This is a genomic window from Sphingomonas yabuuchiae (assembly GCF_001477495.1).
Taxonomy (GTDB): Bacteria; Pseudomonadota; Alphaproteobacteria; order Sphingomonadales; family Sphingomonadaceae; genus Sphingomonas; species Sphingomonas yabuuchiae_A.
This window is the reverse complement of the sequence record NZ_LDTF01000007.1, coordinates 1-54,770: the sequence shown is the minus strand read 5'-3', so window position 1 is coordinate 54,770 and position 54,770 is coordinate 1. Positions and strand designations below refer to the sequence as shown.

The window sequence follows — 54,770 nt, the reverse complement described above, 5'->3', positions numbered from 1 at the left end:
CGACGCCGCGCAGCACCTCGATCGTCTGGCCGCCTTGCGTGAAGCTGCGCGACAATTCGCGCGTCGCCAGCACCGGCTCGGCGGCGTGGGGCTGGGTGACCGTTCCCATGCGGATGATCGGATCATTCATAGCGCAGCACCTGAACCGGGTCCGTGCTCGCCGCCTTCCAGGCGGGGTAGAGCGTGGCGAGGAAAGAGAAGACGAGCGCCATCGATGCGATCACGACGATCTCGACCGGATCGGTCTTGGACGGCAGCTCGGTGAGGTAGCGGATCGACGGGTCCCAGAGATTCTGCCCCGTCACGAACTGGACGAAGTTCACCACGCCCTGGCGATAGAACAGGAATACCGCGCCCAGCCCCAGCCCGGCGACCGTCCCCAGCGCGCCGATGGTGGTGCCCACCGTCATGAAGATGCGCATCAGGCCACCCCGTGTCGCCCCCATCGTCCGCAGGATGGCGATGTCGCGCGTCTTGGCGCGGACGAGCATGATCAGCGAGGACAGGATGTTGAACACCGCGACCAGGATGATGATCGACAGCACGGTGAACATCGCCACCCGCTCGACCGCCAGCGCCTCGAACAGCTGCGCGTTCATCGTCCGCCAGTCGGCGATGACGGCGCGGCCGCCCAGCTTGTCCGCCAGCGGGGCGAGGATCTGCCCCACCCGATCGGCATCGACCGTCTGCACCTCGACCATGCCGACCGTGTCGCCCATCAGCAGCAGCGTCTGCGCATCCTCGATGGGCATGATGACATAGGCCTTGTCATAGTCGTACACGCCGATCTCGAAGATGGCGCCGACCGTATAGCTGACGATGCGCGGCACGGTGCCGAACGGCGTCGTCTGCCCCTGCGGGCTGATCAGCGAGATTTCCGACCCGACCTGCGCGCCTAGCGCCTCGGCCAGGCGGCTGCCGATCGCGATGCGGCCGCTGCCCGGCGTCACGCTGTTCAGGTTGCCCATGACGATCTTCGAGCGGATGGCCGAGTTGCCGCGAATGTCGGTGACGCGCATGCCGCGCACCAGCACCGCCTCGACCCGGCCATTATAGCTGGACATCAAGGGCTGTTCGATCATCGGCACCGCGCTGGTGACACCGGGCGTGGCGCGCGCATCCCGCACGATGTCACGCCAGTCGGGCAGGCGTCCGCCCACCCCCTGCACCACCGCATGGCCGTTCAACCCGACGATCTTGTCGAACAGCTCGGCGCGAAAGCCATTCATCACGCTCATGACGATGACCAGCGCCGCAACGCCCAGCATGACCGCGACCAGGCTGATCGAGGCGACCAGGAAGATGAAGGCCTCTCCCTTGCCCGGCAGCAGATAGCGCCGGGCGATCATCCGTTCATAGCGTGACAGGATCATTGATGTCCGATCGATCCGTGGAGAAACTGAAAAGCCCAAGGGCTGTACGGGCGGCATCCGGTGCTGGCAATGCCGCGCCCGGTTCGCGCAGCCAAACGGCCAACCCGCCCCATTGTTGCGCGCGCGCCACACAAGCGGCGCAATCGTAGCAAGGATGCCGCAAGAGGGATGACAAGCGGCCCTGCCGTGCCGTACCACAATCTCACTGAGACACAGGCAGCAACGGCCGTGGTTCGGGGATTGCTCCAACGCTCACCCAACGAGGTTGATGCGGGAGCGGGAAAAGGGGGCTGACGAGCGATCGTCACGCAGGCGCCCGGATCGGAAACGGTCCGGGCGTTTGGCATTTTGGTCCTCGTTGCGCCCGGCTCCATCGAAAAGCCGCCGGAACCGGCTGGGAAACGGGGAGCTTCCAGACTCCGTCCCCAGATGCCGGCCCGGCGCCCGTTCACGGGACTGTCGCTATACCAGATCAAGATGAACCGAATGTGGACGAATCCTGTGATCCGCCCGTTCCGATCCTCCCCGTCGCCGATGGGGAGGAATTGCTCAGAACGACTTGGATACGGTGAAGCCGTATGTCCTCGGATCACCCGGCTGGCCGACGATCAACCCCGTCGATCCCGATTGGGTGGCGAGCAGTTCATAATAATCGTGATCGAACAGGTTGCGCACCCAGACAAAGGCATTCCAACTACCCGGCGCCTTGAACCCGGCACGTATGTTGGACAGGCTGTAGCCGTCGATATCGGTATAGGCCGAGCGCGACGGGTTGGACGAGAATTTCGACCGGTAGCTGCCATCATACCCCAGATAGAATTGCCCCTCGGTCCCCGCCACGGTCGCGGGCAGGTCATACTCCGCGCCATAGGAAAAGGCCCAGCGCGAGACGCCTGGCAGCCACTGGCCCGAGATGTCGCAATAGGGCAGCGAATTGCCCGGCGTTCCCGCCGCCGCCGGGGTTCCGACGATCTGGCCGTTGACCACCGGCAGCGCAGTACCGCCCGACAGTTCGGGCGGACATGGCGCATTGGTGAAACGGGTATAGCGCGCATCGGTGAAGGCGGCATTGGCATAGATGTTGAACCGGCTGGTAGGGCGGAAGGCCGAGTCGATTTCTACCCCACGCGTCCGAACGCGGCCCGCATTGGCCAGGTACCCACGCAGGACATTGACCTGAAGATTGTTCACCGTCGCCTGATAATCGCCGATCTCGGTCCAGAAGCCCGCGATGTTGACGGTCGCGCGGCGGTCGGCGAACTGGGTCTTCAGCCCCAGCTCGAAATGATTGACCTTTTCAGGACGTACCGTCTGCGTCGCCAGGATCGGGTTGTTCTGCGCATCGAGCGGCAGGCCCGACAGGTTGATGCCGCCCGACTTATAGCTGCGCGCATAGGTCGCGTAATAATGGACGTTCGGGTTGAACTCATAGGCGACGGTCAGATCGCCCGACAGGTTCCAGTTGGTGAAGGACGGCGTGTAGTTCTGCGGCGCCAGCACCCCGCGCTGGTCGCTGGTCAGGCTGGTCGAACCCGCCCCGTTGGTCACCGCCGAGAGATACGACCCATCCTTGCGATCGTAATTGAGCCGCAGGCCGGGTGACACCGACAGGCGATCGTCGACATGCCAGGTCAGCTTGCCGAACAGCGCCGCCGAGGTGTTCGTAAAGCCGATCGTGTTGCGCGAGGTCAGGCCGTTCAGCGTCGCCGGATTGCGACCGCCAGCGCTTGTCGGGTTGAGCAGGAAGGCGCTCGCCGCCGGTCCCTGGACCTGTAGACCCTGCGTATCGATCGATTGCCAGAAATAAAAGGCGCCCAGCACATAATCGAGCGTCCGCTTCCCGTTGGACGCGATGCGCAGTTCCTGCGTCACCTGACTCTGTTGAGACGGATTGGCCGAAACGGTGGTGATGGGCAGGCCGATGAAATCGCGATCGTTCGACGGGTCCCAATGCCAGAAACGCCAGGCCGACACGCTGGTCAGCGTCGCCTCCCCCACATCCCAGTTCGCGACCAGCGACAAACCGCCCAGTTCCTGCCTGGCGCGCAGATCGGTGTCGACATCGGTCAGCCGGTCAAAGGCATTGGTCGAGGGCACGCTATAGCCCTGCGCCGCCGCCAGCGCTGCATATTGCCGGTTGAGCGGGCGCTGGGTTGCGCCGACACGCGCATAATATTGGACGCAGCAATTGGGGTTCTGCCGCGCATAATCGCCCGACAGGGTCAGGTCGAGCGTCGGTGTCGCATGCCATAGGAACTGGCTGCGCAACGACAGATTATCCTGGCTGTTCTGCCATTCCTGCTGGCGCGTATTGTAGATGGTGCCACGCCGCGTGGTGATCGAGGTCGACAGGCGGACCGCGACCTTGTCGTCTACCAGAGGGCCGGACACCGACGCCTTGCCCTGGAAGAAGTCGTAATTGCCAGCACTCAGTTCGACCCGCGCCTCGGGGGTGAAGCTGGGCGGGCGGGTAATGATGTTGATCGCGCCCGCCGTCGTGTTCTTACCATAGAGCGTACCCTGAGGGCCGCGCAAAACTTCGATCCGCTCGGTATCGGTGAAGTCGAACGTCGCCGAGGCGATGCGGCTGTAATAGACCTGATCGACATAGATACCGACGCCCTGCTCGATCCCGTCATTGGTGAGGCCAAATGGTGCGCCCAGCCCGCGGATATTCGCGGCCGAGTTGCGTGGGTTGGTCGAATAGAATTGCAATGTCGGCTGGATCTGGGTCAGCCGGTTGACATTGTACGTCCCTGTCTCCGCCAGTGCGGTGCCGCCGATCACCGACATGGCGATGGGCACCGACTGGATCGTCTCGGCCCGGCGGCGCGCGGTGACGACGACATCCCCCCCACCCTGCTGCGCCGTGCCCAGCCGCCCGTCGTCACGGCGGGTCTGGGCGGTCTGCTGTTCGGCATTCGGATCGGCCTGCGGATTGGCGGCGGCTGCCGCCTGGGCGGCCAGGATCAGGGCCAGGGTCAAGGACATGGAAGCTCCCCTTTTGGTTTCACTCCCTATTCACACATCGTTTTAGTGGGCATTCAATCCAGCGATGGCTTGGGTTGGACCAAGATTTGCTTTTCGATCCTAAGACACCCTTGAAGCCGGTTCCTAGCGAACCATATGGGTTCGCGTGCGGTGCCGATACCGGGCCGCACGGATAGGTCGAACCGCCCCGCGCCGGGGTGACACGACCGATCCCTTTTCAATTCGCTTCTGATGGAGGTTTTGACATGCGTATCGACCTGACTCCGTACCGCCGCTCGACCATCGGCTTCGACCGGCTGTTCGATCTGCTGGAGACCAATTCGCGGGCTGCTTCAGCGGAAAATTATCCCCCCTTCAATCTCGAGCGTCTGGCCGACGACCGTTACCGCATCACCCTGGCGGTGGCCGGTTTCGCCCGTGACGAGATCGAGATCACCGCGCAGCAGAACATGCTGCTCGTCGCCGGCAAGAAGGATGACAAGGCGGGCTCGCCCAACTTCCTACATGTCGGCATCGCCAATCGCTCGTTCGAGCGGCGCTTCGAACTGGCGGACTTCGTGTTCGTCGAGGATGCGCGCCTGAACGACGGCCTGCTCGTCATCGACCTCGTCCGCGAGGTGCCCGAGGCGATGAAGCCCAAGACGATCGCGATCAAGACGGGCCAGCCGCTCGCCGCGGTGGAACATCACGCCGGTGAGGCCGACGAGGCCAAGGCGGCGTAACCGAGCTCGACGTCTTTCCCTCCCTAAAGACGTCGCGGGGCGTCCGGACCGACGGGTCCGGGCGCCTTTTGCTTTCTGTCCAGATCCGTTCAGGCCGAGCGAAGTCGAAGCCTACGCTCTGCCATCCGCCAAGCAGACAGGCTCTCCCTCAGCCTTCGACTGCGCTCAGGCCGAACGGAAGCCAGCCGCCATTGCGAGCGCAGCGAAGCAATGGCGGAAATACCTAGAAAAACCCCGCCCCCGTCGTTCGGGAGCGGGGTCAGAAATTAAACCAACCGGCTCTGCTTCACCGCCGCTTCGATGAAGCTGGCGAAAAGCGGATGCGGATCGAAGGGCTTGGACTTGAGTTCCGGGTGGAACTGCACGCCGACGAACCAGGGATGGTCGGGCCGCTCGACGATTTCGGGCAGCGTACCGTCAGGCGACATGCCGCTGAACACCAGGCCGCCCTTTTCGAGTGCTTCCTTATAGGTGGTGTTCACCTCGTAGCGGTGACGATGCCGCTCGGAGATGTCTTCACCGCCGTAAATGGACGCGACGACGCTATTGCCCGTCAGCTTGGCATCATAGGCGCCCAGCCGCATCGTGCCGCCCATGTCGCCGCTCGACTCGCGCTTCTCCAGACCGTCGCGACCCATCCATTCGGTGATGAGGCCGACGATCGGCTCGGAGGTCGGGCCGAACTCGGTCGAGGACGCATCGGCGATGCCCGCCAGGTTCCGCGCGCCTTCGACGCAGGCCATCTGCATGCCGAAGCAGATGCCGAAATAGGGCACGCGACGCTCACGGGCGAAGCGCACCGCCTCGATCTTGCCCTGCGCCCCGCGCTCGCCGAACGCGCCGGGCACCAGGATGGCGTGGCAGGGTTCCAGCTGCTGTGCGATCTCGCTCTCGTCGCCCTCGAACAACTCGGCGTCGATCCAGCGGATATGGACCTTCACCTTGTTGGCGATGCCACCATGCACCAGCGCTTCGTTCAGCGACTTATACGCGTCCTGCAGGCCGACATATTTGCCGACCACGCCGATCGTCACTTCGCCTTCCGGGTTGACCAGACGGTCGACGATCTCGGTCCAGCGCGACAGGTCGGGCGCACCCTCGGGCTCGATGCCGAAGGCGCGGAGCACTTCCGAATCGAGACCCTCGGCATGGTACTGCAAGGGCACCGCATAGATGCTCTTGGCGTCCAGCGCCGGGATCACGGCCGAGGGGGGCACGTTGCAGAACAGGCCGATCTTGGCACGGTCCGAGGCAGGCAGCGGATGCTCGCAGCGGCAGACCAGCACGTCGGGAGCGACGCCCAGCGCCGCGATCTCGCGCACCGAATGCTGGGTCGGCTTGGTCTTCAGCTCTCCCGCCGCCGCGATGTACGGCACCAGCGTGACGTGGATGCTGATCGACTTGCCACGGCCCAGCTCGTTCTTGAGCTGGCGGATCGCCTCGATGAAGGGCAGCGATTCGATATCGCCGACCGTCCCGCCGATCTCGCAGAGGATGAAGTCGATTTCCTTGCCGTTCTCGTCGAGCGTGTCGGCCTTGGCGAACGCCTTGATCGCGTCGGTCACGTGCGGGATCACCTGGACGGTCGCGCCCAGATAGTCGCCGCGCCGCTCCCGCTCGATAATGGTCTTGTAGATGCGGCCCGAGGTCACATTGTCCGACTGTCGCGAAGACACGCCGGTGAAACGCTCATAGTGACCGAGGTCGAGATCAGTCTCGGCCCCGTCGTCGGTCACATAGACCTCGCCGTGCTGATACGGGCTCATCGTGCCCGGATCGACGTTGAGATAGGGATCGAACTTGCGGATGCGCACGCTGTAGCCGCGTGCCTGCAAGAGAGCCGCAAGAGAGGCCGCCATGAGGCCCTTGCCGAGCGACGAAACCACGCCGCCGGTGATGAAGATATACCGCGCCATGGGAAGAATCGCCTAGCTTGGATGGGGTGGATACGACAACAGCAAAGATGCGCGCCGCCGGAAATTATCGGCGGCGCGTTGGCCTAGGCTGCGATGGAAACGAGGTTTAGCGGGCGAGCGGGACCGCCGAATTGTCCGCAGGCGCCGTTGCAGGAGCGGCACCGGTCGGGACCGGAGCGGGCGCAGGCTGGGTGATCGGCGCCTGAGTCGCGGGCGTGCGAGCCAGCGAGGTATCGATGGCGGGCGCACCGCGCGTCGCGGCCAGAACGGCGAGCAAGATCGAGAAGCCGACGAACGCGGTCGCCAGCACCGCCGTCGCCCGGCTGAGAAAGTCCGCCGCGCCGCGCGCCGACATCAGGCCCGACGGGCTGCCCCCCATGCCCAGACCGCCGCCTTCCGACCGCTGCATGAGGATCACCGTGACCAGGGTCGCGGCGATGATGGCGTGGATGACGAGCAGAAATGCGAACATGAGGCGCGTGTGATCCCGAACAAGGGGTGTGCGAAAGCGCGCACATAGGCGACGGACGTGGCGGGATCAACCATGCGGCTGGCCGGCATCCCCTTCCCCGCCATCGGATGCCCTGAAAAGGTTCCGGAAAATCCCGGCATCAACTTGTTCATCTCATCGGAACAGGAGTGAAACCACCGCGGATAAAGGGCGTTATGACAACGAAACAACGCCCGGCAGAGCCCGGCACAGCCATTGGAACCGCCACCCGTGTCCAATCCACACGACCCGCAGTCGCTGTTCGCCTGGATGAGCGCCCTTGTCGATTATGTCCGTTCGGGCGAACCCGATCTGACCAATCGGCAAATGGCCTTGCTGCTCGTCGTCTACCTGCGCCCAGGTCCCCATACGGTACGCGGTCTGGCGCGCGCCTTGAACGTCTCGAAACCTGTCGTTACCCGCGCCTTGAATAGACTGGGAACGCTGGGCTATCTGCGCCGCCAACGCGATGATAGCGACAAGCGTAACATCTTTGTCGCCAGGACACCTGAAGGGGCGGACTTTCTTGAAGAATTCGGACATTTCATCGGCGCTGGCGACGCCCCAGCCCTCCAGCGGGCCAACGCGTAAGAGCTTCGCCCTGCAGGGGCGCACCGTCGGGCTCGACCCGCGGACCCATGCGGTTCGTCCCGATCTGGCCGATGTCCGGCTCGCTGAATACGTATTCGCGCCCCATTATGCCGCCCCCCTGCCCTATAGAACCAACGCGCCGGTGACACTGCGCGAGGGGCGTGCCACGAATAGCGCGGTCCTGGCCGAGTTGCGGTCCGGCGAGACGTTCGAGGTGCTGGAACTGGCGGGCGGCCATGCCTGGGGCATCGCGCCGCATCTCGGGCTGGTCGGCTATTGCGATGCGGGACTGTTGGAGCGGGTGCAGTGACGAAAACGGTATTCATCGACGGCGGCGCAGGCACGACCGGGCTGGAGATCGCCGACCGGATGGCGGGGCGTCCCGACCTGTCGATCCTGACCCTGCCCGATGACCGCCGCAAGGATGCCGCGGCGCGCCGCGAAGCGATCAACGATGCCGATTTCGTCATCCTCTGCCTGCCCGATGATGCTGCGCGCGAAGCCGTCTCGCTGATCGCCAATGATCGTACCCGTGTGGTCGACGCCTCGACCGCGCACCGGACCGCCGCAGGTTGGGTCTATGGCTTCGCCGAGCTGGAGCCCGAGCAATCGGACAGGATCGCTTCGGCGCGGTTCGTCTCCAATCCCGGCTGCTATCCGACCGGCTTCCTCGCGCTCGTCCGCCCGCTGGTTCGCGCCGGTATCATCCCGGCGGACTTCCCCGTGACGGTCAATGCCGCGTCCGGCTATTCGGGCGGCGGCAAGGCGATGATCGCCGAATATGAAACCGCCACCGAACGCGCCTTCCGCCCCTATGGTCTCAGCCTCGCGCATAAGCATGCGCCGGAGATGCAGCGTCATTCGGGCCTGACCCATGCGCCGATCTTCGCGCCCGCCGTGGTCGACACCTATCGCGGCATGGTCGTCGAGGTGCCCCTGCCCCTCTACGCCCTGCCCGGCGCGCCCTCGCTCGACCGCGTGACGCAGGTGTTGGCCGAGGCCTATGCCGACAGCCGCATCGTCCGTTTTTCGGCGGATGCCGTAGCGGCGGTGAATATCGAGGAAAATGCCGGAACCGACCGGATGACCTTGCGTGTCTGCGGCAATGCGGCCACGGGACAGGCGCGACTGATCGCCACGCTCGACAATCTGGGCAAGGGTGCCGGGGGTGCGGCGGTCCAGAACCTGAATATCATGGCCGGGCTCGATCCGACCGCCGGCCTCGTGCTCTAAGGAGACGTCATGACGCGCAATCCCGTTGGCAAGCTGCTGCTGTTCGGCGCGACCGGCGACCTGTCGCAGCGGATGCTGCTGCCCTCGCTGTTCAACCTGCATTCGGACGGGCTGCTGCCCGAGGGGCTGACGATCACCGGCACCGCCCGGTCGGATCATGACGACGCCAGCTTCCGCGAATTCGCGGCCAAGGCGCTGGACACCTTCCTGCCGGACGACCGCAAGGATGCCGACAAGATCGCCAGCTTCCTGGAGCGGGTGCAGTATCAGTCGCTCGACGCCTCCTCGACGGACGGTTTCCCGGCGCTGGCGGAGAAGGTCGGCGACGTGTCGAACGGCCTGGCCATCTACCTGTCGACCGCGCCCAGCCTGTTCGAGTCCACCATCAAGGGCCTCGAATCGGTCGGCCTGGCGGGCGAGACGGTGCGGATCGGCCTGGAAAAGCCGCTCGGCTACGACCTCGCCTCGTCCAAGGAAATCAACGACGCGGTGGCCTTCGGCTTCCCCGAGGAGCGGACCTTCCGCATCGACCATTATCTGGGCAAGGAAACCGTCCAGAACATCCTGGCGCTGCGCTTCGGCAATTTCTTCTTCGAGCCGATCTGGAACGCGCACGGCATCGACAATGTGCAGATCACCATCGCCGAAACGGTCGGGCTGGAGGATCGCGCGGGCTATTACGAGGGCGCAGGGGCGCTGCGCGATATGGTGCAGAACCATATCCTCCAGCTGCTCGCCCTCATCGCGATGGAGCCGCCCGCGCGCTATGACGGCACCGCGATCCGCGACGAAAAGGCCAAGGTCTTCCGCTCGCTGCGGCTGATGACGCCGGAGGAAGTGCCCAACAACACCGTCACCGGCCAATATGCCGATGGCGCGGTCGGCGGCAAGATCGTCGGCTCCTATGCCGACGAGCTGGGCAAGCCGTCCAAGACCGAGACCTTCGTCGCGATCAAGGCGCATGTCGACAATTGGCGCTGGCAGGGCGTGCCCTTCTACCTGCGCACCGGCAAGCGCATGGCTGCACGCCGCTCGGAAATCGCGATCCAGTTCAAGCCGGTGCCGCACTCGATGTTCGCCGGGCGCGGCGGCCTGCTCCAGCCCAACACGCTGGTCATCCGCCTGCAGCCGGAGGAATATATCCAGCTGCTGGTGATGGCGAAGGAGCCGGGTCTGGACCGCGAGGGCATCCGGCTTCGCGAGGTGCCGCTGAACCTGTCGCTTGATGCCGAGTTCGCAGGCACCCGCCGCCGCATCGCCTATGAGCGGTTGCTGCTCGACCTGATCGAGGGCGATCAGACGCTGTTTGTCCGCCGCGACGAGGTGGAGGCGCAATGGACCTGGATCGACGCGATCCGCGCCGGTTGGGACGCAAACGACGTCAAGCCCAAGACCTATCCGAGCGGCAGCTGGGGCCCCTCCTCCGCCATCGCGCTGACCGAGCGCGACGGGGTGCACTGGCAGGACGATTGATCCCCCGCCCCTCAGGCGGAGGCGAACGACATCGACGCGGAACGCGGCACGGCCCGGCGGCTGGCCTGCTTCGCGCAAAGACTATCTAGGACGTAAGTGACATGACCGACGAAATCGAATGGTGGGATTACGAAGACACCACCGAGATGGCGAACGCGCTGGCGGGCGACATCCAGTTCATCATCGAAAGCGCGATCGAGGCGCGCGGCGCGGCGGTGATCGCGCTGTCGGGTGGCAAGACGCCGATCCCGGTCTATGAAAAGCTGGCCCAGGCCAAGCTCGATTGGAAGCGGGTGACCATCGTCCCCGCCGACGAGCGTATCGTCCCGCTGGGCGATCCGCTGTCCAACGTGACGATGATCGGCAAGATTTTCCTGCCCAAGGGCGCGCGCGTCATGCCGATCGTGCCGCAGGCCACGTCGGACTATAAGGCCGCAGGGCGCTCTGCCGATGCGCTGATGCAGGAACTACACTGGCCGCTCGACCTCGTGCTGCTGGGCATGGGCGCGGACGGGCACACCGCCTCGATCTTCCCCGGCCCCGATTATGACGAAGCGCTCAACGGCCCCAAGGAGCGCCGCGCGCTGGGCCTGATGCCCGATCCGCTGCCGCCGGAGGCACCGGTCGCGCGCGTGACGCTCAGCCGCGCGGGCATCGTCTCGGCCCGTTCGATCATGTTCGCCATCTCGGGCCCCGCCAAGAAGAAGGTGCTGGAAGACGCGATCAAGGAAGGCGCATCGTCGCCCTATCCGGTCGGCCGCGTCCTGGCCGAGGTCGAACTGCCGATCGACATCCACTGGAGCGAGCAATGAGCCTGAACGCCGCCGTCTCTGCCGTCACCGACCGGGTCATCGAACGATCCCGACCGGGCCGCCAGGCCTATCTCGACCTGATCGCGCACGAGGCCGAGACGGCGGTGCGCCGCCCCAATCTGGGCTGCGCCAACCTCGCCCATGCCTATGCCGGGACCGAGGAAGACCGCGACGCCATGAAGGCGGATCGCGGCATGAATATCGGCATCGTGTCGGCCTATAACGACATGCTGTCGGCGCATGCCGTCTATTATCGCTACCCCGAACTGATGAAGGTCTGGGCGCGCGAAGTTGGCGCGACCGCGCAGGTGGCGGGCGGCGTGCCCGCCATGTGCGACGGCGTGACGCAAGGGTACGCGGGCATGGAGCTGTCGCTGTTCAGCCGCGACACCATCGCGCTGTCGACGGCGGTGGCGCTGTCCCACGGTACCTTCGAGGGCGCGGCGCTGCTCGGCATCTGCGACAAGATCGTGCCTGGCCTGCTGATGGGCGCGCTGCGCTTCGGCCATCTGCCGATGATCCTGGTGCCCGGCGGTCCGATGCCTACGGGGTTGCCCAACAAGCAGAAGGCCGCCGTCCGCGAAGCCTTTGCCGAGGGCAAGGCGGGCCGCGACGAACTGCTCGACGCCGAGATCGCGGCCTATCATTCGAAGGGCACCTGCACCTTCTACGGCACCGCCAACACCAACCAGATGATGATGGAGGTGATGGGCCTGCACATGCCGGGCGCCGCCTTCGTCAATCCGGGCACCAAGCTGCGCCAGGAACTCAGTCGCGCCGCCGTCCATCGCCTCGCCGCGATCGGCCAGCGTGGCGACGATTATCGCCCGCTGGGGGCTTGCGTCGATGAGAAGGCGATCGTCAACGCGGCGGTCGGCCTGCTGGCGACCGGCGGCTCGACCAATCACCTGATCCACCTGCCCGCCATTGCGCGTGCGGCGGGGATCATCATCGACTGGGAGGATATGGACCGCCTCTCGGCCGCCGTGCCGCTGATCGCGCGCGTCTATCCCAATGGCTCGGCCGATGTGAACGGGTTCGAGGCGGCGGGCGGCATGCCCTATGTCATCCGCGAACTCCTGTCCGCCGGGCTACTGCACCGCGACATCATGACCGTCGCGGGCAAGGACCTGTCCGATTACGGCCAGACGGCGGTGATCGCCGAGGACAAGCTGAGCTGGACCCCGGTCGGCGATAGCGGCGACGAGACGATCCTGCGCCCGGCCGCCGCGCCCTTCTCGCCCGATGGTGGCATGCGCATCCTGTCGGGCAATCTGGGCCGGGCGTGTATCAAGGTGTCGGCGGTGGAACGCGAACGCTGGATCATCGAGGCGCCTGCGCGCGTCTTTTCGGATCAATCCGAAGTGCAGGCCGCGTTCAAGGCTGGCGAACTGGAGCGCGACGTGGTCGTCGTCGTCCGCTTCCAGGGCCCGAAGGCCAATGGCATGCCCGAACTGCACAAGCTGACCCCGCCGCTCGGCGTGCTGCAGAATCGCGGCTTCAAGGTCGCGCTGGTCACCGATGGCCGCATGTCGGGCGCGAGCGGCAAGGTTCCTTGCGCCATCCACCTCAGCCCAGAGGCGATCGGCGGCGGCGCGATCGGCCTGATCCGCGACGGCGACATCGTCCGGCTCGACGCGGTCGAGGGAACGCTCAACGCGCTGGTCGATCCGGCCGAATGGGCCGCGCGCGAGCAGGCGGCGACGCCCGCCCCCGCACAAGGCATGGGCCGCGAGCTGTTCGCGCTGTTCCGCCAGGCCGCCGACGAAGCCGAGAAGGGTGCATCACCCATTCTCGCGGGCGCCGGCCTGTAAAACGATAAGGGGGAGGACATCATGGAAATCGTAGCCGTCGATATCGGAGGCACGCATGCGCGCTTCGCGATCGCCGAGGTCGAGAATGGCCGGGTCGTGAAGCTGGGCGAGCCGTGCACGCAGAAGACGGCGGAGCACGCCTCGCTCCAGACCGCGTGGCAGGCGTTCGAGGCGCATCTGGGCCGTCCGCTGCCCAAGGCCGCCTCGCTCGCCATCGCTTCGCCGATCACCGGCGACGTGATCCGCATGACCAACAACCCCTGGGTCATCCGCCCCTCGCTGATCCCCGAGCGGCTGGGCGCGGACATCTATACGGTCATCAATGACTTCGGCGCGGTCGGCCATGCCGTCGCACAGGTGCCGGAGGAAGACTTCCTCCATATCTGCGGCCCCGAAGAGCCGATGCCCGCCAACGGCGTCGTCACCGTCTGCGGCCCGGGCACGGGCCTTGGCGTCGCGCAGGTGCTGCTGACGCCGGAGCGTTATCACGTCATCGAGACCGAGGGCGGGCATATGGACTATGCCCCGCTCGACGGTATCGAGGACGCGATCCTGAAGCGCCTGCGCCGTACTTATACCCGCGTGTCGTGCGAGCGGATCTGCTCGGGCCCCGGCATCGTCGCCATCTATGAGACGCTCGCCACGCTGGAGGGCCGAGCGGTCCCCAGCCGCGACGACCGCGAAATCTGGACCGAGGCGCTGGAGGGCACCGATTCGATCGCGCTGGCCGCGCTCGACCGGTTCTGCCTCGCGCTCGGCGCGGTCGCGGGCGACTTCGCGCTGGCGCAAGGGGCCAAGACCGTCGTGATCGCGGGCGGCCTGGGCTATCGGATCAAGGACAAGCTGTTGCGCTCGGGCTTCGACCAGCGCTTCGTCGCCAAGGGCCGGTTCCAGTCGCTGATGGCGCGCATCCCCGTCAAGCTCATCACCCATCCCCAGCCCGGCCTGTTCGGTGCGGCCGCGGCCTTTGCCCAGGAGCATACATGACCGACATCGCCACCATCATGCGCACCAGCGCGGTCATCCCCGTGCTGGTCATCGACGACGCCGCCACCGCCAAGCCGCTGGCCGAGGCGCTGGTCGCGGGCGGGCTGAAGGTGCTGGAGGTGACGCTGCGCACCCCCGCCGCTCTCGAAGCCATGGCCGAGATGAAGAAGGTCCCCGGCGCGATCGTCGGTGCGGGCACCGTCGTCAACGAGCAGCAGCTGCGCGACGTGGCCGATGCGGGCGCGGAATTCATCGTCTCGCCCGGCCTGACCGACCGGCTGGGCGCGGCGGTGATCGACAGCGGCATCCCCTATCTGCCCGGTATCGCCAATGCGGGCGACATCATGCGCGGGCTGGACCTGGGACTGACCCATTTCAAGTTCTTCCCCGCCGAGACCAGCGGCGGGCTCAAGGCACTGAAGGCGCTGGCCGCGCCCTTCTATCAGGCGCGTTTCTGCCCGACCGGCGGGATCACCGAGGCGAGCGCCCCCGACTGGCTGGCCTTCGACCGCGTGCTGTGCGTCGGCGGCAGCTGGGTGACGGGTGGCTCGATGGCTGACGTGGAGGCCAAGGCCCGCGCGGCGGCGGCACTGCGGGGCTGATCCGAAATCCTCCCCGGCACGGGGAGGGGGACCACCGCAAAGCGGTGGTGGAGGGGGAGTGCCGCATCGGACGTCCTTTGTGGCACTCCCCCTCCGTCAGGCCTGCGGCCTGCCACCTCCCCGTCCCGGGGAGAATCATTTTTGCACCGCCTCCATCAACCACTGGCGAAAGGCCTTCATCGCCAGTCCTTCCTTGCGCGACAATAACCGCGTCAGCCAATAACGCCCGGCATCGATCTCGACGGCAAAGGGCTGGACCAGCCGTTCGGTCGTGAGTTCATGCCCGAACATCGCCTTGGGCGCGAGCGCGACACCCAGCCCCGCCATCGCCGCGCCGACCATCAATGCCGAGCTGTCGAACATCGGCCCCCGCAGGTTCGGCGGCTGGACGCCCACCTTGGCGAACCAGCTCTCCCATTCGCTGACCCGGTAGGATCGCAGCAGCCGCTCCCGCGCCAGATCGCCCGGTCCGTTCAAGCGCGCAGCGACCAGCGGTGCGCAAAGCGGTGTCAGCGGCGCAGCCATCAGCGGTTCGGCATGCGTTCCGTGCCACGCCCCGTCACCGAAGCGGATCGCATAATCCAGTCCCTCGCCCGCCAAGTCGACCCGGTTGTTGTTGATCGACACCCGCAAGTCGATGTGCGGATGGGTCGCCGCGAAATCGTCCAGCCGCGCCAGCAGCCAGCCGGTGGCAAAGGTCCCCACCACGCCGATGTTGACGACATGCTGGAAACGCCCATCGGCAAACCGGTCCAGCGTCGCCCCGATCCGGTCGAAGGTTTCGGCCAGCACCGGCACGAGCGCCTGCCCGTCATCGGTCAGCGCCAGCCCGCGTGGCAAGCGATGGAACAGCCGCGCGCCGAGCCTCTTCTCCAGGCTGGCGACCTGATGGCTGACCGCGCCCTGGCTGACGCACAGCTCGATCGCGGCGCGAGTGAAGTTCAGATGCCGCGCCGCCGCCTCGAAGGCGCGTAGCGCATTAAGAGGGAGTTGGGCGCGGTCCATGCCCCATCATGAAATCCGCTCATGGCTCTGTCGAGGGAAGATGCTTTGTGATGCGGGACAAAGCCGTCCATTTCTCCGGCCGAGGAGACACGCCATGCTCGCCAGACCGACACTGCTCTCGCTGATCGCCATCGTCACCGCGCCCGCCTCGCCACAGACACCCGACCCGCTCACCAAGTCGATCATCACCGAACACACGGCGGAATGGCTCGAGCCGCGCCCGCCGGTGAAGGTCTTCGGGCCAACCTATCTGGTCGGCTTCGGCGGTCTGAACGTCGCGCTGATCGATACGGGCAAGGGCCTGATCCTGATCGATGGCGCGCTGCCACAGGCAGCACCTGCGATCCTCGCCAATGTCGCCACGCTCGGTTTCCGCCCGCGCGACATCAAATATATTCTCAGCACCGAGCCGCATTTCGACCATGCGGGCGGCCTCGCCGCATTGGCCCGCGATACCGGCGCGACGGTCGTCGCCAGCCCTCGCGGCGCCGAGGGGCTGCGCACCGGGCGGCTGGCGGCGGACGATCCGCAACGCGGTTATGACAGCCGCTTCCCCGCCGTCCAGTCCGTCCGCATCATCCGCGATGGGGAAAGACTGAAGCTCGGCAACACCGTCGTCACCGCGCGGGCGACACCGGGCCACACCATGGGCAGCATGAGTTGGAGTTGGCGCGCCTGCGAAGGGCAGCGGTGCAAGGCGATCGTCTTCGCCGCCAGCCTGAACCCGGTATCGACCGACGATTATCGCTTCTCCGCCCCGACGAACAAGGCGGTGGTCGCGGCCTTCGCACGCGGTCAGGCGGCGATGCGCGCCCTGCCCTGCAATATCCTGATCACCGCCCATGCCGATCAGGACGGCGCGACAGAGCGGTTTCTGACGGCGCCGGGTGCCTGTCGCGCCTATGCGGCTTCGTCCCAGCGCAAGCTTGCCCAACGCCTCGGGCAAGAGGCGCGCTGATCGTCACATCTCGCCGCGCTGGCGACGGATCGCGTACCATTTCTGAACATTGGCGTTATGCTCCGCCAGCGTATCGGCAAAGACATGGCCGCCCGATCCGTCCGCGACGAAATACAGCGCCTTGCTGTCCGCCGGGTTCAGCACCGCGTCGATCGAAGCACGGCCTGGATTGGCGATCGGTCCGACCGGCAGGCCGGGACTGGCATAGGTGTTGTAGCCGTTCTTGGCGTGAAGCTCGGAGCGCAGGATGCGCCGCCCCAGCGGACGCCCCTTGGTGATGGGATAGATCACGGTCGGATCGGCCTGAAGCGGCATGCCGATGCGCAGACGGTTGCCATAGACCGCCGCGACGGTGCGCCGCTCGGAGGGCTTGCCGGTTTCCTTCTCGACGATCGAGGCGAGGATGATCGCCTCCTGCGGCGTCTTGACGGCGATGCCGGGCTTCCGGTCGGCCCAAGCCTGGGCGAGATAGTCCTTCATCGCCTTCTGCATCCGCGCCACCACCGAGGCGCGGGTGTCGCCCTTCTGATAGGCATAGCTGTCGGGCAGAACCGAACCCTCGGCGGGAACGGCGACATCACCGGTCAGGCCATCGGCGCGCATCAGGGCATCGTGGACGAGGACCGAGGGATAACCCTCCGGTACCGGCACCAGTCGCTGGCGGACCTTGCCCTCCTGCAACAGGGTCAGGACATCATGCGCGCTGGCATGTTCGGGGATGGCATATTCGCCCGCCTTGATCGCCCCGCCCTTGCCAAAGATCCGCGCGTACAGGCGGAAACGACCGGCCGAACGGATCGCGCCCGCCTTTTGCAATTCATTGGCGGCCTTGGCGAGGCTCGCCCCTTCGGGCACGACGACTGCGAGCGGCTTGTCCGCGGGCCCGCTGCCCGCCCAGTCATGCGCGACCCAGGCGAAGACGGCGATGCCGATCAGCCCCAGCAGCAACCCGATACAGCCGACCTTGCGCATATCTCACCCGGTTTTTGACGAGGGCGCTGACGCCCGGACATGGAACAACCCCGGCGATGATCCGGGCCCGTTTGCCATTCCGCCCGATGACGCGAGCCGAATGAATTTGCAACCGGACCCGGTCATCACCGGGGTTGGAATTTCGCTCTGCCACTCATTTCGTTCGCAAGACGCAAAGCCGAAATGGGTGCCTGGGCCTCCCCTCAAATCCCGTGGCCTGCGCCTTCACGCAGGCCGAACGGGTATCGAGGGGTTCAGATCGCCTTCATCACCAGCGAAGCATTGGTGCCGCCGAAGCCGAACGAGTTGTTCAGCACCGCCTTCACTTCGCGCTTCTTGGCGACGTGCGGAACCAGGTCGACGCCCTCGGTCCCTTCGTCCGGATTGTCGAGGTTCAGCGTCGGCGGCACGATCTGGTCGCGCAGCGCCAGGATGCAGAAGATGCTCTCGACCGCACCGGCACCGCCCAGCAGATGGCCGATCGCAGACTTGGTGCTCGACATCGACGCACCCGACAGGTCGTCGCCGAACACGCGCTTGGCGGCGGCCAGCTCGATCGTATCGGCCATGGTCGAGGTGCCATGCGCATTGATATAGTCGATGTCCGACGGCTCCATGCCCGCCTTGCGCAGCGCCATGCGCATCGCATTTTCGGCGCCCTTGCCCTCGGGGTGCGGCGCGGTGACGTGATAGGCATCGCCCGACAGGCCATAGCCGACCACCTCGGCATAGATCTTCGCGCCGCGCGCCTTGGCGTGCTCATATTCCTCGAGCACGACGACGCCCGCGCCCTCGCCCATCACGAAGCCGTCGCGGCCCTTGTCATACGGACGGCTTGCCTCGGTCGGACGGTCGTTCATGCTCATGTTGAGCGCACGCGCCTGGGCGAAACCGGCGACGCCGAGCGGGTTGATCGTGCTCTCCGCACCACCGGCCAGCATGATGTCGGCATCGTCGTCGCGGATCATCCGCGCCGCGTCACCGATCGAGTGCGCGCCGGTCGAGCAGGCGGTGACGACCGCATGGTTCGGGCCCATCAGGCCGTATTTGATGCTGACCTGGCCCGAGATCAGGTTGATCAGGCGGCCATGGACGAAGTGCGGGCTGACCCGGCCGGGGCCACGCTCGTGCAGGTTGACCGATTCGATCTCGATACCCGGCAGGCCGCCGATGCCCGAGCCGATCGACACGCCCGCGCGCAGCTTCGTCGCCTCGTCCATCTCGGTCAGGCCGGCGTCTTCCAGCGCCTGTCCGGCGGCGTCGATGCCATAGACGATGAACGGATCGACCTGACGCTGGACCTTGTGGTCGACGCGCTTGTCGGGGTCGAAGCCATATTCATGATCCTTGGGCTTCACCTCGCACGCGATGGTGCATTTCTGCCCCGTCGTGTCGAAGCGGGTGATCGTTCCCGCGCCCGACTTGCCAGCGATCAGATTGGCCCAGGCGGTTTCCACGTCCGCTCCCAGCGGCGTGACAAGACCCAGACCGGTGACGACGACGCGCCGCATATTCCACTCCATTCCCAAACGAAAACGGCTCCCCGCCCGCTATGTCGGGGTCGGGGAGCCGCTTGAAACCTGGCCTTGGCGGCCTGTTCGGCCCGCATCATCTGCGGGCCGAGGCCCCGGAATTAGGCCTTGTTCTCGTCGATATACGTGATCGCGTCCTTGACGGTCGTGATCTTCTCGGCGGCATCGTCCGGGATTTCGACACCGAACTCTTCCTCGAACGCCATGACGAGCTCGACGATGTCGAGGCTGTCGGCACCGAGATCGTCGATGAAGCTCGCGTCCTCGGTCACCTTGTCGGCTTCGACGCCGAGATGCTCGACGACGATCTTCTTCACGCGGTCGGCGGTCTCGCTCATGGTAATCCCTTCTCGTAATTCATCGGGGGTTGATACTTCCTGAACGCACGTAGAACGCGCGCCCTAGTCTGGCAAGCCCGTCCAGCGACGGACTTGGGCCAGGATAAGGTCATTCGTGGCAAATATGCCTTTTACAGCATCGCCATGCCGCCGTTCACGTGCAGCGTCTGGCCGGTGACATAGCCTGCCTCCTTCGACGCCAGATAGACGACGGCGGCACCGATATCCTCGCCCTTGCCCAGATCGCCCGCCGGGATCTTGCCGAGCAGCGCGGCCTTCTGCGCCTCGGGCAGGACGTCGGTCATCGCCGAGCGCATGAACCCCGGCGCGACGCAGTTGACGGTGACGTTGCGGCTGGCCAGTTCCTGCGCCACCGCCTTCGACATGCCGACGATGCCCGCCTTCGATGCGGCGTAGTTGGCCTGGCCGGGATTGCCTGTCGCGCCGACGATCGAGGTGATCGAGATGATGCGGCCGAAGCGTGCCTTCATCATCGGCTTGGCGGCGGCGCGGATCAGGCGGAAGGTCGCCTCCAGGTTCACACTGATGACCTGGTCCCACTCCTCGTCCTTCATCCGCATGGTCAGATTGTCGCGGGTGACGCCGGCATTGTTGACCAGGATGTCGAGCTTGCCGCCCAAGGCTTCCACCGCCTGCGGGATCAGCGCGTCGACGGCGGACGCGTTGGACAGGTTGCACGGCACCGCGACATGCTCACCGCCCAGTTCGGCGCGAAATGCCTCCAGCTTGTCGATATTGGAGCCGGACAGCGCCAACTTCGCCCCCTGCGCCGCCAGCGCCTTCGCGACCGCCGAGCCGAGGCCACCCGATGCGCCGGTCACGAGGGCGGTCATTCCTGTCAGGTCGAACATGCTTATTCTCCGATTCTTTGGTTCACGCGGAGACGCGGAGACGCGGAGGGAGTGTGGGAATTGACGATCCGTCGCACCCCTTCTCTCAGCGTTGCGCCGCCAAAGTTAATCAGCAGACCAACCGGTTGCCTGGTCAGCCTTAAATAGGTCAGCAATTGCTTAGCGTGAGCGGCAGTCAGCCGCTCAACCGATTTGATTTCGACGAGCAAGCGCTCGTCAACAAGGAGATCAATACGAAAAGCGGCGTCGAAGGTCATGCCGTCAAAATGAATATCTACCGGCCGCTGTCGGGCTACCCGAAATCCCATTCGGTCCAACTTGCCCGCCAGAACGGTTTCGTAAACGCTCTCAAGCAGCCCCGGCCCCAAATCACGATGCATCCGCAACGCAACGTCGAGAACGGCCCCACTGATCTCGTCTATGTCCCGCATCTCCGCGCCTCCGCGTCTCCGCGCGAAATCAAAGCTTGGCGAGCAGCCCTTCGATATCGTCCATCGTCACGACACTGACCGCATCGACGTCCGGCGCGATGCGCTTGACCATGGGGCCCAGCACCTTGCCGCCGAACTCGACACACTGTGTCACGCCCGCCTCCTGCATCGCCAGCACCGATTCGCGCCAGCGGACCATGCCCGTAACCTGCGCGACCAGCAGCGCGCGGATCGCGCCCGGATCGGCAACCGGCGCCGCCTCGACATTCGCATAGACCGGCACCAGCGGTGCGCGGATCGTCGCCTCGGCCAGCGCGGCGTCCATCGCGTCCGCTGCGGGCTGCATCAGCGGGCAGTGGAAAGGCGCTGACACCGGCAACAGCACCGCGCGCTTGGCCCCCAGATCCTTGGCCAGCGCCACCGCCTTCTCGATCGCCGCGCGGTGGCCGGAGATCACGACCTGGCTGGGATCGTTGTCATTGGCGACCGTGCAGACCAGTTCCTCGCCACCCTCGGCCAGGATCGCATCGACCGCAGCCCCGGCAATGGTCTTGGCCTTTTCCAGGTCCGCACCGAGCAGGGCGGCCATCGCCCCCTCGCCCACCGGCACCGCCGCCTGCATCGCCCGGCCGCGCAGCTTCAGCAGGCGCGCGGTCGTCGGCAGGTCGATCGCATCGGCCGCGCACAGCGCGGTATATTCGCCCAGCGAATGGCCCGCGACGAAATCGGCCTTTTCGGACAGCCGTACGCCGCCTTCCTTCTCCAGCACGCGCAGCGTCGCGATGGCGTTCGCCATGATCGCGGGCTGGGCGTTCTCGGTCAGGGTCAGCTCGTCGGCAGGGCCCTCGACCATCAGGCGATAGAGGTGCTGGCCCAGCGCCTCGTCGACCTCTTGGAACACCTCGCGGGCGACGGGGCTCGCCTCGGCCAGCGCCTTGCCCATGCCCACGGCCTGGCTGCCCTGGCCCGGAAAGATGAATGCACGCATGTTCGTTCTGCCATGAAACAGTAATAGGATGGCCCGCGCGGTAGAAAGGTCGCCCGCCGCTGGCAAGTCCGAGGCCCTTGCCCGCTTGCCTTTTGCCGCCAAATCGCTATGAGGCAGCGCACCATTGGGCGGGAAGCACCTGCTTCACCCGCCCTCATGCCATTTTGGCGTGACGGTATTGAAGTATGGAAGACAGCCGGAGGGGTGTCCCACATGGGGTGGGCATCAGCGATCGGCCAACATAAGGTAAGCTGCATGGCTCTTTACGAGCACGTGTTCCTTGCGCGCCAGGATCTGGCACAGGCGCAGGTGGACGCGCTGGCGGAAGCCGCCACGAAGATCGTCGAGGACAATCAGGGCAAGGTCGTGAAGACCGAGACCTGGGGCCTGCGTTCGCTGGCGTACAAGATCGCCAAGAACCGCAAGGCGCATTACGTCATGCTCGAAATCGACGCCCCCGCCGGTGTCGTCGCCGAGCTGGAGCGCCAGACCCAGATCAACGAAGACGTGATCCGCTACATGACCGTCAAGGTTGACGGCCATGAAGAAGGTCCGTCGGTGATGATGCGCAAGCAGGAGCGCGACCGCGAGCGTCGTGCCGATCGTGGCGAACGCCCCGACCGCGCTGACCGCCCCCGTCGTGATCGTGAAGAGGAAGCCGCATAATGGCCCGCCCGTTTTTCCGTCGCCGCAAGAGCTGCCCCTTCTCCGCGAAGGACGCGCCCCGGATCGACTATAAGGACGTCCGTCTGCTGCAGGGCTTTGTGTCCGAGCGCGGCAAGATCGTGCCCTCGCGCATCACCAGCGTGTCGGCCAAGAAGCAGCGCGAGCTCGCCCAGGCGATCAAGCGCGCGCGTCATCTGGGCCTCCTGCCCTACGTCGTGAAGTAAGGGGTCTTACAGATGAACGTTATTCTGCTTGAGCGCGTCGAAAAGCTCGGCGCCATCGGCGACGTGGTCACGGTGAAGGACGGCTATGCCCGTAACTTCCTGCTGCCGCGCAAGAAGGCGCTGCGCGCCAACGAAGCCAACAAGAAGGTGTTCGAGGCCAACCGCGCCCGCATCGAAGCTGAGAACGCGAACCGTCGCGCCGAGGCCGAGGTCGAGTCGAAGACCTTCGAGAACGCCACCGTCACCCTGATCCGTCAGGCGTCGAACGTCGGCCAGCTGTACGGCTCGGTCGCGGTGCGTGACCTGGTCGAGGCGCTGGTCGCCGACGGCCACAAGGTGAACAAGAGCCAGATCGTGCTCGACCGTCCGATCAAGGCGATCGGCCTGTACGACGTGCGCGTCGCGCTTCACCCGGAAGTCGCCGTGACCGTCAAGGTCAACGTCGCCCGCTCGCCGGAAGAGGCCGAGATGCAGGCGCAGGGCGTCGACGTCATGGCCTCGATGTTCGAGCGTGACGAAGCCGGCTTCACCGAGGATTACGATCCCAACGCAGAGCCCGGCGCCACCGCCGAGGTTCAGCCGGAGCAGGAAGAAGCGCAGGGCTAATCCCCCGCGCTTCGGCCTTCTGCCGAAAAAGAAAGGGCCGTCCGGCATGTCCGGGCGGCCCTTTTTTGCGTCTTGGGGACGACACCATGGTGCACGGCACGGTGGCCGCACAGAACGACGTTACGGACAGGCCACGCAGGCGCTGACCACGGCGGCCAGCGGGATCAAAGCGAAAATGAGCGGCATGATATGTTTCATGGTAAAACTGCCTGTCTGTCCAATGACCAGCAAATACACGGCCAAGTGCAAAAGTTTCGTTACGATGAACGTTTGAGCGTAAAAAATCTCAACTCATCGCCCTATGGGCTCGGTTCACCGGTGGAACAAGAGGTGCATAAACTGGATCAGGACGAATTTGGCACGGCGCGCCATGGAAGGACGGCGTCGTGATCTGGAAGGCCGATCCTTGGTCACTCCCCTTCTTTCGTATCTGGCGAAGAAAGGCTGGATTGCGGCTGCGTACGAATTGGCCCCTCCTGTGGCGGTTGGCGGGCGCGGAGGATTGGCCACCATCCGCCCTGCTGGGCAATGATTTCGATTGGGCCAACAAGACCGGGACAGGCTTTGTCGCGCATCACGGCGACGAAACCCTGTATCTGATCGACCGAGACTGGTTCGGATGGCCCGATCCGCCGCAGTGGAGCCTGGCTTCTTACGATCGGCGACAGGATCGATACTATGTCTGGGGTGATTTCGCCGAATGCCCTCCGGCGTGGCGGCTGCCCTGACGGCGCGACCGCCTCACGTTCTCGACATTGAGCCGAAAGAGAAAGATGCGATCACGTCCAAATCCGGCGAGCAGGCGGAAATCATCGCCAAAAATCTCACGGCCCTGACGCCCCCCCCATCGGAATAGGCGCGGCGTATGGCAGCGCTGCATTGAAGCAGTTTGCCGGCCTTACTTCCGCCCGAACAGCTTCTCGATATCGCCATGCTGCAACTTCACCCAGGTCGGGCGGCCATGGTTGCACTGGCCGGAATGGGGCGTGACCTCCATTTCGCGCAGCAGCGCGTTCATCTCGGCGACCGACAGAATACGGCCTGCGCGGACCGAGCCGTGGCACGCCATGGTCGCCGCCACATGGTCCAGCCGCTCGCGCAGGGATAGCGCTTGGTCGAAGGCAGCGAGTTCATCGGCCAGATCGGCGACCAGCCCCTTGGGGTCGCTCTGCCCCAATAGCGCGGGCGTCGAGCGGACCAGCATTGCGGTCGGGCCGAAGCGTTCGAGGTCGAGGCCGAATTCCGCCAGTTCCTCGGCACGCGCCTCCAGCCGATCGCAGGCGGGTTCGTCCAGTTCGACCACTTCGGGGATCAGCATCGCCTGCGACGCCACCCGCCCCCCGGTCAGCGCGGCGCGCATCCGTTCCAGCACCAGCCGTTCATGCGCGGCATGCTGGTCGACTAGGACCAGCCCGTCCTCGGCTTCGGCGACGATATAGGTCTTGGCGACCTGCCCGCGCGCGACGCCCATCGGATATTGGCGGACCTCCGGCGGGGCCGCGAAGGCCGGTTCGGCGCGGGCGAGCGGCGGCGGTGCGGTGAAACCGGGACGGGGCGCGAAGAGCGACTGGCGCTCCATCACCCGCGCCTCGGGCGCAGACGATGTCCAGTCATCGGCGACCGGAACGGAGGCCAGCGGCGCGGCAACGCTCTCGGCCTGCCACATGGCCAGTGCCGAGTCCGGCGGACGCTGCACGCTGCGATGGCCCGCTTCGTCCAACGCGCGGCGCAGGCCGGACACGATCATGCCCCGGATCAGCGCAGGGTCACGAAAGCGCACCTCCGTCTTGGCCGGATGGACATTCACATCGACTTCCGAGGGGGGCATGTCGAGGAACAGTGCCACGACCGCATGACGATCCCGTGGCAACATCTCGGCATAAGCCCCTCGAATCGCACCCATCAGCAGGCGGTCGCGGACCGGTCGGCCGTTGACGAACAGATATTGATGGTCGGCGATACCCCGGTTGAAGGTCGGCAGCCCCGCGACCCCGCCCAGCGACACGGTGTCGCGCACCCAATCGATCGCGACCGAATTTTCCGCCAGAGCGCGGTCGGTCAGGCCGGCGACACGGCCCGGCCGCTCCTCCCCGCCCGGCACGGTCAGCACCCGTCGCCCGTCATGCTCCAGCGTGAAGGCGATATCAGGCCGCGCCATCGCCAGGCGGCGCACCATGTCGAGGCAGGCGGCATATTCCGAACGCGGCGAGCGCAGGAACTTGCGTCGGGCCGGAACCCGCGCGAACAGGTCCTCCACCACGATCCGGGTACCCGGCGGCACGGCGGCGGGGCCGTCGCGCAGCACCTCGCCATTGTCGACCACCCGGCTCCACCCGTCGCGGCCCGCCGGTCGGCTCTCGATCGTGACCCGTGCGACGCTGGCGATCGAGGGCAGCGCTTCGCCGCGAAATCCCAGGGTCAGGACCGATTCGATCGCTTCGTCCGGCAGCTTGGACGTACAATGCCTCTCCAGCGCCAGCGCCATGTCCTCGGCCGACATGCCGCACCCGTCATCGGCCACCTCGATCCGGCCGATGCCGCCCTGCCCGATCGCCACGGCAATCCGGGTGGCGCCCGCATCGATTGAATTTTCGACCAATTCCTTCAACGCACTGGCGGGCCTTTCCACCACTTCACCGGCCGCGATACGATTGACGAGATGGGGAGGCAGACGCCGTATTGACATGCGGCAAACCCTAGCCCAAGCGACGGCATCCCGCGACCCCGCAAATGACGGTGCAGGTGCCTGTGACGGCTCTTGGCGGCGGTTCGGGATATGAAATGCGCCCACCCGGTCCACCAGACGGAACGAAAGCCTCGATGCCTCTCCCCCGCTTCCTGAAATTCATGTCGCAAGACATGGCGATCGACCTCGGCACCGCGAACACCGTGGTCTATGTCCGCGGACGCGGCATCGTGCTGAACGAGCCGTCCGTCGTCGCGGTCGAGACGATCAACGGCATCAAGCGCGTGAAGGCGGTCGGTGACGACGCCAAGCTGATGATGGGCAAGACGCCGGGCAATATCGAGGCGATCCGCCCGCTTCGCGACGGCGTCATCGCCGACATCGACGTCGCTGAACAGATGATCAAGCACTTCATCCTGAAGGTCCACGGCCCCCGCAAGTTCGCGCGCTGGCCCGAGATCGTGATCTGCGTGCCGTCGGGTTCGACCAAGGTGGAACGCCGCGCGATCCGCGATGCGGCGTCGAACGCGGGCGCCAGCCAGGTCTTCCTGATCGAGGAGCCGATGGCCGCCGCGATCGGCGCCGACATGCCGGTGACCGAGCCGATCGGCTCGATGGTCGTCGATATCGGCGGCGGCACGACCGAAGTCGCCGTGCTGTCGCTGCGCGGCCTGGCCTATACGACCAGCGTGCGCGTCGGCGGTGACAAGATGGACGAGTCCATCGTCTCCTATGTCCGCCGCAACCATAATCTGCTGATCGGCGAAGCCACCGCCGAGCGGATCAAGCAGGAAGTCGGCATCGCCCGTCCCCCGGCGGATGGCATCGGCGTGACGATCCAGATCAAGGGCCGCGACCTGGTGAACGGGGTGCCCAAGGAAATCCAGATCAACCAGGGCCAGATTGCCGAGGCGCTGTCCGAGCCGGTCGCGACCATCGTCGAGGGCGTTCGCGTCGCGCTGGAAAACACCGCGCCCGAACTGGCCGCCGACATCGTCGACCAGGGTATCGTCCTGACCGGCGGCGGCGCGCTGCTCGAAGGGCTGGACGAGGTGCTGCGTGACGAGACCGGCCTGCCGGTGACGGTGGCGGAAGACCCGCTGACCTGCGTCGCGCTGGGCACCGGCCGCGCGCTGGAAGACCCGATGTATCGCGGCGTCCTGCTGAACGGCTAACCTCCAGGATAAGGGGACCGGCGCATGGCGCCCGCCCGCGACCGTCGCACCGGTTTCTCGCGACGGCGGCAATATGGAGCTTTCCTGGCCTATGTGCTCGCGGTGGCGGGTGCGGTGGTGGGTGCGGTGCTGCTTGTCGCATCGACCTTCAACCCGCCCGCCTTTGCCGCCCTGCGCATGACGCTGGGCAGCGTGACCGCGCCCATCTCGGGCACGTTCGTCGCGATCGGGGACGCGGTGAGCAGCGTTCCCGACGCGATCGGCCATTACTTCTTCGTCCATTCCGAAAACGACCGGCTGCGCGCCGAACTCGAACAGTCGCGCAAGATCCTGCTGACGGCGCGGACCATCGCCCATGACAATCGCCGGCTGCGGCGGCTGCTGGCGGTTCGCGACCGCACGCCCGACACCGTCGTGACGGCACGGCTGGTCAGTTCGACGGGAGCCAGTGGCCGCCGCTTCGCGCTGCTCAACGCAGGCCGCTGGCAGGGCGTCGAGCCGGGCATGGCGGTGCGCGGGCCGGAAGGGCTGATCGGGCGCGTGACCGAGTCGGGGCCTGCCGCCGCACGCGTCCTGCTGCTGACCGATCCCGAGAGCATCGTTCCCGTGCGGCGCACGCGCGACGGCATGCCCGCCATTGCGGTCGGACGCGGCGACGGCACGCTCGACGTCCGGTCGGTGGCGACCAATGTTCGGCTGGGCAAGGGCGACCTGTTCGTGACCTCGGGCACCGGCGGGCTCTATGCCCCGAACATTCCGGTGGCACGCGTCCGCACCGATGGCGGCGACGTCGCGGTGGCGCGCCCCTTCATCCATCCCGACACGCTGGACTTCGCCATCGTTCAGCGCGCCTTCATGCCGATGCCGCCATCAGCGCCGGCACCCCGGCCGTGACCCTCGACACCTATAATCCCTTCGACCCCGGACTGCCCCCCGCCCGCGCCCGTGCGCTGCCGTGGCTGACCGTGATGGCCGCTTCGCTGACCGCGATCGTGCCGGTAGTGGCGATCGTACCGTTGCAGCCGCCGATGGGCCTGCTGATGCTGCTCGCCTGGCGGCTGGTCGCGCGTTTTGCGCTGCGCCTTTGGGCGGCCGCACCGCTCGGCCTGTTCGACGATCTGGTGTCAGGACAGCCGCTCGGTTCCGCCGTCCTGCTCTGGTCGCTGACCTCGCTGGCCATTGACTTGTTCGAACATCGTCTGGTGTTCCGCGACTTCTGGCAGGATTGGCTGATCGCCAGCGGCGCCATCGCATTCTGCCTGATCGCGGGGCGTTTCCTGGCGGTGCCGGTCGGCGCGCAGGTCGATGCGCCGCTGGTCATCCAGATCGCCATCACCATCCTGCTTTTTCCGATGGCCACGCGCCTGGTCGCGTGGATCGATCGCAAACGCGGGCGGAATGAGGTAGGGGCCTGAGCATGGATCGCCCCGGCCGGATCATGACCGAGGCCGCGCAGGCCTATAGCTTTTCGCGCCGCGCCTTCGTGCTGGGCACGGCCCAGGCGGGCGTCGGCCTGATGCTGGCCGGGCGGATGGCGTGGCTGTCGATCGCGCAGAACGAGAAGTACAACCTCCTTTCCGAGAGCAACCGCGTCAACACGACGATGATCCCGCCGCGTCGCGGCTGGCTGATCGACCGGCACGGCGTTCCCATCGCCAACAATCGCACCGATTTCCGCGTCGACATCATCCCCGACCGGCTGGAGGACAAGGATCGGGTGCTGGAACTGCTCCGCCGGATCCTGAAGCTGGATGACGAGGCGATGAACCGCATCCGCCTCGACCTGGAACATGCGGCCGGGTTCCAGCCGGTCCAGGTGGCCGAGCGTCTGGACTGGGAACGCTTCGCGGCGGTCAGCGTCCGCCTGCCCGAATTGCCCGGCGTTCAGCCGACACGCGGATTTGCCCGCTTCTATCCGGCAGGCCCGGCGGTCGCGCATCTGACCGGCTATGTCGGTACGCCGACCGCCGAACAGTTCAAGGCGACACACGACCAGCTGCTCGTCACCCCCGGCTTCAAGCTGGGCAAGGACGGGCTGGAAAAGATGCTGGAGCCATATCTGCGCGGCAAGCCCGGCGCCAAGCGGGTCGAGGTCACCGCGCGCGGCAAGGTCGTCGCAGAACTGGCCACCCGGCCCGACACGCCCGGCCGCAATATCCGCCTGACCATCGATGCAGGGTTGCAGGAATATGCCGCGCGCCGTCTGGGCACCAATTCGGGCTCGGCGGTGGTGCTCGACTGCCGGACCGGTGAGACGCTGGCGATGGTGTCGATGCCCGCCTATGATCCCAACAGCTTTTCGGACGGGATCAGCCATCTCGAATGGGCGATGCTGTCAGAAAACGATCACGTGCCCTTGATGAACAAGGTCACGCAGGGGCTGTATCCCCCCGGCTCGACCGTCAAGCCGATGAATGGCCTGGCGCTGCTGGAGGCGGGAGTCGGCGCGAACGACCGGGTTCTCTGCACCGGTGCGATGCGGGTCGGCACCGGCGTCTTCCACTGCCATAAGCGGGGCGGGCACGGCGCGCTGAACCTGAAGGGCGCGATCGAGCAGAGCTGCGACATCTATTTCTACGAGATGATCCGCCGCATGGGCTATGACCGGATCGCGCCGATCGCGCGGATGGTCGGGCTGGGGCAGAAATTCGACCTGCCGCTCAGCACCCAGCGTTATGGCACCGTGCCCGATGCGGCCTGGAAGCTAAAGAAATACAAGACGAAATGGACCGTCGCCGATGGCCTGAACGCGTCGATCGGTCAGGGCTATGTGCTGGCCAATCCGCTCCAGCTGGCGGTGATGGCGGCGCGGCTCGCATCGGGGCGGCATCTTCAGCCCAGCATGCTTGCGCATCAGGTTCATCTCGACGCGCCCGCCCTGCCCGTCGCCTCCGAGCATCTGGCGGTGGTGCGTGACGCGATGTTCGGCGTGGTCAACCAGGGCGGGACCGGCGGCGCGGCGCGGATGCTGGTGCCCGGTGTCAGCCTGGCGGCCAAGACCGGCACGGCCCAGGTGCGCCGCATCACCATGGCCGAGCGGCGCATGGGCGTGCTGAAGAACGGACAGTTGCCCTTCAAGCTGCGCGACCACGCCCTGCTCGTCTGCTTCGCGCCCGCCGACAATCCTCGCTACGCCGCCGCCATCGTGCTGGAGCATAATGGCCATACCGTGCGCAATCTCGACGCGCCGCTGATCGGGCGCGACATCATGACCTATCTGTTCGACCGCGACCGCGCCTTGGCCTCGCTGGCCGAGGGAGAGCCGACCTGGGGCGGCGACATCGCCACCCGGATGCGCGCCGAAGAAGCCGCCTACCGCGCGGCGCACGCACCCCAGCCTGCTGCCGCCGCGACCAAGACCGATGCGGGCGCCGCGACCGACTCCCCCGCCGTCGAGGCGGCGACCAACGTCTCCGACGCGCAGGCCGAGGCGATGGCGACGCGCGACACCGATCCCGAAGACGCAGGCGACCCCAATCCGTGAGCGGCCCCCGCATCATCCCCGAACCGATCGCGCAGCTGCCCTGGCTGGTCATCCTGCTGGTCACCGCCATCGGCTGTTTCGGGCTGGTGGTCCTCTATTCGGCGGCGGGCGGATCGCTGACTCCCTGGGCCAAGCCGCAGGGCGTGCGCTTCTTCGTCCTGCTGGCCGGATCGCTGGTGCTGTCGCGACTGCCGCTCGACCTGTGGCGGCGGATCGCGATGCCGGGCTATCTGGTGCTGGTGGTCGCGCTGGTGCTGGTCGAACTGCTCGGAGCGGTGCGGGGGGGCAGTCAGCGATGGCTGGACGTCGGCTTTATCCGCCTTCAGCCGTCCGAACTGATGAAGCTGTTCATCGTGCTGGGCGCGGCGCGCTTCTATGAACTGATGCCCCCGGCCGAGACGCGGCGCTTCTCGGGCATATGGCCCGTCGCCGCGATGATCGCGGTGCCCGCCGCGCTCGTCATGAAGCAGCCCGATCTCGGCACCGCGCTGATGATCTGTGCGGGCGGGGCGACGGTCATGTTCCTGGCCGGCGTGCCGCTGCGCCTGTTTATCGGCGGGGCGATGGCGCTGGCGGTCGCAGCGCCGCTGGCGGTGAATTTCGTTCTGCACGATTATCAGCGCAACCGCGTCCTGATCTTCATGAACCCGGAAAGCGATCCGCTGGGCACCGGCTATCATATCAGCCAGTCCAAGATCGCGATCGGATCGGGCGGCATCTGGGGCAAGGGCTTCCTGAACGGCACCCAGAGCCATCTCGACTATCTGCCCGAGGGGCATACCGACTTCGTCTTCGCGACCATGGCCGAGGAATGGGGGCTGGTCGGCGGCTGTCTGCTGATCCTGGCCTTCATCCTCGTCATCCGCTGGGGCCTGAACGTCGCGCAGGCGGCGCAGACGCGCTTTGCCCGGCTGACGGCGGCGGGGCTGTCCACCACCATCTTCATCTATGTCATGGTCAACCTGATGATGGTCATGGGCCTGGCGCCGGTGGTCGGCATCCCCCTGCCCCTGGTCAGCTATGGCGGGTCGTCGCAGATGACGGTGCTGTTATGCCTGGGCATATTGATGGCGATCGACCGCGAGAACCGTCGCCCGGCGCGCTGGTAAGGCAAAAATTCCGCAAAAAGCATTTGCAAAGCGGTGAAGGCCTGCTAAAGGCGCGCCTCCCGATCACGAGGCGGGCCGCCGAACGGCCTGACGAGCGTGACGAACGGACGCATAGCTCAGTTGGTAGAGCAGCTGACTCTTAATCAGCGGGTCCTTGGTTCGAGCCCAAGTGCGTCCACCAGTTTCTCCAACGGCTCTGCAGCGATGCGGGGCCGTTGTGCTATGGGGCCGTCCGGCCCCCAACGGGATAGATGATTGATGGCAGGATATAAGGTTCCCGGTTTCGCCGATCGTGCATCGGCTTCGCGCGACGCCAAGGCCGCCGCGCTGGAAAAGCTGCGCAACAAGGCTGCGCCCGACCCCGAAGTCGTCGCTGCCCGCGCCGCCGCCCGCGCGGCCAAGGAAGCCGCCGAGGCCGAACGCCGCGCTGCGCACAAGGCCGCGATCGAGCAGGAAAAGGCCGCCCGTGAGGAAGCCCGCGCCAGGGCGAAGGCCGAGGCCGAGGCTGCTGCGGAGGCCGCTGCCGCCGCTGCGCGCCCGCCGGTGGTCCCGACCGCCGCCGAGCTGAAGGCCGCGCGCGACGCGCGCTACGCCGCACGCAAGGCGCGCCAGGGCAAATGACCCCGCGCGAGCTGCTGGGCATCGCCGAGGTGCCGGGCGGCGAGCCCCTGCGGCTGTTCCGCCGGGGCAAGGACTTCATGATCGTGCTCGATCGCAATGAACTGATGAGCACGCGCATGAGCGGCTCGGAAGTGGCGCTGGGCACGATGACCTGCGACCGGCTGGACGGCCGGTCCGCGCCGCATCTGCTGATCGGCGGCTATGGCATGGGCTTTACCTTGCGCGCCGTGCTGGCCCGGCTGGGCCGCGATGCGCGGGTGACGGTGGCCGAGCTGGTCCCCGGCATCATCGAATGGGCGCGCGGACCGATGGTCGAGCTGACCGCCGGATGCCTGGACGATCCGCGCGTGACGCTGGCCATGGGTGACGTGGGCAACGCGATCTATGCGGGGCGCGGGACCTATGACGCGATCCTGCTCGACGTCGACAATGGGCCTGACGGGCTGACCCGCCCGGCCAATGACGGGTTATATTCGAACCGGGGCCTGGACGAGGCGCGGGTCGCGCTGCGTCCCGGTGGCGTGCTGGCCATCTGGTCGGCCGCGCCCGACCCGCTCTTTACCCGGCGACTGTCGCGCGCAGGCTTCCTGGTCGACGAGGTCAAGGTACGCGCGCGTGAGAATGGCAAGGGCGCCACACACACCATCTGGTTCGCGACGCCGCGGTAAGAGCATACCGCCGCCCTCACCCTTCCCACCCGCTATCGCAGCCAAGCACCTTCCCTCTCCCAGCGGGAGAGGGAGGGAGGCGCGAAGCCCCGGAAGGGTGAGGGTGTGGCGGGTCAGTCCTCTCGCTTGGCCCCGTCCAATTCCTTGCGAACCCTTGCCTGCTCGGCGGCATCGCGCTGCTTCTCAGCCTTACTCCGACCGAACCGCGCACGGTTCTCCGCCGCCTGCTGCTCGGCCGCCTTACGGACCAACCCCTTGCGCGCCTGACGAAAGTTGACGACCTCGCCCATCAGTGCCGCCGAAGCCGCCGGAACAGTCCCTTGCGCTGGCTGAACGCCTCGAACATCTCGTCCGGCCCTTCCGGATCGAGCACTTCGTTATCGGCCAGCCATTCCTCGACACTCGACAGGTCCGGCACTTCAAAGGGACGCAAGCTCCGCCCCCCCTGCCCACGCAGCGCCTCGACCGCGGCAATCAGCGAGCCGGTGCGGGCGACCGTGTCGCCGACCAGCCTGGGCGCGATGCCCAGATGCTCGCCCAGCAGGTCGTCCCGGATGGCCGCGATCCGCCGTCCGGCCGGGCTGTCCGCCTCGACCGCGATCGCCAGATCGCATTCGGTGTCCAGCCGCATGGACCGATTGTTCAGGTTGGACGAGCCCAACCGGAAGACCCGATCGTCTGCGATCAGGATCTTGGCATGGCAATAGATCGCCTCGCCCCCGGCAGTGAACGGGTGATAAATTCGTAGCCGGCCATGCCGGTCCCGCCGCCGCAATGCCTCGACCAGCCGCGCACGCGCGGTGTCCATCGCGATCGGCTCCAGCCAGCCTTGCGCGGTCAGCGGGTTGATGATGACGAATTCGGGGCCGTTTTCCTCGTCCAGTCGCCGGGCGATGGCCTCGGCCACCCGGCGCGAGGCAAAATACTGGCTCTCGATATACACGTACCGCTCCGCCCGCGCGATCTGGGCCAGGAACAGCGCCTCATTCTCATGGACCGGCGCCTGGTCGTCCATTTCCGGCATGGTCCGGGCGATGGCCACCGGCTGGTTGGTGAAGTCGGGCTCCAACCCTTCCGGCCAGCAGCTTGCGCCCGGCACGGCAGGCCCCATCGGCTTGCCGCCCGCTGCGTGCCAGCGCTCGCGGAACAGCTCGCCCAGTGCGTGCGTCACCGGGCCCTCCACCGCGCTGATCGCGTCGTGCCACGGCTTGTAGGGCTGGCCGCCGGGCCGCTTGCGACCGGGATCGTCATCGCGATGCTCGCGCGTATCCCAGCGCTCGCTGGTCATGTCGATGCCGCCGCAAAAGGCGAGCTGGTCGTCGATGATGACGATCTTCTGGTGGTGCGAGGCGGCGATCGGGTGATGGCCATCCAGCTTGGTATGAATGCGCTTGTGCGCCATCCACTTCAGGACGGTGAAGAAGGTTCGCCCCCGGAACAGCGACTTGATCGCGCCGGTGTCCCAGCGGAGCAGAAAAATTTCCAGCTCGGGCTGGCGCTGGACGAGCGAGTAGATGAAGTCGCCGACCGTCTCGCCGGGTGCCTCGTCATGATCCAGGACGATGCGCGCGTCGAAGTCCCAGCCGATCAGCAGGATCTGGCGCCGCGCATTCAGCATCGCGCGGCGGGCCATCCGGAAATATTCCTCCGCATCGACGATGACTGCCATGCGATCGGCCTGCTCGATCCGCCAGCATTCCTGTCCGACCTTCAACGACGATCTCCCCTGTTGACGCCCGCGTCATGCCCCGACGATCCGGCACTGGCAAATGCCGAAACGGCCAATGCCCGCAAAAGGTCATGGGAGTGCAGGCGAAAAGGGATCAGAATATGCGGTAGCGGACCGGGCGGATCGTCAGGGACTGTCCGGCGGCGGCCTCCTCCGCGACGGGCAGGTCGAACGTCAGAGGCTCGGCGACCCCGGCAAGCTCTGCCGTGATCCGACGGGACCGGCCGATAGGGCGGCTCGCCAGCACGGTGACAGGCAGCGCGTCGACGGCGCCGGGCTCGGCCAGCTCGACGTCGTGCGGCCGGATATGGATTTCGCCCCCGCCCTGCCCGCGCGCGTCGTCGCGCACGGTCGCCAGCCCGTCGCCGATGATCGCTCCGCCGTCGCGCCGCGTCACGGGCAGCCGGTTGGTTTCGCCGATGAAGGACGACACGAAGGCGGTGGCAGGTGCGCTCTGCACTTCGGCGGGCGTGCCGATCTGCTCGATCACGCCGCCACGCATCACGACGATGCGGTCGGCGATCTCCAGCGCCTCTTCCTGGTCGTGGGTGACGAAGATCGAGGTCAGCCCTGTCTCGTCATGGATGCGCCTTAGCCAGCCGCGCAAATCCTTGCGCACCTGCGCGTCGAGCGCGCCGAACGGCTCGTCGAGCAGCAACAGGCGCGGCTCGATGGCAAGCGCGCGGGCCAGCGCCACGCGCTGGCGCTGGCCGCCCGACAGCTGTGCGGGGTAACGATCGCCCAGTTGCGGCAGTTGGATCAATTCCAGCAACTCCGCGACCTTCGCCGCGATCGCGGCCTTGGCGGGTCGGTCGCGCCGTTTACGGACCGTCAGGCCGAAGGCGATGTTGTCGGCGACCGTCATGTGGCGGAACAGCGCGTAATTCTGGAACACGAAGCCGATGCGGCGCTCGGCGGCGGGCGTGCCCGTCATGTCCTGTCCATCGAACAGCACATGCCCCTCGTCCGCAAAATCCAATCCCGCGATGGTCCGCAGCAGCGTGGTCTTGCCCGACCCCGACGGGCCGAGCAGCGCCAGGAACTCGCCCGGCTTCGTCTCCAGCGTGACGCGGTCCAGCGCGGTGAACCCGCCGAACCGGCGGGAGATATTGTCGACGACGATGCTCAATGCGCGGCTCCCGCCCGGTGGATGCCGAAACGCCATTCCAGCACGGTCTTCACTCCCAAGGTCACCAGCGCGAGCGAGGCGAGCAGAGACGCCACCGCAAACGCGCCGACAAAGTCATATTCATTGTACAGGATTTCGACATGCAGCGGCATGGTGTTCGTCAGCCCCCGGATATGCCCCGAGACGACCGATACTGCGCCGAACTCGCCCATCGCACGGGCATTGCACAGCAGCACGCCGTAGAGCAGGCCCCAGCGGATATTGGGCAAGGTGACATGCCAGAAGGTCTGCCATCCGCTCGCCCCCAGCGACCGCGCCGCTTCCTCGTCGTCGCGACCCTGCTCCGCCATCAGCGGGATCAACTCGCGCGCGACGAAGGGAAAGGTCACGAACACCGTCGCCAGCACGATGCCCGGCACCGCGAAGATGATCCGCACGCCATGCTCGGTCAGCCACGGTCCCAGCCACCCCTGCGCCCCGAACAACAGGACGAAAATCAGGCCGGACACCACCGGCGACACCGAAAAGGGCAGGTCGATCAGTGAGATGAGCAGGCTTTTGCCACGAAAATCGAACTTGGCAATCGCCCAGGACGCCGCGACGCCGAAGACCGCGTTGATCGGCACCGAGATGGCCGCCACCAGCAGGGTCAGCCGGATCGCCGCAAGGGCATCCGGGTCGACCAGCGCGTCCAGGAAAACCTGCCACCCCTTCGCAAGGGCTCCTGCGAAGACCATGACCAGCGGCAGGAACAGGAACAGCGCCAGAAAGAGAAAGCCGACCCCGATCAGCGTCCACCGCGCCCAGGGGCTCTCGATGGTGGTAGGGTTGGAGCCGCTCATCGTGTCCCCCGCTTGGCGCGCCACGCCTGGAGCAGGTTCACGAACAGCAGCATCGCAAAGGATAGGACCAGCATTACGCAGGCGATGGCGGTGGCTCCGTCATAGTCGAACTGCTCCAGCTGGGTGATGATGAGCAGCGGCGCGATCTCCGACTTGAAGGGCATGTTGCCTGCGATGAAGATGATCGAGCCATATTCACCCACCCCCCGCGCAAAGGCGAGCGCAAAGCCGGTCAGCAAGGCTGGGGCAATGGCGGGCAGGATCACCCGGCCGAAGGTCTGCAGGCGGGAAGCGCCGAGCGTGGCGGCAGCCTCTTCGACATCGCGTCCCAGATCGGCAAGTACCGGTTGAACCGAACGAACAATGAACGGCAAGCCGATGAAAACCAGGGCGATCGTCACGCCCAACGGTGTGTAGGCGACCTTGACGCCAAGGGGCGTGAGCAACGACCCGACCCAGCCATTTTCGGAATAGAGCGACACCAGCGCGATACCCGCCACGGCCGTCGGCAGCGCGAACGGCAGGTCCACCGCCGCGTCGATCAGCTTCTTACCCGGAAATTCATAGCGGACGAGGATCCACGCGATCAGCAGCCCGAACACCGCATTGATCGCCGCCGCCGCCAGCGCAGCGCCGAAACTCAACCGATAGGCGGCCAGCGCTCGCGGCGACAGCCCGACCTCGGCAAAGCCGTCCCAGCCCATGCCCGCCGCCCGGATGACGAGCGCCGACAACGGGACCAGCACCACCAGCCCCAGCCAGAAGATGGTCATGCCCATGGTCAGGCCGAAGCCCGGCAGCGCCGAGCGGCGCTTCCTCCGCAACACCGCGATCAGCGCCGCTTGGCCTGACCGCCATAAATGGCGTCGAACACCCCGCCATCCGCAAAGAACCGCTTCTGCGCCGCGCCCCAGCCGCCGAAATCCTGGATGGTCACCATGTCCAGCTTGGGGAAGGTGGCGGCGTGCTTGGCCAGCACCGCCTGGTCGCGTGGGCGGTAGAAGTTGCGCGCGGCGATCTCCTGCCCTTGCGGGGTGTAGAGGAACTTCAGATATTCGGTGGCGACCGGCTCGGTACCATGGGCCTTGGCATTGGCGTCGACCACCGCGACCGGCGGCTCGGCCAGGATCGAGATGGAGGGCACGACGATGTCGAACTTGCCCGCGCCCAGTTCCTTCTCGGACAACAGGGCCTCATTCTCCCAGGCGATCAGCACATCGCCCAGTCCCCGCTCGACAAAGGTCGTCGTCGCGCCGCGCGCGCCCGAATCCAACACCGGCACATGGGCGTAAAGGTCGGCGACATATTTCTGCGCCGCCGCGTCCGAACCGCCTGCCTTCTTGCCATAGGCCCAGGCCGCCAGGAAATTCCAACGCGCGCCGCCGCTGGTCTTCGGGCTCGGCGTGATGACCTGCACGCCCGGTTTCACCAGATCGGCCCAGTCGCGAATGCCCTTGGGATTGCCCTTGCGGACCAGAAACACGATCGTCGAGGTATAGGGCGCGCTATTGTCGGGCAGCCGGCTCTGCCAGTTGGCGGGCAGCAGCTTGGCTCGCTCGGCGATCGCGTCGATGTCATAGGCGAGTGCCAGCGTCACCACATCGGCCGACAGCCCGTCGATCACCGAGCGCGACTGCTTGCCGGACCCGCCATGGCTCATCCGAAACGAGACGGTCTTGCCGGTCCTGGCCTGATAATCTTTGGCGAAGGCGGCGTTGATATCCTTGTACAGCTCACGCGTCGGATCATAGCTGACGTTCAGCAGCTCGACCGAGCCCTTGCCATTGCCGCCGCCCGAACAGCCGGACAGACCGACCGTACCGATCATCAATGCGGCCATCATGGCCGGAAATGGTGCTCGCATCTGGACCCGTCCCTTTCGTTTCGGCGCGTAACCTATCTCGATCCCCCCGATAGGAAATGCCGTAAAGCTTGGGACGCACAAAGCCCTGCTTTTGCTCCCTCGATCCTGACAGGAGCCCGTTTTGGCCCTGCCCGGCCTTGTATCGCCGGGGTGCAAGGCCGATCTCCGGCCCGCATTCGACTCCCATAGCCTTTCGGAAGGATTCTCATGACCGACCAGCAACTCGATGTAAAAACCGGCCTTTATATCGGTGGCGAATGGCTGGGGCCGGAGGGGCGCGATACCCAGGCAGTGCTGAACCCGGCGACCGGCCAGTCGCTGGGCGAGCTGCCGCTGGCGACCGCTGCCGACATGGACCGCGCGCTGGAAGCCGCCGCGCGCGGGTTCGAGCAGTGGCGAAAGACCGCCCCGCAGGAGCGCGCCGCCGTCCTCCACCGCACCGCCGCCCTGGTCCGCGAGCGCGCCGAGGAGCTGGCCCGACTCGCGACCCTGGAGGAAGGCAAGCCGATCGTCGAGGCGCGTGGCGAGGTCGCCGCGACCGCCGCCCTGCTCGATTTCCATGCCGGTGAGGCGGTCCGCATCTATGGCCGCGTGCTGCCGCGTCCCACCGGCACCCGCTCGCTGGTGCTGCAGCAGCCGGTCGGCCCGGTCGCGGCCTTCTGCGCGTGGAACTTCCCCGTGATGAACCCGGTGCGCAAGATTTCACCCGCCATTGCGGCGGGATGCTCGGTCATCCTGAAGCCCAGCGAGGAAACCCCCGCCAGCGCCATCGCGATCATGCGCTGCTTCCAGGATGCGGGCCTGCCCGGAGACGTCGCGCAGCTCGTCTTCGGCGTACCCGACGCGGTGTCGCGCCACCTGCTTGCCTCGCCGGTGACCCGCAAGCTCAGCTTCACCGGGTCGGTGCCGGTCGGCAAGCATCTGCTGAAGCTCGCGGCCGATACGGTGATGAAGTCGACCATGGAATTGGGCGGGCATGGCCCGGTGCTGGTGTTCGACGATTGCGATCTCGACAAGACGCTCGACATCCTTGTCACCCACAAGTTCCGCAATGCAGGCCAGGTCTGCGTCGCCCCCACCCGTTTCCATGTGCAGGAGGGGATTTACGAGCGTTTCGCCAAAGGCTTTGCCGAGCGCGCCGCCGCGCTGAAGATCGGTGACGGCCTATCCTCTGACACGCAGATGGGACCGATGGCCAACCCGCGCCGCCCCGAGGCGATCGGCGCGATGATCGAGGACGCCGTGCGGAACGGCGCGCGCAAGCTGACCGGCGGCGAGGCCAAGGGCGGGGACGGCTTCTTCTTCTCGCCCACCGTGCTCGCCGATGTGTCGCTCGACGCCAAGGCGATGAACGAGGAGCCGTTCGGCCCGATCGCGCTGATCCGCCCGTTCGCCACCACCGAGGATGCGATCGCCGAGGCCAACCGCCTGCCCTTCGGCCTGGGCGCCTACTGCTTCACCGAGAATGGCCGCCGACAGAACCAGCTGGCCGACGAGATCGAGGCGGGCATGGTCGCGATCAATACCGTCCGGCTCAGCTGGGGCGACGCGCCCTTCGGCGGGGTCAAGGAAAGCGGCTATGGTTCGGAAGACGGCCCCGAAGGCATCGTCAACCATATGATCACCAAGGCGGTTCACATCGCCTGATGAAAAAATGGGGTCAGGCCCGCGCGCGATAGGCCGCGCGGGCCGCCTCCACTTGCGGCTGATTCGTGTCCGCCCAGCGGATCAGCGCCCGCATCGGCATCAGGAACGACCGGCCCAGATCGGTCAGGCTGTACTCCACGCGTGGCGGGACCTCCGGATAGACCGTCCGCTCGACGAAGCCGTCTTCCTCCAGTCGCCGCAGCGTGCGCGACAGCATCTGTTTCGACACATCGCCGATCCGCCGCAGCAGGACGTTGAACCGCAACGTCCCCGGCTCCAGCGCGGCGAGGACGAGAAGGCTCCACTGGTCGCCGATCCGGTCCAGCACTTCGCGGATCGGGCACCCACCCTCCCCCGTCAGCGGCGTGGTCACGCCGGTGTGACTTGGTCCCTCGAAAAGGACGTCTTGTGGGACGGTCTCACTCTGCATAGCTCGATGGTCTACAAAGTGGACCATGAAAAGGAAAGACCATGAAGATCGCCCTGATTGGAGCCTCGGGCAATGCCGGCTCGCGCATCCTGAAGGAATTATCGGATCGCGGCCATGCCGTGACCGCCATCGCACGCCACCCGGAACGGATCGCCACCCTGCCCGGCGTGACCCCGGTTGCGGGGGATGCGAACGCTGCGGCCGAACTGGCCGACATGCTTCGCGGACATGACGTTGTCGTCAGTTCGATCTTCTTCTCCGCCATCGATGCCGCCAAGATGATCGGCATCGTTCGCGCGTCGGGCGTAAAGCGCTATCTGGTCGTGGGTGGCGCTGGCAGCCTGGAGGTCGCGCCCGGCCAGCGCCTGATCGACCAACCCAATTTCCCGGAGGCCTATAAGACGGAGGCGAGCGCGGGTGTCGAATTTCTCGACCAGTTGCGCGGAGTCGAGGACCTGGAATGGACCTTCCTCTCCCCCTCCGCGATGTTCGTCCCCGGCGAGCGGACCGGCCAGTTTCGCCTGGGCACCGACACGCTTCTGTCGAACGCGCAGGGCAGCAGCATCTCTTTCGAGGACTATGCCATCGCGCTGGCCGACGAAATCGAGCAGCCGCGCCACATCCGCGAGCGCTTTACGGTCGGTTATTGAACGACTTGCGCAGTCGGGACCGGACGGTTGGTCCCGACTGCCAAAAAAATGTCAAAAACCCCCTTGGCAGGTCGGACATGCCCGGCTAATAGCCGCCCCACCAGACGGGGACTTGGCTCCCCGCCATGCCGCAGACCGGCATCGGACGCATAGCTCAGTTGGTAGAGCAGCTGACTCTTAATCAGCGGGTCCTTGGTTCGAGCCCAAGTGCGTCCACCATTTCCTAGCAATCGGCAAGACATATCGACTCCAATTGGAGTCTGATGTGCTATCTGCTTGTCAGATGATGACAGGCTCACCCATAGCGTCATTTTGATGGCATGAAGGTCTCACAGCCGAAAACGGTGGTCGCGGCGATATGCTTGGCTGCGCTGATCGTCATAGCTGGCGTCGTGGGGCGGCGCGCGATGGAACGGCGTCATGTGTCGACCATGCTCAACATCGCGACCTTGCCAGTCTCGGTTGGGGACATTGCATGCGCCAGCTTCGGCTTCTCCGATGTGCTGGAACGATGCACCTTCCGCGCGGCCAGTTCCGACATCAACTCGCTTTTGCGCGGATACCGCTTTCATACGGCTCGCCCCTGCTCCGCCACAGGACCTGATGTCGGGGGGCCATGCCTCGGAACCGCAGGACCTGAAACGAGCCATAATCATTGCTGCGGTCCCGCGATCGGCCCGGACTTTCCAATTTCCCATATCTTCGTTGCCGAACCAAAGGAGTTCGACAACGGCGGCATAGTAACGGTCCTGACCGACGAGAGGCGGACGCGCGTGATGGTGGACCTCTATATCGAGTGACGTATCCGGCGCAGCCAGAACGGCCACCATGGAGCGCAAAGCTTATCGCGATTGCCGCGCCCCTTGCCCCGAAGGCGGCACAGGCGGGGTGGACGACTTCGCATCGCTCACCGCCTCGTCATACCAGCGCGCCAAGTCCGCCTTCATGCTCCGCAGCGCATCGGGGTTGAGATAGGTCATGTGCCCCGCCGGATAATAGGAGAAGCGCAAGTTCGCCTGTTGCGCAGGCTCCAGCATCATGTGGCCCAGGTCGTTCTCAGTGCCGAAGAACGGGGTCGCCATGTCGTAATAGCCGTTCATCGACAGCACCTTCAGATACGGGTTCGCCCGCATTGCGGCGCCCAGGTCGATCGCGGTGTTGGGGTTGTTCTGCGAACCGTCGGGCGACTTGTGCTTCCAGTTCCACGTCCAGCCCGCCGCATCGCGTGCCGACAGGCGATAGGGCAGATCGGTCTTGTAGCCGAGCGTCGATTGCAGATAGTCCTGGAAGGACGCGATGTAAGCGCCCGAGATCGCGTCGGAAGAGGCATCCGTCTCCGGCCGCTCGCCTGCCGCGTCGGTGTCGATCCCGAGATAGCGCGAGTCGAACCGCCCGACCGTGCGCGCCGATCCGCGCAGCAGCTCCTTCTGGAACCGCGGCAGGTCGATGCGCAGGTTGGCGCGCTTGATATAGTCGGGCGAGATACCGATCAGGCGGCTCATCTGCTCGGCGATCTGGTCGCGCTCCTGCGGTGAAATGCTCTGCCCCTTGGCCAGCGCCGACATGTACGGGCCGACCGCAAAGGCGCGGGCCTGCGCCACCACGGTCGCCACATCGGCCGGGCGGTCGGCCAGGCGGTTGTGATACCAGGCGGTCGCGGCATAGCTGGGCAGGTAATTGAGATAGACCTGATCCAGCCCCGGCTGGCGATAGCCGTAATTCATGATCGAGCTGAGCAGCACCACGCCGTTCAGCGCCATGCCCCGCTCCTGCAACTGATAGGCCAGCGCACCCGAGCGCAGCGTGCCATAGCTTTCGCCGAGCAGGAATTTCGGGCTCATCCAGCGGCCATATTTGGTGACATAGCGCTGGATCGCGCCGGCAAAGACGTCGACATCTTCGTCCACGCCGTAGAATTGCGCGGGCTTCATATCGCCCAGCGGCCGTGAATAGCCGGTGCCGATCGCGTCGAGGAAGACGAGGTCGGTCTTGTCGAGCAGCGAATCCGGGTTCGGCCCCACATCATAGGGCGCGGGCCGCACGAATTCCGGACTGGTCGTGCGGATGCGGATCGGCGCGAACGAGCCAATGCGCAGCCAGAAGGAGGGCGACCCCGGCCCGCCATTATACAGGAACGTCACGGGCCGCTTGGTGCCGGGCTTGGTCCCGTCCAGCGTATAGGCGGTGTAGAACATCGAGGCGATCGGCTTGCCCTCGATATCCCGGACGGTCAGCGTGCCCGCCGAGGCGATATAGGGATAGGCGCGGCCATTGATCGTCACGCTGTCGCGGTGGCGGACTTCGGTCTCCTCCAGCGGCGCGCGCGCCCAGGCGGCCTCCGCCTCGGCCTTGGCGGCTTCGTGATGCGGGGCCTTCTTCTCCCCCTCCTCCTGCGCGGCGAGCGGCGCGGTCATGGCGGTGGCGGCGAGGAGGAGGGCGAGGCTTTTGCGGATCACGAAGGGCTCACGAAATAGGTGACGGAAGTGTCATCGTTTCGTGTTTTCTCGTTCGAAGCAAGAGGTTGCCGGGCGTTGGACCATTATCCTTTGCTCCGTTCAGCCTGAGCGGAGTCGAAGGCCACGGGCATAGCCCTATTCGGGCCGTTCCCCGGCGAAGGCCGGGGTCCAGTTTCCACTTCGGCGCGGTCGCGCGGTGAATTGGCGGGGGAGGCAAATGGACAGGGATCGCCTGGGCCTCCCACTTGCCGTTTTCGCCCCATCGCAGCCTGCCCGAAACTGGGCCCCGGCCTTCGCCGGAGAACAAAGGTGTTTAGGTTTTCCCCCGGCCTTCGACTTCGCTCAGGCTGAACGGAGGGGTTGGGCTGGCGGGGGATCGTGCCCCCGCCAGCCCCTCAGATCACCGCGCCAGCCAGGTCTGCACGGCGGGCTTCAGGCGATCCGCCACCGCCTTGCGCACCGCGATCTGCGAGATCGATCGCTTGGCCCCGCCGCGCGAGCCCTCGGGCAGGTTGGCGTTGGCCCAGGCCTCGATCTTGCCGGGCATGGCGGGGTCGTTCGAGCCCGCGCCGAGTCCGACGATGAAGGTCGCGCGGTTGCTTTCCTCCAGGAAGCTGTCGACCAGCGGCTTGTTCTGGACCGCCCAGTCGAACGCCATGTCGGGATGCGCGCCCGCGATCGAGCGGAGCAGCGCGGCGCGCTGCGGCGGGGTGAAGGTATTGTCCTTCAGCACGCTCAACGCCCGGCGTGCCGCGGCCTCGTCCTCGGCATAGCCCAGCAGCGAGACATAGCGGTTCTTGACCACTGGATTACGCTCGGCCTTGGCCAGTTCGTACAGCCGGTCCCATTCGTCCGCCGTCGCGCGGGTGGCATAGGTCGCCAGGATCGGCTGGCGGATGGCACCCGGAATGGCGTTGGGGTTCTTGGCAAGCGCGGTGACATAGCCCCGCGCCCGCGCCGCCACCATCGCGTCGCCGCTGGTACCCAGCTGACCGATCAAGGTCTCGCGCAGGTTGGAGACGAGCGCACCGTCCTCCGGCTTGGGCTCGAACCCGATCCGCGCCAGCACCGGCGACAGAATCGCCGCCGTCCGTTCACGCAGCGGCTTTTCGAGCGGCGTGCCTTCGTAAAGCCCGTTCAGCCGCGCCAGCTCTCCCGCGACCGCCTGCCATTCCAGCGGATCGGCCTCGGGCTTGACCTGCGCCATCAGGTCGAACCAGCGGCGCAAATCCTGATAGCCGCCCGCCGCCAGCGCATAATCGTCGCCCAGCGTTCCCAGACGATCGGTCAGTGCCAGCTTCGCATAATCGCGCACGATCGCGGCATGACCCGCATCGTCATACATGACGCGGGTATAGGAGCCCTTGCCCTGGTTCAGGACCAGCGTGCCGCAGCCGCCGACCGTCACCGGGGCAGGTGCCGCGCCGGTCACGATCGCGGTCGTCTCGGCCCCACCGATCGTCGCCACCCGGATCGGCACATGCCAGGTCTGGGCCGCCTTCGACGCCTCGTCCAGGCCGAACCGGCCCTGGGTCAGCGTCGCGACCGTCTTGCCGCCCTCGCAGCGCGCGGACTGCAGCGTGACCAGCGGGACGCCCCCCTGCAGGGTGAAGTCATGCGCGATGGTCGCGACATTGGTGCCCGATGCCCTGGACAGTTCCTCCCAAAGCTGGTCGGTCACCGTGTTCTGGTACTTGTACTTGGCCATATAGGTGCGGATGCCCTTGCGGAACGTATCGGCGCCCAGCGTCGATTCCAGCATCCCGATGACAGCCTGCCCCTTCAGATAGGTGATGCTGTCGAAGGACTCGCCGATCTGGTCGACCGTCTCGACCTTGCGGATGATCGGATGGGTGGCGCTGGTCGCGTCGATGCCCATCGCCGATTCCCGCTCGCCCGACACGCTGGCCGCCGCCGCTTCCCAAGCCGGGTTCAGGTCGTTGCTGGCCTTGCCCTCCATCCACGAGGCGAACCCCTCGTTCAGCCACAGATCGTCCCACCAGCGCATGGTAACGAGGTCGCCGAACCACTGGTGCGCCATTTCATGCGCCACGACGGTGTGGATGCGCTGGCGGTTGCTCTCGCTCATCACCTGCGGATTGAAGAGCAGTTCGTTCTCGAAATAGAAGATCGCGCCCCAATTCTCCATCGCGCCGAAGAACTGGCTGGAGCCCGGCCCCGCGATCATGTCCATCTTGGGCAGCGGATAGGGCGTGCCGAAATAGTCGTTGTAATAGCTCAGCAGCTTGGTCGCCGCGCCCAGCGCATAATCGCCCTGGTCGACCACACCCTTGCGGCTGACCACGCCGATCTGGACGCCGTTCGCATCCACCGTCTTGCGATCCAGATTGCCCGAACCGAAGAACAGCAGATAGCTGGACATCACCGGCGTCTCCCCGAAGCGATAGAGCTGGCTGCCATCGGCCTGCGTCGTCACGGCCTCTGCGGGCATGTTGCTGATCGCGCGCTGCCCCTTGGGCGCGGTGGCGGTCAGACGGAACTTGGCCTTGAAAGCGGGTTCGTCCCACATCGGCGCGAAGCGGCGCGCGTCGGGCGCCTCGAACTGGGTCGCCAGCATACGGTCGGCCGAGCCATCGGCGTTGGTATAGTCGATCGCGAACAGGCCATTGGCCGAACGATTGATCGTGCCCGTCCAAGCGAAGCCGACCTTGTGCCGCCCGACGCTTGCCGCCTGCGGCAGGGTGAGGGTCAGCGTCTGCGCCGTCTTGTCCGCCACGAAGGGCACCGGCTTTCCGTCGAAGGTCGCGCGCGTCACGGTCAGCTCGGCGGCGTTCAGCACGATGGTGGCGGTGGCCTGTTTCACTTCGACATCGACGGTTTCCTCACCACTGAAGGTCAACGCCTTCGCATCGGGTCGCACGGTGATGTCGTACAGGATCGGCGAAACGGTCTGGGGCAGCTGGCCCGCCGCCAGCGCCGGGGTGGACACGGTCAGGGCCAACAGAACCGATAGGGCGGACTTCATCGCAATCAGGGCCTTTCAATGAGAATGCGTAAATCTCTACGCCCTGTCCGTCGCAAAGCAAATGACGGTCATGTAATAATATTTCACAGCCCAAGCCCCGCTGGACAGGCTTTACCTTTACGTTATCGTAAAGCCATGAGCCTGCCCCCTGCCCTGAGTCGCCTGACCCTGCCCGTGATCGGGTCGCCGCTGTTCATCATCTCCAACCCGGATCTGGTCATCGCCCAGTGCAAGGCGGGGATCGTCGGCTCGTTTCCGGCGCTGAACGCACGGCCCGCCAGTCTGCTCGACGAATGGCTCCACCGGATCACCGAGGAGTTGGCGGCGCATGACCGGGCGCATCCCGATCGGCCAGCCGCCCCCTTCGCGGTCAACCAGATCGTGCATCGCTCCAACGATCGGCTGGAGGCCGACCTGACGGTCTGCGCCAAGTGGAAGGTTCCGATCGTCATCACCTCTCTGGGTGCGCGGGAGGATGTGAATGCGGGCGTCCATGACTGGGGCGGGATCACGCTGCACGACGTGATCGACGACCGCTTCGCGCGCAAGGCGGTGGAGAAAGGCGCGGACGGGCTGATCGCGGTGGCCACGGGCGCCGGCGGCCATGCGGGGCGGCTGTCACCCTTTGCGCTGATCCAGGAAATCCGCAGCTGGTTCGATGGCCCGCTGGCGCTCGCAGGATCGATCGCGACCGGCGACGCGATCCTGGCGGCGCAGGCGATGGGGGCGGACTTCGCCTATATCGGCTCGCCCTTCATCGCCACGACCGAGGCCAATGCGGTGGAGGCCTATAAGCAAGCGGTGGTCGATGGGCGGGCGAGCGATATCGTCTATTCCAGCCTGTTTACCGGCGTGCATGGCAATTATCTGCGCGCCTCGATCGTCGCGGCAGGACTCGACCCGGATCATCTGCCCGAAGGCGATGTGTCGACGATGAACTTCGGCGGCGGCCAGGCGGCCAAGGCTTGGCGTGACATCTGGGGTGCGGGACAAGGCATCGGTGCGGTCGACCGCATCGCACCGGCGGCCGAGCGGATCGCAGAACTTCGCCGCCAATATGAGGCGGCACGACAGAGATTGTCGCTTGAGCCTTATTCCTCCCCTGTACGGGAAGCCATGGTCCGCGACTAGAACGCCCGGCTCAGCCGCGCCTGCAAGACCTGCACAGGGCTGGCAGCCGAGGCGCCTTCGTCGGCCATGGCATCGAGCCGCTCGACCCGGCGGTGCAGGTCCAGGCTCGCCTGGGTCAGCCGTCGCGCCGGTTCGGGCAAGGCGGCCAGCTGCATGTCGTCGGTATCCGGCGAAGCTCCCAAGCGACGGATCGGTTGCCGCGCCTCGGCCCAATCCATTTCCCCTGCCTCGACCGCGCGCTGGGTCAACACCCATGCGATGACGTGCATCAGCCGCGTCGTCACCTTCAGCGACTCGCAGGAAAAGGCGACCCGCACCAACGGGTCCAGCCCATCGCGCTCGTCACGGCCGATCCCGTCGAAATAGCCGCGCGCCGCCTCGGCCAGGGCCATGGCGTCGACATAGAGACCGTCGATCAGCTTGGCATGGAACGGGGATTGGGGCGCGGTGGACGGCATGGCCTCTGGCTCGCATGACATTCGCGCTTGGGACAAGACGACGTTCGGCGCAGGCTGTCCCGATACGAAGCGGTCTGGCGGCCCGGATCGTCAGGCGATGATGTCGGGGATCAGCCGATCTTCCAACTCGGCCAGTTCATCGCGCAGCCGCAATTTGCGCTTCTTCAGCCGCGCGATCTGCAACTGGTCGGGGGTCGTGGATTGCAGCAGCGCCGCGATCGCGTCGTCCATGTCGCGATGCTCGGTCCGCAACATGTCGATCCGCGCGCGTGCCAGCGTGACGTCCATCCTGCTCCCCCTTTTGGCGACCGGCACGGAAGGAAGCCCGATACCGATACCGCCCCTCTAGCAAGCCCGAAGGCGCGCGGCGAGGGCCCGCATCACGTCATCGCGCCAAATACCTCATCCGGTCGATTCTGACGAAAATGGATGAGGACAGACGCCGATTTTGGTGTTTTACTCAGTCCCCCATGCAATGACAGGAGGTTGAAGCCCATGCATACGGCGCATCAAACGGCCCTGGAGACCAAGCACGCCACGCTCGACCGGCGAATCAGCGCCGAATCACAGCGTCCCGTGCCAGACGCGCTGATCCTGGCGGATCTCAAGAAGCAGAAGCTAAAACTGAAAGAAGAGATCCAAGGCCTATAGCCTGGACGCGGCCGCGCGGGTCGGTCGACCCGCCGCGGCCCATGTCGGGGGCACGCGCCGCCCGACACCCGACCCCCCTATCATTCCCGCATCAATGATGGAACGGCTTGGTCTTCAGGCCCGTTGCGGGCTTGGCATATTCCGGCGTCGATGCGCCGCCGCCGACCGGCTTGCGGACCAGCGTCGGATCGATCTGGCGGTCGAAGGCGACGCCCACCCGGCCCTGGGTACACCAGGCGATCCGTCCCGACACCGCTCCAACACCCCGCAGGCTGAGCGACACCGGCGTGCCGATTTCGACCGAAATGGGCAGTTCGGCCATCAGGCCGCCTTCGGAAATATTGCGGACGCGCACGTCGCGGGGCGCGGCTTCGTCGCCCAGCGTCATCTGCGCCATCAGCAACAGGCTGTCGCGCCGTCCCGCCCGGTCGCTGCGTTCCAGTTCGTCTTCCGCCATTTCAGACCCATTTGCGGGAGCACGGTTCGTCATGTCCATGATGCCCGTCCCCGCCTACCCGTTAACACTCGCGCGACCATGCGATACGCATCGTCACGTTGCCAACCCTTTAATGAAAGCGGTTCCAGGCATCTGTCGACGAACAGGACATGTCCCTGCCCTTCGTACCCGCTTTTCCTGAGCCGAACCCGTACCGGCGCTCCGCCCGATGGACCGGCGCACCGGGTCGGTAGATCAATCGTCGCGCGACACCTTCTCGTTCCGCTCGTGGCGCTCCTGCGCCTCGACGGTCATGGTCGCGATCGGCCGTGCCTCCAGCCGCCCCAGGCTGATCGGTTCGCCGGTGACTTCGCAATAGCCATATTCGCCCTCCTCAATGCGACGCAGTGCGGCGTCGATCTTGGAGATCAGCTTGCGCTGGCGGTCCCGGGTGCGAAGCTCGATCGACCAGTCGGTCTCGCTCGACGCCCGGTCGGTCAGATCGGGTTCGCGCAGCGAGTCGATCTGAAGCTGGGACAGCGTACCCTGCGCCTCGCGCTGGATCGCCTCCTTCCAGGCGATCAGCTTGCGGCGGAAATAGGCCTGCTGCTTCAGGTTCATGAAAGGCTCGTCCGCCGAGGGACGATAATTCTCGTCGATATCGTTGGCCGCATCCGGGCCGGTGGATTCCGTCACGCGATTAAACACCGTCGCCATACCACTCTCCCAAAGGGCCCGTCGGTGCGACGTTCGGCACCGTGTCCTCGGGGCCGCCCCCTGATGGTCGAGAGGGCCTATAATCGGTGCCACCGTCTGCCGCAAGCGACCGGCGTTTCATCGTGTTGCCAATTTCTATAATAAAGTTGCGACGTTAACCGGACATGGACGAACTGGTGCCATTATGGTCAGTTTCCAGACCCGATCGTCGAATCCCCGCTGTCGCCGATCGACCCGCGCTTCTATAGACCGGTGCATGCGGGCGACGAATCCCAAAGCTAGACGCGAACGACCGATAATGCGTTTGACCTTAAGCCTTTGTTGGTCACTGTGATGACAGAAAAGCTGGAAAGGTTGCCGATGGGCGGTCGGGTGGCGATGCCGGAACCATCACCCCGTTTGAAGCCTTGGTCCGGTTCCGTATCGTTTGCGGGCCTGAACCGTTTGAGGATGTAACGATGTCTGTCCGAATGGCCTTGGCAAAACTGACGGCCTGTGCCGCTGGCGGGGCCGTGATCGGCGGCGGGGCCGTCCATATGGTCGATCGTCCCGAGCGCCCGGCGCTGGTCAAGCAGACCAAGGTCAAGAAGCGCATCGTCCACCACCGCCCCCCGCCTGCACGGCGGCATGCCGTCACGCGGACGACCACGACCACCACGACGCCTCCTCCCACGATCGTCACCGTCACGACGCAGGAACCGCCGGTTCCCGTCCCCCTGCCCGCCATCGCGCCATCGGCGGCACCGGGCGGCGGCTATGTCCCCGCGGTCATCGGCGGCTGGGGCGGCGGTTTCGGCGGCGGCTGGGGCGGTGGCTTCGGCGGCGGTTTCGGGTTCGGCGGCGGCTTTGGCGGCGGTGGCGGATCGAGCGGCAGCATCGTGATTTCGTCGACCAGCAGCGGCGGTTCGACTTCCACCTCGTCGGCGTCGGGCGGGTCGGGTGGCTCGGGTGGATCGTCCACCTCGTCCGCCTCCGGTGGGTCGGGCGGATCGTCCACGTCGACCGGCGGCGTCAGCAGCACATCGTCGTCGGGCAACGTGTCGAGTACGTCCTCGACCGGCGGCTCTTCGACATCGTCGGGGAACGTATCGTCGACCTCATCGACGGGCGGCTCGTCGACCTCGTCCGGCAACGTATCGTCCACTTCGTCGACCGGCGGCTCGTCGACGTCGTCGGGCAATGTGTCGTCGACCAGTTCGTCCTCAGGCAATGTCAGTTCGTCGAGTGCGTCCAGCACCTCTTCGGCGTCGTCGGCCTCGTCCGCCTCCTCGGCCTCGTCGAGCGGCTATGCGTCGAGCAGCAGCGGCTGGTCGTCCAACGGCTCGTCGGCCAGCTCGGCATCCAGCGCGTCGTCGGCGTCGAGCGCCTCCTCGGCCAGCAGCGCGTCGTCCTCGGGCGGTGACACGCCGCCCCCGACGCCGGTGCCCGCCCCGCCGATGGTGCTGCTGTTCGGCGGCGCGGCGGCGGCTTTGGTCATCCGGCGGCGACTGGCCAAGCCCAAAGCGGCCTGACCCGCCGCCGGTAGTCGGCGTTACGCCTTTTGCAGCGCGGCCTCGATCTCGGGCACCGGATGCCCGGTCAGGTCCTTGGCCAGTTCGCCGACCAGACGATCCTCGACCGCCTTGTGATAATGTTTGCGCAACTCGCCCAGCGTCTTGGGCGGGGCGACCACGATCAGCGACTCGAACTCGTTGGCGAGCGCGCGGCGCTTCAGCATATCGGCGGTTTCGGCGGCGAAGCGGTCCTCTTCCTGCTGGTGGAAATCCACCTCGCCCATCGTGCCGCCGGTGGTCGAGGAGGCCTGGCCCGCCCGGTCGGTCTTCTGGTCGCGATCGGCAGGGTTGTTCTGTTCGACCGCCTGTTCGACGACCAGATTGGGATAGTCGGCATCCCCATCGTTCCGAAAGAACAGGCTCTTGCGGCCATCAACGACCAGCACGAAGCTGTTATGCGGCACCTGCATCGCGTTTCTCCTTGGATGTGCCGGGGCATAACGCGGGCGCTTCGCCACGGGTTGCGTGACGGCGGAGCGAAGGCCATAGCCTCGCCCCCATGCACGACATTCGCCTGATCCGGGACGACCCCGCCGCCTTCGACGCCGCCCTCGCCAAGCGGGGCGCCGAACCCCAGGCCGACACGCTGATCGCGATCGACGAGCGCCGTCGCGCGATCATCGCCGAGGCGCAAGCGGCGCAGACCCGCCGCAACGACCTGTCCAAGCAGATCGGCCAGGCCAAGGCGGCGAAGGACGAAGCGCGCGCGCAAGCCCTGATGGACGAGGTCGCCGCGCTGAAGGCGAAGCTGCCCGAGCTGGAGGAGCAGGAGCGCGCCGTCGAAACCGAGTTGAATACCGCGCTCGCTGCCATTCCCAACCTGCCCGCCGCCGATGTGCCGACAGGCGCGGACGAGAATGACAATGCGCTGGTCCACCAGAAGGGTGAGCCCGCGACCTTCGCCTTCGAAGCGCGCGAGCATGACGCGATCGCGCCGGCGCTGGGCATGGATTTCGAAACCGGCGTGGCGCTGTCGGGGGCGCGGTTCACGCTGCTGCGCGGCCCCATGGCGCGACTGTCGCGCGCGCTCGGGCAGTTCATGCTTGATCGCATGACCGAGGAAAACGGCTTTGAACTGGTCCAGCCGCCGCTGCTAGTCCGCGACGAGGCGGCGTTCGGCACCGGTCAGCTGCCGAAGTTCGCCGAAGACCTGTTCCGCACCACCGATGGCCGCTGGCTGATCCCCACCGCCGAGGTCTCGCTAACCAATATCGTGCGCGAGGCGATCCTGAGCGAGGCGGAACTCCCGCTGCGTTTCACCGCGCTGACCCCCTGTTTCCGGTCGGAAGCGGGCGCGGCAGGGCGCGACACGCGCGGCCTGATCCGCCAGCACCAGTTCGACAAGGTCGAGATGGTGTCGATCACCACCCCCGACCAATCGGATGCCGAGCATGAGCGGATGACGGCCTGCGCCGAGGGCGTGCTGGAGGCGCTGGGCCTGCCCTATCGCCGGATGCTGCTGTGCACCGGCGACATGGGTTTCTCGGCCGCGCGCACCTATGACCTGGAGGTCTGGCTGCCCGGACAGGCGCGCTATCGCGAGATTTCGTCCTGCTCGACCTGCACCGATTTCCAGGCGCGGCGGATGATGGCGCGCTATCGCCCCAGCGAGGGCAAGGGCACGCGCTTCGTCCACACGCTCAACGGCTCGGGGTTGGCGGTCGGGCGGACGCTGGTCGCGGTGATCGAAAACTACCAGCAGGCCGACGGCTCGGTCGTCGTACCCGAAGTCTTGCGCCCCTATCTGGGCGGGCAGGCGGTGCTGGAGCCGCGCTGATGCGTATCCTGCTCACCAATGACGATGGCTATCACGCGCCGGGGCTTGCCGCCCTGGAGCGGATAGCGGCCATGCTGTCGGACGATGTCTGGATCGTGGCACCCGCCGAGGACCAGTCGGGGACCAGCCGTTCGCTGACCCTGACCCGGCCGATGCGGCTGCGGCAATTTGGCGAGCGGCGCTTTGCGGTGACGGGCACGCCGACCGACTCGGTGCTGATGGCGCTGGGCGAGGTGATGAAGGACGCCAAGCCCGACCTGATCCTGTCAGGCGTCAATCGCGGTGCCAATCTGGGCGAGGACGTCTTTTATTCCGGCACGGTATCGGCCGCGATGGAAGGGGCGATGGCGGGCATCCGCTCGATCGCGCTCAGCCAGCGTTATCCGACGCAAGGGGTCGGCGATCAGGTTTCCTTCGCCACCGCCGAGGCCTGGGGGGAGCGGGTGTTGCGTCCACTGCTCGATCTCGACTTTGCCCCCCGCACGCTGATCAACGTCAACTTTCCGCCGGTGGCGCCGGACGCGGTGAAGGGCATCCGCGTCGCACGCCAGGGCCTGCGCGACTATGGCCGGGCACGGTTCGAGAAGCGGGCCGATCCGCGCGGCTATGACTATTACTGGCTGGCGCTGGGCCGCCTGCCGCATCGACCGGGTGCGGACAGCGATCTCGACGCCATCGCCGCCGACCATATCGCGGTAACGCCCCTGCAACTTGACCTGACGCATGAGCCCTCATTCGTTATGCTCAACGAAGCCTATCGCTAAGCGGCGCGCGAAACGGCTTTCGGGGAGGACGTGGGGTTGGATCGGACATCGGTTGCCATCGGGCGGATCTTGGGGCTGGGGCTGCTCGTATCGGGCTGCATCCCCCATGTCGAACCGCCCATGCGCGCCGCCGAGCCGGTCGCTCCCCCAGACCCTGTCGTCACCGCGCCTCCACAGGCCGCTCCCGTGACGCGGCCTGTGGAGGCAGCGC

Annotated in this window: 58 protein-coding genes and 2 tRNA genes (1 of these 60 running past the window's edge); 30 read left to right on the top strand and 30 right to left on the bottom strand. The window is 66.1% G+C overall.

All coding sequences use genetic code 11. From position 1 onward, the window contains the following. The 3 genes from NS355_RS01565 to NS355_RS01555 all read right to left on the bottom strand — a co-directional run. Positions 1 to 130: the 5' end (the start) of an ABC transporter ATP-binding protein gene (locus tag NS355_RS01565; protein ID WP_430726987.1), read on the bottom strand. The gene continues 590 nt to the left of window position 1, outside the view; 130 of the gene's 720 nt are visible here — the first part of the coding sequence; its start codon is at positions 128 to 130; its stop codon lies beyond the left edge, outside the window. After that, positions 123 to 1,373, bottom strand: coding sequence for a lipoprotein-releasing ABC transporter permease subunit (locus tag NS355_RS01560; RefSeq protein WP_058744050.1), 1,251 nt, complete (start codon positions 1,371 to 1,373; stop codon positions 123 to 125). Before NS355_RS01560 ends, NS355_RS01565 begins: the two co-directional genes overlap by 8 nt. Positions 1,374 to 1,922: 549 nt before the next feature. Continuing rightward, positions 1,923 to 4,364 carry a TonB-dependent receptor gene (locus NS355_RS01555; protein WP_058744049.1) on the bottom strand — a complete coding sequence of 814 codons (2,442 nt, stop codon included), beginning with the start codon at positions 4,362 to 4,364 and terminating at the stop codon, positions 1,923 to 1,925. Positions 4,365 to 4,609: 245 nt separating this feature from the next. On the opposite strand from NS355_RS01555, the gene NS355_RS01550 reads away from it, so the two are divergent. Beyond that, the gene (locus NS355_RS01550; protein WP_058744048.1) at positions 4,610 to 5,086 is read left to right on the top strand and encodes an Hsp20 family protein; all 477 of its coding nucleotides are present in this window, start codon (positions 4,610 to 4,612) and stop codon (positions 5,084 to 5,086) included. Positions 5,087 to 5,352: 266 nt separating this feature from the next. On the opposite strand, the gene NS355_RS01545 is transcribed toward NS355_RS01550, so the two are convergent. Continuing rightward, positions 5,353 to 7,002, bottom strand: a complete 1,650-nt coding sequence (locus NS355_RS01545) for a CTP synthase (RefSeq protein ID WP_058744047.1) — start codon at positions 7,000 to 7,002, stop codon at positions 5,353 to 5,355. 106 nt (positions 7,003 to 7,108) lie between these two features. Further along, complete coding sequence (secG, locus tag NS355_RS01540) at positions 7,109 to 7,474, bottom strand: preprotein translocase subunit SecG (protein ID WP_058744046.1); 366 nt, start codon at positions 7,472 to 7,474, stop codon at positions 7,109 to 7,111. Positions 7,475 to 7,762: 288 nt separating this feature from the next. Between secG and NS355_RS18065 the strand changes: the two genes are divergently transcribed. From NS355_RS18065 to eda, 8 genes are all read left to right on the top strand, one after another. Continuing rightward, positions 7,763 to 8,083, top strand: coding sequence for a MarR family transcriptional regulator (locus NS355_RS18065; protein ID WP_042482995.1), 321 nt, complete (start codon positions 7,763 to 7,765; stop codon positions 8,081 to 8,083). Beyond that, positions 8,019 to 8,393: an SH3 domain-containing protein gene (locus NS355_RS01530; RefSeq protein WP_345938783.1), complete on the top strand. Its 375-nt coding sequence runs from the start codon at positions 8,019 to 8,021 to the stop codon at positions 8,391 to 8,393. Before NS355_RS18065 ends, NS355_RS01530 begins: the two co-directional genes overlap by 65 nt. Next, positions 8,390 to 9,316 (top strand): N-acetyl-gamma-glutamyl-phosphate reductase, encoded by a 927-nt coding sequence (argC, locus tag NS355_RS01525; protein ID WP_058744044.1) that lies wholly within the window; start codon positions 8,390 to 8,392, stop codon positions 9,314 to 9,316. Before NS355_RS01530 ends, argC begins: the two co-directional genes overlap by 4 nt. A 9-nt stretch (positions 9,317 to 9,325) precedes the next feature. Continuing rightward, positions 9,326 to 10,789, top strand: a complete 1,464-nt coding sequence (zwf, locus tag NS355_RS01520; protein ID WP_058744043.1) for a glucose-6-phosphate dehydrogenase — start codon at positions 9,326 to 9,328, stop codon at positions 10,787 to 10,789. A gap of 101 nt (positions 10,790 to 10,890) precedes the next feature. Further along, positions 10,891 to 11,601 carry a 6-phosphogluconolactonase gene (gene pgl, locus NS355_RS01515; protein WP_058716759.1) on the top strand — a complete coding sequence of 237 codons (711 nt, stop codon included), beginning with the start codon at positions 10,891 to 10,893 and terminating at the stop codon, positions 11,599 to 11,601. Beyond that, positions 11,598 to 13,415: a phosphogluconate dehydratase gene (gene edd, locus NS355_RS01510; protein WP_058744042.1), complete on the top strand. Its 1,818-nt coding sequence runs from the start codon at positions 11,598 to 11,600 to the stop codon at positions 13,413 to 13,415. The genes pgl and edd overlap by 4 nt, the downstream gene beginning before the upstream one ends. A gap of 21 nt (positions 13,416 to 13,436) precedes the next feature. Continuing rightward, positions 13,437 to 14,402, top strand: coding sequence for a glucokinase (gene glk, locus NS355_RS01505; protein ID WP_058744041.1), 966 nt, complete (start codon positions 13,437 to 13,439; stop codon positions 14,400 to 14,402). After that, positions 14,399 to 15,004, top strand: a complete 606-nt coding sequence (eda, locus tag NS355_RS01500) for a bifunctional 4-hydroxy-2-oxoglutarate aldolase/2-dehydro-3-deoxy-phosphogluconate aldolase (protein ID WP_058744040.1) — start codon at positions 14,399 to 14,401, stop codon at positions 15,002 to 15,004. The genes glk and eda overlap by 4 nt, the downstream gene beginning before the upstream one ends. A gap of 135 nt (positions 15,005 to 15,139) precedes the next feature. Here the strand turns inward: eda and NS355_RS01495 are convergent, their stop codons facing one another. Then, complete coding sequence (locus tag NS355_RS01495) at positions 15,140 to 16,009, bottom strand: LysR family transcriptional regulator (RefSeq protein ID WP_058744039.1); 870 nt, start codon at positions 16,007 to 16,009, stop codon at positions 15,140 to 15,142. Between the two features lie 94 nt (positions 16,010 to 16,103). Between NS355_RS01495 and bla the strand changes: the two genes are divergently transcribed. Continuing rightward, positions 16,104 to 16,967, top strand: a complete 864-nt coding sequence (bla, locus tag NS355_RS01490) for a subclass B3 metallo-beta-lactamase (RefSeq protein WP_058744038.1) — start codon at positions 16,104 to 16,106, stop codon at positions 16,965 to 16,967. A gap of 3 nt (positions 16,968 to 16,970) precedes the next feature. Here bla and mltG read toward each other — a convergent pair whose 3' ends face one another. The 6 genes from mltG to fabD all read right to left on the bottom strand — a co-directional run bounded on the left by mltG (position 16,971) and on the right by fabD (position 22,100). Then, the gene (gene mltG, locus NS355_RS01485) at positions 16,971 to 17,939 is read right to left on the bottom strand and encodes an endolytic transglycosylase MltG (RefSeq protein ID WP_058744037.1); all 969 of its coding nucleotides are present in this window, start codon (positions 17,937 to 17,939) and stop codon (positions 16,971 to 16,973) included. Between the two features lie 254 nt (positions 17,940 to 18,193). Further along, the gene (gene fabF / locus NS355_RS01480) at positions 18,194 to 19,450 is read right to left on the bottom strand and encodes a beta-ketoacyl-ACP synthase II (RefSeq protein WP_058744274.1); all 1,257 of its coding nucleotides are present in this window, start codon (positions 19,448 to 19,450) and stop codon (positions 18,194 to 18,196) included. A gap of 122 nt (positions 19,451 to 19,572) precedes the next feature. After that, complete coding sequence (locus NS355_RS01475; protein WP_007403554.1) at positions 19,573 to 19,809, bottom strand: acyl carrier protein; 237 nt, start codon at positions 19,807 to 19,809, stop codon at positions 19,573 to 19,575. Between the two features lie 131 nt (positions 19,810 to 19,940). Then, the gene (fabG, locus tag NS355_RS01470; RefSeq protein WP_058744036.1) at positions 19,941 to 20,681 is read right to left on the bottom strand and encodes a 3-oxoacyl-[acyl-carrier-protein] reductase; all 741 of its coding nucleotides are present in this window, start codon (positions 20,679 to 20,681) and stop codon (positions 19,941 to 19,943) included. Between the two features lie 2 nt (positions 20,682 to 20,683). Next, positions 20,684 to 21,112, bottom strand: a complete 429-nt coding sequence (locus tag NS355_RS01465; protein WP_058744035.1) for a GxxExxY protein — start codon at positions 21,110 to 21,112, stop codon at positions 20,684 to 20,686. 28 nt (positions 21,113 to 21,140) lie between these two features. Further along, on the bottom strand, positions 21,141 to 22,100 hold the full coding sequence (fabD, locus tag NS355_RS01460; protein ID WP_058744034.1) for an ACP S-malonyltransferase: 960 nt from the start codon (positions 22,098 to 22,100) through the stop codon (positions 21,141 to 21,143). Between the two features lie 255 nt (positions 22,101 to 22,355). On the opposite strand from fabD, the gene rpsF reads away from it, so the two are divergent. The 4 genes from rpsF to NS355_RS01440 all read left to right on the top strand — a co-directional run bounded on the left by rpsF (position 22,356) and on the right by NS355_RS01440 (position 24,324). Then, positions 22,356 to 22,766, top strand: coding sequence for a 30S ribosomal protein S6 (rpsF, locus tag NS355_RS01455; RefSeq protein WP_037567458.1), 411 nt, complete (start codon positions 22,356 to 22,358; stop codon positions 22,764 to 22,766). Continuing rightward, positions 22,766 to 22,990, top strand: coding sequence for a 30S ribosomal protein S18 (rpsR, locus tag NS355_RS01450; protein ID WP_007403456.1), 225 nt, complete (start codon positions 22,766 to 22,768; stop codon positions 22,988 to 22,990). The genes rpsF and rpsR overlap by 1 nt, the downstream gene beginning before the upstream one ends. A gap of 12 nt (positions 22,991 to 23,002) precedes the next feature. Then, positions 23,003 to 23,596 carry a 50S ribosomal protein L9 gene (gene rplI, locus NS355_RS01445; protein WP_058744033.1) on the top strand — a complete coding sequence of 198 codons (594 nt, stop codon included), beginning with the start codon at positions 23,003 to 23,005 and terminating at the stop codon, positions 23,594 to 23,596. A gap of 449 nt (positions 23,597 to 24,045) precedes the next feature. Next, the gene (locus tag NS355_RS01440; RefSeq protein ID WP_058744032.1) at positions 24,046 to 24,324 is read left to right on the top strand and encodes a hypothetical protein; all 279 of its coding nucleotides are present in this window, start codon (positions 24,046 to 24,048) and stop codon (positions 24,322 to 24,324) included. A gap of 170 nt (positions 24,325 to 24,494) precedes the next feature. Here NS355_RS01440 and mutL read toward each other — a convergent pair whose 3' ends face one another. Then, a complete protein-coding gene (mutL, locus tag NS355_RS01435; RefSeq protein ID WP_058744031.1) occupies positions 24,495 to 26,282 on the bottom strand; it encodes a DNA mismatch repair endonuclease MutL in 1,788 nt (595 codons plus the stop codon). A gap of 134 nt (positions 26,283 to 26,416) precedes the next feature. Here mutL and NS355_RS01430 point away from each other — a divergent pair, with 134 nt between their 5' ends. The 8 genes from NS355_RS01430 (at position 26,417) to NS355_RS01395 (ending at position 33,339) form a co-directional block, all read left to right on the top strand. Next, on the top strand, positions 26,417 to 27,457 hold the full coding sequence (locus tag NS355_RS01430) for a rod shape-determining protein (RefSeq protein WP_042482832.1): 1,041 nt from the start codon (positions 26,417 to 26,419) through the stop codon (positions 27,455 to 27,457). Positions 27,458 to 27,481: 24 nt separating this feature from the next. Then, positions 27,482 to 28,351 carry a rod shape-determining protein MreC gene (gene mreC, locus NS355_RS01425; protein ID WP_058744030.1) on the top strand — a complete coding sequence of 290 codons (870 nt, stop codon included), beginning with the start codon at positions 27,482 to 27,484 and terminating at the stop codon, positions 28,349 to 28,351. Beyond that, positions 28,348 to 28,872, top strand: coding sequence for a rod shape-determining protein MreD (locus NS355_RS01420; protein WP_058744029.1), 525 nt, complete (start codon positions 28,348 to 28,350; stop codon positions 28,870 to 28,872). Before mreC ends, NS355_RS01420 begins: the two co-directional genes overlap by 4 nt. Before the next feature lie 2 nt (positions 28,873 to 28,874). Continuing rightward, positions 28,875 to 30,941: a penicillin-binding protein 2 gene (gene mrdA / locus NS355_RS01415; RefSeq protein ID WP_058744028.1), complete on the top strand. Its 2,067-nt coding sequence runs from the start codon at positions 28,875 to 28,877 to the stop codon at positions 30,939 to 30,941. Next, positions 30,938 to 32,050 (top strand): rod shape-determining protein RodA, encoded by a 1,113-nt coding sequence (gene rodA / locus NS355_RS01410; protein WP_058744027.1) that lies wholly within the window; start codon positions 30,938 to 30,940, stop codon positions 32,048 to 32,050. The genes mrdA and rodA overlap by 4 nt, the downstream gene beginning before the upstream one ends. Positions 32,051 to 32,155: 105 nt before the next feature. Further along, a tRNA-Lys gene (locus NS355_RS01405) sits at positions 32,156 to 32,231 on the top strand. A gap of 77 nt (positions 32,232 to 32,308) precedes the next feature. Beyond that, positions 32,309 to 32,671 carry a DUF6481 family protein gene (locus NS355_RS01400; protein ID WP_058744026.1) on the top strand — a complete coding sequence of 121 codons (363 nt, stop codon included), beginning with the start codon at positions 32,309 to 32,311 and terminating at the stop codon, positions 32,669 to 32,671. Continuing rightward, a complete protein-coding gene (locus NS355_RS01395; RefSeq protein ID WP_058744025.1) occupies positions 32,668 to 33,339 on the top strand; it encodes a spermidine synthase in 672 nt (223 codons plus the stop codon). The genes NS355_RS01400 and NS355_RS01395 overlap by 4 nt, the downstream gene beginning before the upstream one ends. Positions 33,340 to 33,452: 113 nt before the next feature. Here the strand turns inward: NS355_RS01395 and NS355_RS18060 are convergent, their stop codons facing one another. The 6 genes from NS355_RS18060 to NS355_RS01370 form a co-directional block, all read right to left on the bottom strand. Then, complete coding sequence (locus tag NS355_RS18060; RefSeq protein WP_084787427.1) at positions 33,453 to 33,629, bottom strand: DUF4169 family protein; 177 nt, start codon at positions 33,627 to 33,629, stop codon at positions 33,453 to 33,455. After that, positions 33,629 to 35,008, bottom strand: a complete 1,380-nt coding sequence (locus NS355_RS01390) for a phospholipase D-like domain-containing protein (RefSeq protein ID WP_058744273.1) — start codon at positions 35,006 to 35,008, stop codon at positions 33,629 to 33,631. Before NS355_RS01390 ends, NS355_RS18060 begins: the two co-directional genes overlap by 1 nt. 154 nt (positions 35,009 to 35,162) lie before the next feature. After that, complete coding sequence (locus tag NS355_RS01385; protein WP_058744024.1) at positions 35,163 to 36,197, bottom strand: sulfate/molybdate ABC transporter ATP-binding protein; 1,035 nt, start codon at positions 36,195 to 36,197, stop codon at positions 35,163 to 35,165. Beyond that, on the bottom strand, positions 36,194 to 37,039 hold the full coding sequence (gene cysW, locus NS355_RS01380) for a sulfate ABC transporter permease subunit CysW (protein ID WP_058744272.1): 846 nt from the start codon (positions 37,037 to 37,039) through the stop codon (positions 36,194 to 36,196). The genes NS355_RS01385 and cysW overlap by 4 nt, the downstream gene beginning before the upstream one ends. Beyond that, positions 37,036 to 37,866 carry a sulfate ABC transporter permease subunit CysT gene (gene cysT, locus NS355_RS01375; protein ID WP_153007977.1) on the bottom strand — a complete coding sequence of 277 codons (831 nt, stop codon included), beginning with the start codon at positions 37,864 to 37,866 and terminating at the stop codon, positions 37,036 to 37,038. The genes cysW and cysT overlap by 4 nt, the downstream gene beginning before the upstream one ends. 5 nt (positions 37,867 to 37,871) lie before the next feature. Next, positions 37,872 to 38,903, bottom strand: a complete 1,032-nt coding sequence (locus NS355_RS01370) for a sulfate ABC transporter substrate-binding protein (protein WP_084787426.1) — start codon at positions 38,901 to 38,903, stop codon at positions 37,872 to 37,874. A gap of 207 nt (positions 38,904 to 39,110) precedes the next feature. Here NS355_RS01370 and NS355_RS01365 point away from each other — a divergent pair, with 207 nt between their 5' ends. After that, a complete protein-coding gene (locus NS355_RS01365; protein ID WP_058744022.1) occupies positions 39,111 to 40,550 on the top strand; it encodes an NAD-dependent succinate-semialdehyde dehydrogenase in 1,440 nt (479 codons plus the stop codon). Positions 40,551 to 40,563: 13 nt separating this feature from the next. On the opposite strand, the gene NS355_RS01360 is transcribed toward NS355_RS01365, so the two are convergent. Continuing rightward, positions 40,564 to 40,923, bottom strand: a complete 360-nt coding sequence (locus NS355_RS01360; RefSeq protein ID WP_058744021.1) for a winged helix-turn-helix transcriptional regulator — start codon at positions 40,921 to 40,923, stop codon at positions 40,564 to 40,566. Between the two features lie 98 nt (positions 40,924 to 41,021). Here NS355_RS01360 and NS355_RS01355 point away from each other — a divergent pair, with 98 nt between their 5' ends. The 3 genes from NS355_RS01355 (at position 41,022) to NS355_RS01345 (ending at position 42,430) form a co-directional block, all read left to right on the top strand. Further along, entirely contained in the window at positions 41,022 to 41,630 is a 609-nt protein-coding gene (locus NS355_RS01355) for an NAD(P)-dependent oxidoreductase (protein ID WP_058744020.1), read from the top strand. Between the two features lie 143 nt (positions 41,631 to 41,773). Next, positions 41,774 to 41,849, top strand: a tRNA-Lys gene (locus NS355_RS01350). 143 nt (positions 41,850 to 41,992) lie between these two features. Beyond that, positions 41,993 to 42,430, top strand: coding sequence for a hypothetical protein (locus NS355_RS01345; protein WP_153007976.1), 438 nt, complete (start codon positions 41,993 to 41,995; stop codon positions 42,428 to 42,430). A gap of 42 nt (positions 42,431 to 42,472) precedes the next feature. Here NS355_RS01345 and NS355_RS01340 read toward each other — a convergent pair whose 3' ends face one another. Both NS355_RS01340 and NS355_RS01335 read right to left on the bottom strand, forming a co-directional pair. Continuing rightward, on the bottom strand, positions 42,473 to 44,044 hold the full coding sequence (locus tag NS355_RS01340; RefSeq protein ID WP_058744270.1) for a S10 family peptidase: 1,572 nt from the start codon (positions 44,042 to 44,044) through the stop codon (positions 42,473 to 42,475). A gap of 442 nt (positions 44,045 to 44,486) precedes the next feature. Then, a complete protein-coding gene (locus tag NS355_RS01335; protein WP_058744018.1) occupies positions 44,487 to 47,072 on the bottom strand; it encodes a M1 family metallopeptidase in 2,586 nt (861 codons plus the stop codon). 135 nt (positions 47,073 to 47,207) lie between these two features. Here NS355_RS01335 and NS355_RS01330 point away from each other — a divergent pair, with 135 nt between their 5' ends. Then, a complete protein-coding gene (locus tag NS355_RS01330; protein WP_058744017.1) occupies positions 47,208 to 48,203 on the top strand; it encodes an NAD(P)H-dependent flavin oxidoreductase in 996 nt (331 codons plus the stop codon). On the opposite strand, the gene NS355_RS01325 is transcribed toward NS355_RS01330, so the two are convergent. Together NS355_RS01325 and NS355_RS01320 are read right to left on the bottom strand one after the other, a co-directional pair. Next, positions 48,200 to 48,661 (bottom strand): DUF1465 family protein, encoded by a 462-nt coding sequence (locus NS355_RS01325; protein ID WP_058744016.1) that lies wholly within the window; start codon positions 48,659 to 48,661, stop codon positions 48,200 to 48,202. The two genes, NS355_RS01330 and NS355_RS01325, sit on opposite strands and share 4 nt — an antisense overlap. Before the next feature lie 90 nt (positions 48,662 to 48,751). Further along, complete coding sequence (locus NS355_RS01320; RefSeq protein ID WP_058744015.1) at positions 48,752 to 48,949, bottom strand: YdcH family protein; 198 nt, start codon at positions 48,947 to 48,949, stop codon at positions 48,752 to 48,754. A 207-nt stretch (positions 48,950 to 49,156) separates the two neighbouring features. Here NS355_RS01320 and NS355_RS18055 point away from each other — a divergent pair, with 207 nt between their 5' ends. Next, positions 49,157 to 49,312, top strand: coding sequence for a DUF465 domain-containing protein (locus NS355_RS18055; RefSeq protein WP_076711926.1), 156 nt, complete (start codon positions 49,157 to 49,159; stop codon positions 49,310 to 49,312). Between the two features lie 91 nt (positions 49,313 to 49,403). Here NS355_RS18055 and NS355_RS01315 read toward each other — a convergent pair whose 3' ends face one another. From NS355_RS01315 to NS355_RS01295, 6 genes are all read right to left on the bottom strand, one after another. Then, complete coding sequence (locus NS355_RS01315) at positions 49,404 to 49,769, bottom strand: PilZ domain-containing protein (protein WP_244489510.1); 366 nt, start codon at positions 49,767 to 49,769, stop codon at positions 49,404 to 49,406. Between the two features lie 234 nt (positions 49,770 to 50,003). Beyond that, positions 50,004 to 50,465 carry an RNA polymerase-binding protein DksA gene (gene dksA, locus NS355_RS01310; protein ID WP_058744014.1) on the bottom strand — a complete coding sequence of 154 codons (462 nt, stop codon included), beginning with the start codon at positions 50,463 to 50,465 and terminating at the stop codon, positions 50,004 to 50,006. 278 nt (positions 50,466 to 50,743) lie between these two features. Next, positions 50,744 to 51,067 carry a hypothetical protein gene (locus NS355_RS18875; RefSeq protein ID WP_167345378.1) on the bottom strand — a complete coding sequence of 108 codons (324 nt, stop codon included), beginning with the start codon at positions 51,065 to 51,067 and terminating at the stop codon, positions 50,744 to 50,746. 152 nt (positions 51,068 to 51,219) lie between these two features. Continuing rightward, a complete protein-coding gene (locus NS355_RS01305) occupies positions 51,220 to 51,702 on the bottom strand; it encodes a hypothetical protein (protein ID WP_058744013.1) in 483 nt (160 codons plus the stop codon). A 48-nt stretch (positions 51,703 to 51,750) separates the two neighbouring features. Then, positions 51,751 to 51,942 (bottom strand): hypothetical protein, encoded by a 192-nt coding sequence (locus NS355_RS18480; RefSeq protein WP_058744012.1) that lies wholly within the window; start codon positions 51,940 to 51,942, stop codon positions 51,751 to 51,753. A gap of 54 nt (positions 51,943 to 51,996) precedes the next feature. Beyond that, positions 51,997 to 52,428 carry a host attachment family protein gene (locus NS355_RS01295; protein WP_058744011.1) on the bottom strand — a complete coding sequence of 144 codons (432 nt, stop codon included), beginning with the start codon at positions 52,426 to 52,428 and terminating at the stop codon, positions 51,997 to 51,999. A gap of 89 nt (positions 52,429 to 52,517) precedes the next feature. Between NS355_RS01295 and serS the strand changes: the two genes are divergently transcribed. Together serS and surE are read left to right on the top strand one after the other, a co-directional pair. Further along, complete coding sequence (gene serS, locus NS355_RS01290; RefSeq protein ID WP_058744010.1) at positions 52,518 to 53,795, top strand: serine--tRNA ligase; 1,278 nt, start codon at positions 52,518 to 52,520, stop codon at positions 53,793 to 53,795. Then, positions 53,795 to 54,559 carry a 5'/3'-nucleotidase SurE gene (surE, locus tag NS355_RS01285; RefSeq protein ID WP_058744009.1) on the top strand — a complete coding sequence of 255 codons (765 nt, stop codon included), beginning with the start codon at positions 53,795 to 53,797 and terminating at the stop codon, positions 54,557 to 54,559. The genes serS and surE overlap by 1 nt, the downstream gene beginning before the upstream one ends. The last annotated feature ends 211 nt before the right edge of the window (positions 54,560 to 54,770 follow it).

What these genes read in the sequence shown, in the direction of transcription:
- NS355_RS01335 (WP_058744018.1), bottom strand. Translation starts at nt 47,072, where the DNA reads ATGAAGTCCGCCCTATCGGTTCTGTTGGCCCTGACCGTGTCCACCCCG.
- NS355_RS01560 (WP_058744050.1), bottom strand. Translation starts at nt 1,373, where the DNA reads ATGATCCTGTCACGCTATGAACGGATGATCGCCCGGCGCTATCTGCTG.
- NS355_RS01355 (WP_058744020.1), top strand. Translation starts at nt 41,022, where the DNA reads ATGAAGATCGCCCTGATTGGAGCCTCGGGCAATGCCGGCTCGCGCATC.
- NS355_RS01395 (WP_058744025.1), top strand. Translation starts at nt 32,668, where the DNA reads ATGACCCCGCGCGAGCTGCTGGGCATCGCCGAGGTGCCGGGCGGCGAG.
- NS355_RS18055 (WP_076711926.1), top strand. Translation starts at nt 49,157, where the DNA reads ATGCATACGGCGCATCAAACGGCCCTGGAGACCAAGCACGCCACGCTC.
- fabG (WP_058744036.1), bottom strand. Translation starts at nt 20,681, where the DNA reads ATGTTCGACCTGACAGGAATGACCGCCCTCGTGACCGGCGCATCGGGT.
- eda (WP_058744040.1), top strand. Translation starts at nt 14,399, where the DNA reads ATGACCGACATCGCCACCATCATGCGCACCAGCGCGGTCATCCCCGTG.
- NS355_RS18065 (WP_042482995.1), top strand. Translation starts at nt 7,763, where the DNA reads ATGAGCGCCCTTGTCGATTATGTCCGTTCGGGCGAACCCGATCTGACC.
- mltG (WP_058744037.1), bottom strand. Translation starts at nt 17,939, where the DNA reads ATGCGCAAGGTCGGCTGTATCGGGTTGCTGCTGGGGCTGATCGGCATC.
- glk (WP_058744041.1), top strand. Translation starts at nt 13,437, where the DNA reads ATGGAAATCGTAGCCGTCGATATCGGAGGCACGCATGCGCGCTTCGCG.
- dksA (WP_058744014.1), bottom strand. Translation starts at nt 50,465, where the DNA reads ATGGCGACGGTGTTTAATCGCGTGACGGAATCCACCGGCCCGGATGCG.
- NS355_RS01550 (WP_058744048.1), top strand. Translation starts at nt 4,610, where the DNA reads ATGCGTATCGACCTGACTCCGTACCGCCGCTCGACCATCGGCTTCGAC.
- edd (WP_058744042.1), top strand. Translation starts at nt 11,598, where the DNA reads ATGAGCCTGAACGCCGCCGTCTCTGCCGTCACCGACCGGGTCATCGAA.
- NS355_RS01370 (WP_084787426.1), bottom strand. Translation starts at nt 38,903, where the DNA reads ATGCGAGCACCATTTCCGGCCATGATGGCCGCATTGATGATCGGTACG.
- NS355_RS01340 (WP_058744270.1), bottom strand. Translation starts at nt 44,044, where the DNA reads ATGACCGCGCCGCTCGCCGCGCAGGAGGAGGGGGAGAAGAAGGCCCCG.
- NS355_RS01295 (WP_058744011.1), bottom strand. Translation starts at nt 52,428, where the DNA reads ATGCAGGTGCCGCATAACAGCTTCGTGCTGGTCGTTGATGGCCGCAAG.
- mrdA (WP_058744028.1), top strand. Translation starts at nt 28,875, where the DNA reads ATGGATCGCCCCGGCCGGATCATGACCGAGGCCGCGCAGGCCTATAGC.
- NS355_RS01330 (WP_058744017.1), top strand. Translation starts at nt 47,208, where the DNA reads ATGAGCCTGCCCCCTGCCCTGAGTCGCCTGACCCTGCCCGTGATCGGG.
- NS355_RS01555 (WP_058744049.1), bottom strand. Translation starts at nt 4,364, where the DNA reads ATGTCCTTGACCCTGGCCCTGATCCTGGCCGCCCAGGCGGCAGCCGCC.
- rplI (WP_058744033.1), top strand. Translation starts at nt 23,003, where the DNA reads ATGAACGTTATTCTGCTTGAGCGCGTCGAAAAGCTCGGCGCCATCGGC.
- NS355_RS01430 (WP_042482832.1), top strand. Translation starts at nt 26,417, where the DNA reads ATGCCTCTCCCCCGCTTCCTGAAATTCATGTCGCAAGACATGGCGATC.
- NS355_RS01320 (WP_058744015.1), bottom strand. Translation starts at nt 48,949, where the DNA reads ATGGACGTCACGCTGGCACGCGCGCGGATCGACATGTTGCGGACCGAG.
- fabD (WP_058744034.1), bottom strand. Translation starts at nt 22,100, where the DNA reads ATGCGTGCATTCATCTTTCCGGGCCAGGGCAGCCAGGCCGTGGGCATG.
- NS355_RS01325 (WP_058744016.1), bottom strand. Translation starts at nt 48,661, where the DNA reads ATGCCGTCCACCGCGCCCCAATCCCCGTTCCATGCCAAGCTGATCGAC.
- serS (WP_058744010.1), top strand. Translation starts at nt 52,518, where the DNA reads ATGCACGACATTCGCCTGATCCGGGACGACCCCGCCGCCTTCGACGCC.
- NS355_RS01315 (WP_244489510.1), bottom strand. Translation starts at nt 49,769, where the DNA reads ATGGCGGAAGACGAACTGGAACGCAGCGACCGGGCGGGACGGCGCGAC.
- rpsF (WP_037567458.1), top strand. Translation starts at nt 22,356, where the DNA reads ATGGCTCTTTACGAGCACGTGTTCCTTGCGCGCCAGGATCTGGCACAG.
- NS355_RS01475 (WP_007403554.1), bottom strand. Translation starts at nt 19,809, where the DNA reads ATGAGCGAGACCGCCGACCGCGTGAAGAAGATCGTCGTCGAGCATCTC.
- surE (WP_058744009.1), top strand. Translation starts at nt 53,795, where the DNA reads ATGCGTATCCTGCTCACCAATGACGATGGCTATCACGCGCCGGGGCTT.
- NS355_RS18480 (WP_058744012.1), bottom strand. Translation starts at nt 51,942, where the DNA reads ATGACCAAAGCCGCCGCCGCGCCGCCGAACAGCAGCACCATCGGCGGG.
- NS355_RS01400 (WP_058744026.1), top strand. Translation starts at nt 32,309, where the DNA reads ATGGCAGGATATAAGGTTCCCGGTTTCGCCGATCGTGCATCGGCTTCG.
- NS355_RS18060 (WP_084787427.1), bottom strand. Translation starts at nt 33,629, where the DNA reads ATGGGCGAGGTCGTCAACTTTCGTCAGGCGCGCAAGGGGTTGGTCCGT.
- bla (WP_058744038.1), top strand. Translation starts at nt 16,104, where the DNA reads ATGCTCGCCAGACCGACACTGCTCTCGCTGATCGCCATCGTCACCGCG.
- rpsR (WP_007403456.1), top strand. Translation starts at nt 22,766, where the DNA reads ATGGCCCGCCCGTTTTTCCGTCGCCGCAAGAGCTGCCCCTTCTCCGCG.
- NS355_RS01465 (WP_058744035.1), bottom strand. Translation starts at nt 21,112, where the DNA reads ATGCGGGACATAGACGAGATCAGTGGGGCCGTTCTCGACGTTGCGTTG.
- mreC (WP_058744030.1), top strand. Translation starts at nt 27,482, where the DNA reads ATGGCGCCCGCCCGCGACCGTCGCACCGGTTTCTCGCGACGGCGGCAA.
- secG (WP_058744046.1), bottom strand. Translation starts at nt 7,474, where the DNA reads ATGTTCGCATTTCTGCTCGTCATCCACGCCATCATCGCCGCGACCCTG.
- NS355_RS01495 (WP_058744039.1), bottom strand. Translation starts at nt 16,009, where the DNA reads ATGGACCGCGCCCAACTCCCTCTTAATGCGCTACGCGCCTTCGAGGCG.
- NS355_RS01365 (WP_058744022.1), top strand. Translation starts at nt 39,111, where the DNA reads ATGACCGACCAGCAACTCGATGTAAAAACCGGCCTTTATATCGGTGGC.
- NS355_RS01390 (WP_058744273.1), bottom strand. Translation starts at nt 35,008, where the DNA reads ATGGCAGTCATCGTCGATGCGGAGGAATATTTCCGGATGGCCCGCCGC.
- zwf (WP_058744043.1), top strand. Translation starts at nt 9,326, where the DNA reads ATGACGCGCAATCCCGTTGGCAAGCTGCTGCTGTTCGGCGCGACCGGC.
- fabF (WP_058744274.1), bottom strand. Translation starts at nt 19,450, where the DNA reads ATGCGGCGCGTCGTCGTCACCGGTCTGGGTCTTGTCACGCCGCTGGGA.
- NS355_RS01545 (WP_058744047.1), bottom strand. Translation starts at nt 7,002, where the DNA reads ATGGCGCGGTATATCTTCATCACCGGCGGCGTGGTTTCGTCGCTCGGC.
- pgl (WP_058716759.1), top strand. Translation starts at nt 10,891, where the DNA reads ATGACCGACGAAATCGAATGGTGGGATTACGAAGACACCACCGAGATG.
- cysW (WP_058744272.1), bottom strand. Translation starts at nt 37,039, where the DNA reads ATGAGCGGCTCCAACCCTACCACCATCGAGAGCCCCTGGGCGCGGTGG.
- mutL (WP_058744031.1), bottom strand. Translation starts at nt 26,282, where the DNA reads ATGTCAATACGGCGTCTGCCTCCCCATCTCGTCAATCGTATCGCGGCC.